This is a genomic window from Curtobacterium sp. PhB142, from assembly GCF_004341255.1.
Classification (GTDB): Bacteria; Actinomycetota; Actinomycetes; order Actinomycetales; family Microbacteriaceae; genus Curtobacterium.
The window spans coordinates 1-56,075 of the sequence record NZ_SLUT01000009.1; the positions used below are offsets into that span (position 1 = coordinate 1).

Sequence of the window (56,075 nt, forward strand, 5' to 3'; positions counted from 1 at the left end):
TCGTCAACGACGACGCGGTACCACCCACACGAACCATCCCCGGATCTCGAACCGACTAATCAGTCCAAGAACCGGGGACCAGTCCACTGGCACCGTGCCTCCCGTCCGTTCGTGGTTGTGTTCTAGACCTCCTGGCCGTTCAGCCAGATAGCGCCTGCCGGCCAGTCCTCGAGCGCTGCGGCCACCGGCCGCACCATCCAGCCGCCCTGTTCCGTGTTCGTGATGCCGGCGCCCTCGGCGGTGAACGCCGAGAAGGTGCCGACGACCTCGGGGAACTCGTGCCAGCCGAGCTTCGCGTAGAAGGGGATGCGGTTCTCGCCCGCGCCGAGGAAGCCGTACGGCACCGCGAGCCCGTCGAGCACGGCATGCGTGCGCTCCATGAGCTCCCGGCCCTTGCCCGATCCCTGCAGCCGGGGCGACACGGCGACGAGACCGGTGTCGCCGACGAGCACGTCGCGCCCGCCGACCGTGATGAACATGCGGCGGATCCCGACGTGCGCCAGGACGACGCCGTCCTGGTCGCGGGCGAGGACCCGGCGTTCGGGCTGCATGCCGGACCAGCTGCGGCCGCCCACGTACCAGTGGGACCAGTCCGGGAACGCCTGTGCGAGCAGTGCTGCGATCGCTTCGTGGTCCGGGAGCGAGAGGGAGCTCTCCTCGACCACCTCCCACCGGATGTCATCAGTCACGCGTCCATCCTGCACGGATGTGGTGATGGTCGTTGCGTTCTCGTACTGACCGGTAATACGTTAACGGTGACATCGGGGTGATGTCGCAGCGGAAGGGGAGATCGATGTCGATCAAGAACGTCGTACTGGGTGCGGTCGTGCTGGGGAGTGTCGTGGGCGGCGGGATCGCGGTCGACACCGTGACGGCGCCGGAGGCGAGTGCTGCGACGTGCTGGCGGAAGGTGACGCAGAGCAAGGGCTTCAACGAGTCGGGGTGTGGCCGCGCTCAGCACTTCAACCGGCTGAAGAGCGGGACGATGAAGTGGGGGAACGTGGTCGGTGGCAACAAGTGGTCCTACGAGGCTGCCTGCTGGACCAACATCGCCCAGTACGGCATGGTCCGGGCCTGACGCGGTGGTTCGGAACCGTGCTCGGGGAGCAACGGTCGTCGTGGTGATCGCCGCCACGGCACTCGCTGGCTGCGCCTCCGCAGATGCTGCGCCCCGGGTCGTCGATCCGTCAGGCTTCTCCGCGGCCGGGCCGTGGGCGGGTGAGTTCGCGGAATCAGCCGCCGACACCAGCCCGTACCAGCGGCAGATCATCTCGGACGGAACGATCTCGGCGCGGGAGGTCGCAGATGCCCAGTCCCGCATGAGCGCATGCATGCGGGATCTCGGCTACGACTACACGACAGCAGAGGACGGCACGTCCGAAGCGTCGCCGCTCCCAGGGCGGAAGGCTGAAGACGCAACGGCCATCAACGAGTCGAAGTCGAAGTGCGCGAAGGACTTCGACAGCGACGTGACGTACCTGTTCAACGAAGTCCGGCGGAACCCGGAGAAGCAGGACGAGGCGACGATCACCGTCGCGTGCCTCCGTGCCGCGAGACTCGTCGACGACACGTACACCGAACGTGAATGGCGCACCCAGAACGACGACGGGAACTTCTCCTTCTCGCCGTGGGACCCCGCAGCCGTACAGTGTCGACTGGACCCCCTCGGGCTCTGGCGGCAGTGATGCGCTTCCCGTCTGCCGCGCTCCTGGCGCTCGGGGCGATGGTGGTCGCGGCTTCGACGGCCGCCGCCATGGTGGTCGCTGTGCCGGCCGAGGTCCCGGCTGCACTCCGGACGGCGGCCCCCGCGAGCACCGTCCGGGTGACCGAGCGCACCGATGCCGATGAACGACAGGTGCAGCTCGCACTCGACACCGGTGCTCCACGGGCGGTCGTGACGTCGCGGACCGGCACGGTGACGACGTCGACGTGCTCGACCGGGGCACCCGTGCGGAGCGGGGACGTCCTCGCGCGGGTCGACGGGCGGCCGGTGATCGCGCTCGCCAGTGACGAGCCGCTGTGGCGCGACCTCGAGCTCGGCGACCGCGGGCCCGACGTCACGGGGCTGCAGCGGGAACTCACGCGCCTCGGTGCCGAACTAAGCATCGACGGCGTCCTCGGCCCGGGCACGCTTCGAGCTGCGCACCAGTTCCTGGTCGACCGAGGTGTCGACCGCGACGACATGCCCGACGACGTCGTGCCGCGGGACCCGTTCGCATGGGTGCCAGCCGCCGAGAACGCCGTCCTGGCGTGCGTGGCCGTCGTCGGGGCAGCGGTCGGCGCCGACGGTGTCCTCGTCGAACTCCCGGCCGAACTCCGCGGCGCGCGCATCGAGGCGCTCCCGGTCGATCCGGCGCCGGGGGAGCGCGTGCTGCGGATCGGGAACGCCGACGTCCCGATCGACGACGCCGGGGTGGTCTCGTCGCCGACGTCCCTCGCTGCGATCACCGCCCTGCCGGAGTACGCGGCGACGGTCGCTTCGGCGGACGGCGCACCGACCGTGGCCGCGACGTGGACGCTCAGTCGCCCGCGGACCGTCCAGGTGGTGCCACCGACGGCCCTCTGGGGCCTCGAGGGTGACCGGGCGTGCGTGCAACCGACGACGGGGCGGTCACTCCGGGTCGAGGTGCTCGGATCGGAACTCGGGCAGTCGTTCGTCCGGGTGCCCGGCGGACGAACGCTCGACCGGATCCGTGCCGCGCCGGACCGGTCCAGCTCGTGTCGGTGACGCTCGAGGGCGTCGGGCACGTCTGGCCGAACGGCACCGTGCTGTTCGACCGCGTCGACCGCACGTTCGCGGAGGGGAGCGTGACCGCGGTCGTCGGGCCGAGCGGTTCCGGCAAGTCCACGCTGCTCGCGATCCTCGCCGGGATGCTCCGTCCGACACGGGGTGTCGCCGTCCGTCCGCCGGGCTGTCGGCCGCTCTGGGTGTTCCAGAACCCGTACGGGGTGGCCCGCCGCCTCGTGCTCGACCACGTCGCGCTGCCGTTCGTCGCCCAGGGCGCGGATCGTCGGACCGCGGACGTCCGGGCACTCGGGGTCCTCGAGCGCTTCGGGCTCGGCTCGCGGGCGCACGCGCGGTTCGCCGAGCTGTCCGGTGGCGAGGCACAACGCCTGATGCTCGCGCGCGCGATCGCGAGTGCGCCGGGTCTGATGCTGGTCGACGAACCGACGGCGCAACTCGACCGAGTGACCGCGATCGAGGTGAACCGCGGCATCGGTGCGCTCGCCGCATCGGGGACGGTCGTCGTCGTCGCCACGCACGACGACGCGACCCGTGACGCCTGCGACGGAGTACTCGACCTCGGGCGGTACCGATGAGCCCCCGCCGGATGCAGGTGACCGAGGTCTGGCGAGAGGCCTGGCGCGACGTCGCCTCCGGAGCTTCGTGGGCAGCCGTGACCGCTGTCGTCCTCGCGGTGCTGCTCGGCGGTGTCGTGGGCATGCGCGCCGCAGCGGTCGCCGGTGACGTCCGAGCGGCTGCGGCGTTCGTCGCGAGCGGTGCGGCGACGACTGTCCAGCGGGCCGAGGGCCGGATCGACGGCCGCGTGTGCGATGCCCTCGCGGATGCCGAAGGGGTCATCGCGTCTGGCGCGTTCCGTCGCCTCGACGCCGGGGTCGTCCCCGCCGCGCTGCCGGGCTCGGCGATCCCGACCTACGAGGTGACAGCCGGGGTGCGTGGCCTGCTCGGTGGCTCGGCTGCCGACGGGGTCGCGGGAGTGATCATCTCGCCCACGGTGCACGAGACCCTGGGGCTTGCTGCAGGCGATCGCCTCGTGAGGGTGGGCGGCGCGGGCACCGGAGTCGCCGGTGTGTACGACTACCCCAACGACGGCCGGGACCCCGACCTGGAGTACGCGGTCCTCGCGCCGGCGGTGGACGACGGGTCGCCGTTCGACGCCTGCTGGGCGACGGTGTGGCCGCAGCGCGACGACGCGGTCTCGATGCTCCGGCGCACCGTCCTGCCAGCGAGCGGGGCCGAGGGCGAAGACCGACCCACCGCCGGGCAGTTCAACCCGACGCTGGGCGCGGTCTTCACCCCCGCGGCACGGCAGCCAGTGCTCGTCCCGTTCGGTGCAGCGGTCCTCGTGGGGCTGACGATCGGCGCGGCAGCGGTCGCACGGCGCCGGCTCGCCCTGGCCTCCGACCGGCACGTCGGGGTACCGCGGAGCGCGCAGGTCCTCGGCATCGTCCTGCAGCACCTGGTCTGGGGATCGGTCGGGGCCCTGGTCGCGACGAGCGTCGCGGTGGTGTCGGTGCGTGGCCTCGACGTCGACGACGCACTGCCGATCGTGCGCGAGGCGATCGCGGTCGCGTCCCTCGGGCTCGTGGGCGCGCTGCTCGGTGGGGCGCTCGCCGCGGCTGCGATCCGCGAGCGCGCGCTGAACCGCTACTTCCGCTCCCGCTGACCGCGGCCGGCGGGGCGGACGCGCACCGGGCCTCCCGTCGTCTGCGCGCCCCGTCCGCTGCGCGCCCCGTTCGCCAAAGCGACAGATTGCCGCGAACTGTTCGCGGCGATCTGTCGCTTTGGCGGGTACCTCGCACCGGGATGGCGTGGATCTGTCGCTCTGGCGTCGGCGACCGACGCCCATTTGGTTGACGCGTCAACCAAATGGGCGCACACTGGTGCCATGCACACGCAGGACCTCCTCGCCGCCGACACCGGGATGGGTGCCGTCACCCTCCGCGTCGCGAACCTCGACCGGATGATCGGTTACTACCGCGACGGCGTCCAGCTCTCGCTGCTCTCGAACGAGGGCGGCGTCGCCGTGCTGGGGCGACCGGGCGCCGGTGGCCTGGCGGTCCCGATCGTGATCCTCGAGCACGCGCCGTCGATGCAGCACGCCGGCCCGCACGACGCCGGCCTGTTCCACACCGCGATCCTGTTCGACACGAGGGCCGACCTGGCTGCCGCGCTCTACTCGGTCGCGACGAAGTTCCCGCAGACCTTCACCGGCAGCGCCGATCACCTGGTGAGCAACGCGTTCTACTTCACCGATCCCGAGGGCAACGGCGTCGAGCTGTACTGGGACCGCGACCGCACGGAGTGGTCGTGGACGCACGGCATGGTCGACATGGACACGAAGTACGTCGACCCGAACGCGTTCCTGCAGGAGCACCTGACGGCCGACGCGGTGGCGTCCGCGTCGAACGCGCCGGGTCGGGTCGGCCACGTGCACCTGTCGGTCGGCGACGTCGCCAGCGCGAAGGACTTCTACGTCGACAAGCTCGGCTTCGCGACGACGGCCGGGTGGGGCGAGGCCCTGTTCGTCAGCGCCGGCGGGTACCACCACCACATGGCGATGAACACCTGGAACTCCCGCGGGGCCGGGCGCCGTCAGCTCGCGCTCGGGCTGGGCCTCGTGCGGATCGAAGTGCCCGGGGCGGACGACCTCGGTGCCCTCGTCGCACGCATGCACGACACCGGGGTGCAGACCGCCGACGACGGCCGGACGGTCGCCTTCGAGGACCCGTGGGCGAACCGCATCGAGGTGACCGCGCCCGGTCGCGGCTGACGCGGTTCGCCGCGGGGCAGCCGAGACTCGGGCTGCGCGACACTTCTCGCGCCCGCAGGCACGAGAAGTGTCGCTGACCCCGAGACTCGGCGCCGACTGCCGGCCGCCCGGCCGCCCGGCCGCCCGGCCGCCCGGCCGTCCGGCTGCCCGGCCGCCCGGATCACGCGCGGTTCGAGATCCCGCCGTCCGACGTCAGCAGCTGCCCGTTCACCCAGCGCCCCTGCTCCGAGCAGAGGAACCCGACGAGCGCAGCGGTGTCCGACGGTCGTCCGAGCCGGCCGAGCGGCGTGCCCTCGACCGCCCAGCGCTTGACGTCGTCGGACATCCAGCCGGTGTCGTTCGGGCCGGGGTTCACCACGTTCGCACTGACGCCGAGGCTGCCGAGCTCCTTCGCGGCACCGAACACGAGGCGGTCGAGCGCCCCCTTCGACGCCCCGTAGGGCAGGTTGTACGCGATGTGGTCGCTCGTCAGCGCGATGATCCGCCGGCGGTCCCGCGGTGCGGCGTCGCCAGCACGTTCGAGTGCGGCCGCGTACGCCTGCACGAGCAGGAACGGCGCGCGGGCGTTGACCGCGAAGTGCCGGTCCCACGACTCGACCGTCGTGGTCCGGACGTCCGAGTCGACCGATTCGCAGTGCGACATCACCAGCGCGGTGACGGGGGCGCCCGCCTCGGTCTCGGCGCGGCCGACCAGGGCGGCCGCCTGGTCCGGGTCCTCCAGGTCGACCGGGAGGCGCGTCACGCGTGCACCCACCGACTCGCACTCCTGCACGACGGATTCGACCCCGTCGGGATCCGCCCCACCGCTCACGCGGTCGTCGTACGGGCCCCACCACGAGATGGCCAGGTCCCAGCCGTCGGTCGCCAGACGTGTGGCGAGCGCCGCGCCGATGCCGGCTCTGCGGCCCACGCCGGTCACCAGGGCGAGTGGTCGTGCGGACGTCATACGGGCCTCCTGTCCGGCGCACCGTCGCACCGATCGCCACCCAGTCTGCCGGAACCGGCCACGCGCGTGGCCATCGCACTCGGTGTCCTGTCGGCGAGGACCGGCACGCGAGGGCCAAGATGGACGGATGCCACGCACACGACCACCGCTCGGACGCGGACGCGGACGCGGACGCGGACCCCGCGGCGGTCGTCCGGACCCGCGCGACCTGCCGATCGAGCACGTCCGCGACCGGATGTCGTCCTACATCTACGGCAACATCACGGTGCTCGCTGCCGCGATCGCCGTCGACCCGGCCGCCATCCACCACGGGTCGGCGATCTGGGCCGTCCTGGCGACCGCGGTCCTGACCTACCTGGCGCACGTGCTCGCGCACCTGGTGGCGCACGGCCTCGGCGGCGACGACTCCCAGACGGACGACGCCCGGCGCGAATCGGTCCTGACGATCATGCGGAACGCGAACCCGATCGCGACGTCCGGGCTCATCCCTGCAGTGCTGTACGCGGTGGCGTGGGTCGGGTGGATCCCGACGGGGTGGGCGCAGACGGCCGCCCTGGTCATCCTGGTCGTGCGCATCGGCATGGTCGGCGTCTTCATGCAGCGGTTCAGCGGCAAGCGGCCCACGTTCCTCGGGCTCTGGGGCGGCATCGTGCTGGCCGCCGTGGCGTTCGTGATCGGTCTCGTGAAGGTGGTGTTGACGCATTGAGCGCCACCGAGTCCGAGCCGAAGCCGAAGCGGGCCGGCTGGAAGTTCCTCCGCGACCTCGTCGTCATCGTCGTCGTGGCGCTGCTGGCGTCGTTCCTGGTGAAGACCTACCTGGTCCGGTCCTTCTACATCCCGTCCGCGTCGATGGAGAACACGCTGCTCATCGGCGACCGCGTGCTCGTCAACGAGCTCGTCCCCGGCGCCGTGCCGCTGCAGCGTGGTGACGTCGTCGTGTTCCAGGACCCGGGCGGCTGGCTCGGCACCGGGCAGGGCGACGACCTGATCAAGCGCGTGATCGGCCTGCCCGGCGACACCGTCTCGTGCTGCGGCACCGGCGGACACCTGTCGGTGAACGGCCACCCGGTCGACGAACCCTACGTGGTGCCCGAGATCGGGTCGGACCGGGTCTCCGGCACCGACTTCGACATCACCGTGCCGAAGGGGCGCATCTGGGTGATGGGCGACAACCGGTACAACTCGGCGGACTCCCGCGTGCACGGCACGGTGCCGGTCGACGACGTGGTCGGTCGTGCGTTCATCACCACGTGGCCGGTGTCACGGTGGACGGTGCTCTCGCGGTACGCCGACGAGTGGGACCAGGTGCCGGACCCGTCCTGAGCGGTCCGGGGCGGACCGGGGCGGTCGTTGCCCGCCCCGGTCGTCCGGTGCGGTAGCGTTCCGATTCCCGTGCCGGACCGTCCGCAGCGGGGTGAGCGGAGGCACTGTTCCGATGGACGCTGTGCCCTTCGATGCTGTGCCCATCAACGCTGCGCCCATGGACTACGTGACCGGGGGTGACGCGGAGCTGTCGATCCGGCGCATCGGGACGCACGGACACCGCTCCGGCACGATCGGCCCCCGACCGGACCACGTGGTCTTCTGGCTCGCCGATGGCCGTGCCCGCCTGACCGCGGACGACGGCTCGAGCTGGGACGTCGGCGCCGAACGCCCGATGATGCTCTCCGCCTCGGTGGCGTACGGCTTCGACACCGACGCCACGGCGATGACCCTGCTGCACCTGTCGACGGCGTTGCTCGGCGGCGGCGGTCCAGCGGCCGAGTTCCGGCAACCGGACGCCGCCGACCCTCGGATCGAACCCCTCCGAGCACTCCTCCGCGACGTCACCGGTCGCGTCCTCGACCCCGCGCTGCCGGCCGACGAGCGAGCCGCCCTGAACCGACGCATCGCGACGGTCGTGCTGTCGACGTTCTCGCCGTCACGGTCCGACGTCGAGCACCGGATGCGTCGTGCGATCCGCTTCGTGCACGACCAGGCCGACCAGCCGCTCTCGGTGGCCGACATCGCGGACTCGTGCGGCCTGAGCGAGCGCGGCGTGCAGGACCTCTTCCGCCGGCGGCTCGCGGTGACGCCGATGCAGTACCTGCGCGAGGTGCGGCTCGACCGGGTCCACCTCGAACTCGGCCGATCGCGTTCGGGCGGGCTGCTGGTGAGCGACGTCGCCCGGCGCTGGCAGTTCACGCACCTCGGTCGCTTCGCCGCCCACTACCGCGCACGCTTCGGCGAGCAGCCGCACGAGACGATCGCACGGGGTCCGGGCGCGGTCTGAACCGAACCGCTGTCAGCAGCCCGTCGTCGTCAGCGTGACCGTCGCGACGGCGTCGTTCGTCACCGTCGTCGTCTGCGGGCACAGCGAGCCCGCGCGGACCGTCACCTTGCCGAGCGGGACGCCCGCGAAGTCCGCGGTGCCACCGGGGAACACCCGCTGGTGCTCGGAGAGCTTGCCCGTCGACGCGAAGACCTTGACCTCGTACGGGTGGTCGGCGGCGTTGTCCGACACGGTGACCGAGACCTGGCCGGTCGAGTCGTGGGCGCCGCACCCCGCGAGCGTCACCAGAGCCGCCGCAGCGAGGGCGACAGCGGGCAGGACACGGCGGGACACGCGTCCAGGGTAGTCCGGCACCGGGCCGCGCCGGACCAGGGTCGACCGCCGAGCGCTCGGCGAGCCTGCCCCGCGGACTGGGGTGGTGCGTCCTCCGTGGTGGGGACAGGCCCTGTCCGGTTGGCGCGTTAGCGTGGGTGCATGCACTCGGAGACAGCGACGACCGTCCCAGTCACCGGCGCGCCCGACGCCGTGCGCCGCGCAGCGCTGCTCGCCGCACTCGACGTGGTCGAGGGTGGCGCCGAAGAACGCTTCGACCGGATCACCCGCATCGCGCGTGAAGCCCTCGGTGTCTCCGGCTCCTTCCTGAACCTGGCGGGCGAGACCTCGCTGACCATCAAGTCCCAGCAGAGCGACAGCCACTTCGGACCGGTCATCCCGCTGCAGGACACCTTCTGCGGGCGCACGCTGGGGGAGCGCGGCCCCGTGCTCGTGCCGGATGCGCGCATCGACGCCCGCTACTCCGACATGCCGATGGTCGTCGGCGACCCGAACGTGCGCTTCTACGCCGGGGTCCCGCTGCGGCTCGGCGACGACGACGTCAAGGTCGGCACGCTCTGCCTCATCGACCCGGAACCGCGGACCCTCGACGCCGACGAGGTCGCCCTGCTCCAGGAGCTCGGTGTCTGGGCCGAGCGGGAACTGGCAGCCGGCGCCGACGAGGACCGCTTGCGGTCCGTGCTCGCGGGGCTCGAACCCGACACGGTCGACGTGCCCGGCTACCGGATCGCGGGGCTGTCGGTGCCGCACGGCGTCGTCTCCGGCGACTTCCACGACTGGCACCGTTCCGGCGACGACGCCGTGCACCTCACCGTGGCGGACGTCATGGGCAAGGGCATGTCGGCTGGGCTGCTCGCCGCGAACATCCGCGGCGCACTGCTCGCCCGCGGCGACCTGGCACCCGACGTCGCCGTCGCCGAGCTCGAGGCGCAGGTCGCACCCGACCTGAGTCGCGCGGAGTCGTTCGCGACGATGTTCCACGGCCGGCTCACGCCCTCGACGGGCCGGATCGACTTCACCGACGCCGGACACGGGCTCGTCCTGCAGCTCCGCGACGACGGCGCCGAGCGCATCCTGCGGTCGTCGGACCTGCCGATCGGGCTGCACCCTGCGGGCCTCGAACGTGCCTCCGGCTCGCTCGTCATGCGTCCGGGTGACGTGGTCATCGTGGTGAGCGACGGCGCGCTCGAGCTGTGGGACTCCACGCTCGCGTCGCTGTCGCAGCTCGGGGAGCTCTACCGCGGCTCGCCGGACATCGCGACGTTCCTGCAGCGGGTGCGGTCACGTGCGGTCGACCACGACCCGGGCGACGACCTGACCGTCGTCGTCGTCGCGCGCGACCTCTGACGACGTGCCGTCGGCAGGTCGTCGGCAGGTCGTCGGCAGGCCGTGCGTCGGTCGTCGGCAGGTCGGGACTGGTCGCTCGTCGACTGGTCACGACGTGCCGTCGGCGCGCCGCCGGGCGGTCACGAACGGTCGGGCGCCGGGGGCCTGAACGACGGCTCGTGACCGGTCGCCGGATGTGAGCGGGGTGTCGTGACCGGTCGGGGCCTGCTCGGGGCCCGCTCGGGGTCCGCGCAGCAGGCCTGCAGCAGGAATCAGTTAGGCGCCGAGGCGCTCGATGAGCTCGGCGTAGCGCGCGGCGGTGCGGGACACGATCGCCTCGGGCAGCACCGGGGGCGTGCCCTGGCGGTCCCAGTTGGCGCTGAGCCAGTCGCGCACGATCTGCTTATCGAAGGAGTCCGTCCGACCGTCGGCCCGGGCGTCCCAGTACCGGCTCGAGTCGCTGGTCAGGACCTCGTCCGCGATCCGGATCCGTCCGTCGGCGTCCTGCCCGAACTCGAACTTGGTGTCCGCGATCACGACGTCGCGCTCGAGGGCGATCGCGGCTGCCTCGGTGTACACGTGCAGCGACAGGTCGCGCAGGGTCGCCGCGACCTCGGCGCCGACCAGGTCGACGGTCTGCTCGTACGAGATGTTCTCGTCGTGCTCGCCCTGCGGTGCCTTGTAGGCGGGGGTGTAGATCGGCTCGGGCAACCGGTCGCCGTTCGACAGTCCCTGGGGCAGGGCGACGCCGCAGACGCTGCCGGTCTGCTGGTACTCGGCCCAGCCGCTGCCGACCAGGTACCCGCGCACGACGCACTCGACGGGGAACATCTCGAGCGGCATGACGTGCATCGACCGCGACTCGACCTCGGCCGGCACGGGGGTGCCGCCGGACGACGGGCCGATGATGTGGTTCGGCACGTCGCTCAGCTGCGTGAACCAGAAGCGCGACAAGCGGGTGAGCAGTTCGCCCTTGCCGGGGATCGGTGGCTCGAGCGCGAAGTCGTAGGCACTGACCCGGTCGGACGCCACGAGCAGCAGCTCGGACGCACTCTGGATGTCGGCGGTGCCGGTCGGCACGTAGAGCTCGCGGACCTTGCCCGACGAGACGTGGTCCCAGCCGGCGATCACGGGCGCGGCGCTCATCGGGTGACCTTCGCGGCGATGTCGGTGCGGTACTGCGCGCCCTGCAGGGTGATGTCGCCGAGACCCGCGTAGGCGCGCTCGCGTGCCTGGACGAAGTCGGCCCCGGTCGCGACGACGCTGAGCACGCGACCGCCGGTGGCGACGAGGCTGTCGTCGAGCACCCCGGTGGCGGCGTGGGCGACGGAGACGCCGTCGCGCGCGTTCGCGGCGTCGATGCCGGTGATCGGACGGCCGGTCTGCGGGTTCTCCGGGTAGCCCTCGCTCGCGAGCACGACCGTGACCGCCGCATCCGGACGGAACGAGGGCGCCGGGGTGCCCCCGAGCTGTCCCGTCGCAGCGGCGAGCAGCAGTCCGCTCAGCGGCGTCGCCAGGCGGGGGAGGACGACCTGGGTCTCCGGGTCGCCGAAGCGGGCGTTGAACTCGATGACCCGGACACCCTGCTCGGTGACGATGAGCCCGCAGTAGAGCAGCCCGACGAACGGGGTGCCCTCGTGCTCGAGACGACGGACGGTGGGCAGCGCGACCAGCTCGGTGACCTCGTCGACGAAGGCCTGCTCGGACGCCCAACGATCGGCCAGCCACGGCAGCGGCGAGTACGCACCCATGCCGCCGGTGTTCGGTCCGAGATCGCCGTCGGCCAGGCGCTTGTAGTCCTGCGCGGGGCTGAGCGGGCGGACGTCGTGGCCGTCGCTCAGGAAGAACAACGAGACCTCTTCGCCGTCGAGGAACTCCTCGACCACGACGTGCCCGTGCTGCAGCCAGTAGGTGGCGTGGTCGATCGCGGCTTGACGGTCCTCGGTCACGAGGACGCCCTTGCCCGCGGCCAGCCCGTCGGCCTTCACGACGTACGGTGCGCCGAGCTCGTCGATCGCGGCGACGGCCTCTTCCGCCGTGCCGGCGTACACCGGGCGGCCGGTGGGCACGTTCGCCTCGGACATGATGCGCTTGGCGAAGGCCTTCGAGCCCTCGAGCTGCGCGGCGGCCTTGCCCGGCCCGAAGACCGGGATGCCCCGGGTGCGGACGGGGTCGGCCACACCGGCGATGAGCGGCGCCTCGGGCCCGACGACGACCAGTTCGACGCCGTTCTCGATCGCGTACTCGGCGACGAGTGCGCCGTTGGTGGGGTCGAGGGAGACGGTCTCGACATCGGCGGCGATGCCGGCGTTGCCGGGAGCAGCCGTGATGACGTGGCCCGCCTGTTCAGCGAGGAGGGCCGTGATGATCGCGTGCTCGCGGGCACCGGAACCGAGGACGAGGATTCGCACCCGATCACCCTACCGATCAGGACTCGCCTCCCGCGAGGCGACGGCTAGCCTGTGGAGATGCCACCCAGGAGGATCGAGGACGCCGCCGGCCGCGCCGCACTGACCGCGGTGCAGCAGGGCGACACGGCACGGGCGACCGTCGCGACGGCCGTCCGGTGGACCCTGCAGCGCCTCGCCGACGACGTGCCGGGCAACAGCGTCGAGGTCCGGGTGCCGCCGTTCGCCGCGGTCCAGGCCGTCCCCGGCCCGCGCCACACCCGTGGCACGCCGCCGAACGTGGTCGAGACGGACGCCACGACGTGGCTCGCGCTCGCGACCGCTGAGCTGACCTGGGACGAAGCCGTCGCGCAGTCACGCGTCAGCGCTTCCGGCTCACGTGCGGACCTGACGGCGTTCCTGCCGGTGCGGGTCGCGCTCTAGTCGCGTTCAGCACTACCTAGGCGGACGAACCGAATTAGGTAGTCCCTACCGATGCGGGCGCATGCACTGCGAACCTACGCTTGAAGTCGCCGGGATTCGGACCCGACCCGAACGGGTCCGAACCCGGCGACAGGGACCAAGGTACGCGATGTTCCACACAACGTGTCAACCGCCGCGGCGCGTCGTGCTGCAATGCGCAACGTTCTTGCGTCACGAGTGGACTCAGAAGAGTCCGGCGAGCTCCGACCGGGCGTGCAGGTCCCACTTGCCGAACACCCGCGACAGGTGCGCGTCGATGGTCCGCGTCGAGAGCCCGAGCTCCTCGCCGATCAGGCGGTTGCTCAATCCCTGTGCCGCGAGCTCGGCGACCTGGTACTCGCGGTTCGTGAGCGGTGGTTTCGGCCGGCCGGCCGTGACCGCCATGCCGTGCGACGCGAGCACCCCCTGCGCCGCGATCACCCGCGTCCGGTCGCGTGCGGTCAGGGCGTCGGCGTACTCGACGATCGCCGCGGCGAGCGGACCGTCGACCCGAGCGGCGGCCTCGCGCATCCGACCGAGCGAGGTACCGGTCTCGCGTCCGTTCAGCATGTCCATCGCGTAGTGCAGCGTCTGCCCGTACATGACGTGCGTCCACCCACCGCTCGCCGTCCCGCGGTCGATGATGTCGTCGGCGTGCCGGAGCCCGGCCGGGTTGCCGAGCACCGCCTCGGTCCAGGCGATCGTCACCGCGACCTGCTCGCCCGTGATCCGCATCGCCCGCTGCGGGGTGGCCCTCGCCCGGTCGAGCGCACGAGTCGCGTCCTCGGTTCGACCGGCGTAGGCGTACGCCATCGCGAGTCGTGCCCACGGGTAGGCCGCGAAGCCGCCGTGGTCCGCGACGTCGTACCGCTCGCAGGCAGCCGAGAACGCCGCGATCGCGTCGTCCCAGCGCCGTTGGCCGATGGCGAGGTTGCCGTCGCCGATGAGCTCGAGGGTGAAGTCGTACTTCAGGTACGGGTTCGACCGGCGGACCGGCACCTCGGTGAGCAGGTCGGCGAGGTCGCCGCGCCAGACCTGCACCTGGTGCAGCACTGAAAAGATCTCGCCGACGCTCCACGGTGCGTCCTCGAGGTGCTCGATCGCGGTGGCCAGTGCCCGGCGCCCGAGGGCCGATGCGTCGTCGAGCCGCCCGGCCGTGGCGAGCGCCATGATCGCGCAGGGGGCGACGCACAGGAACGCGAACGGGATCGTCGGGGCGTGCACGATGCCGCTGCGCTCGAGTTCGGCGCGGACCTCGTCGAACCGTCCGCCCCAGCCGAGGTGCGCCAGGCGCAGCAGGCGGAGCCGTTCGACCGCGTCGCCGGACACCAGCCGGCTGGCGACGTCGGTGAGCGCGACCGCGGCCAGCACGTCGTCGTCGTGGAACTGCCGGATGTTGGCGAGGATCTCGCAGGCCTCGACCACGAGGGCGTCGTCCACCGTGCCGGGTTCCGCACGGGCGACGGCCCAGGCGGCCTCGGCGTCGGCGCGACCGGCCTCGCGCCCGTCGGTGTACGAGTACGCCAGCGACCGCAGGCAGCGCGCGGCGACCTGCTCGTTCGGGTGCAGCGTCCGCCGGAGCGCTGCGGAGGCCAGGGCGATCGCGCTCTCGTGCTCCTGGAGCCGCACCGCGACCTGCGCCGCGTCGAGCAGTTGCTCGACCGGGGGCACGACACCGCAGTCGAGCGCCCAGAGCGCCGACCGCAACCGTGCGGCGGGCGGGGCACCCTCGGGACTGTCGGCGCGGAAGGCGTTCGCGCGGGCGAAGAGTGCCGTGCGGCGGGCGACCGGTACCAAGCCGCGGATCACGTCGCCGACGAGCGGGTGCTGCGGACGGGCCACTGCGGCGCCGTCGTCGAGCGAGTCGATCCGGACCAGCCCGAGCGCGACCACGCGGTCGACGTCGCCGCCGCTGACCAGGCCGAGCAGTCGCGCGAGCGGGATCGGGTCGGCCAGCGCCACGATGTCGACGACGTCGCGCAGGTCCTCCGGCAACGAGCCGAGTTCCGTCCGGTACATGTCGGCGAGGCTGTTCGACGCCGTCACCCGGCCGCGCCAGTACCACCCGGACGCCGTGTGCTCGAGGGCACCCGAGGTGCGGGCGGCGCGGACGACCTCGCGCAGGTAGAGCGGGTTGCCGGCGGTCGCACGGTGCACCCGCTCGGCCGAGGCGTTCTCGAGCTGCGAGCCCAGCGCCTCGGCCACCAGGGCCGACGTCTCGCGCAGGGTGAGCGGCTCGAGGTCGATGCGCTCGAGCAGGTCGTCCTGCCACAGGGCGCGGAGCGGTTCCGGCAGCGCGGTGAAGTCACGGCAGGTCAGGACGAGCCGCGCACCCTGGTGCCGGACGAGCCACGCCACGTACCGGGCGGAGATCGCGTCGAGGTGGTCGGCGTCGTCGACGCGCAGCAGGACGTCGCGGTCCGCCAGGTCGGCGATCGCTCGGAGGCGCTGCTCGGCCCCGGCGCCGTCGGACAGTTCCGACAGGGTCGCCGGCAGCTCGCCGAAGCGGTCCGAGATCGCGCCGAAGGGCATCGACCGCCCGGAGGCGACGGCGGTGATGGGCACCACGACCGTGCGCCCGGTGGCGTCCCGTCCGGCGACGCGATCGGTGACGCGGGCGGCGACGGTGCTCTTGCCGAGACCCGGGGCGCCGACGAGCGCGACGCTCCACTGGTGCTCCGCGACGACGGACACGGCACGGTCCTCTTCGTGGCGTTGCATCACGGGCCAGGTCACGCGCGCCGGGGTGCTCGGGGTGCGACCTCGCCCCCGTACGGTCCGTTCTCGCATCCGTGTCACCTCCAGCCCTTGGGATACCAACGCGTACGGATCATCCTCTCCTGGATCGGACTGCGCGGACAGGCCGGGAGACGTCCCACAGTGGGGGACAATGGGTGGGTGAGCAACACCGATCGACCCGACGACCAGCCGGTCCCGGCCCCTGCGCCGAACGCCGTCTCCACCTCTGACGAGGTCACGATCCGTCGTGCCCCGAAGTTCGGGGTGTTCATCGTCGGCGGTGCGGTGCTCGGGTTCATCGCGACCCTGATCGTCGTCTCGCTCACCATGAACCTCGGTGGCCAGCAGGAAGAGTCGAGCTTCGGCAGCCTGGTGGGCTACTTCAGCCTGTGGGGCGTCACGATCGGTGCCTTCGTCGGCGCGGTCGTCGCCGTCGTCTTCGACCGGGTCTTCGCCCGGCGCGCGGCCCGCCTGACGGCGGAGCGTGTCGAGGTCGAGCTGCCGCCCGAGACGGTCGAGGGCGAGATCGACGAGCACGGCGACCAGCGGCCGTAGCCGCAACCGTCTTCGGACGGGAGGCCCGGTGCCAGCTGGCACCGGGCCTCCCGTCTGTGGGTGGTTGCGTCTCGGACGCGACCTAGCTGAGCTGGTTCGCCTCGACCCAGGACAGGTACTCCGGGCTCACGGTGCCCGTGACGTACTCGCCCGTGAAGCAGCTCATCTCGAGGTCGGTCACGTCGGAGCCCTCGATGATGGCGTCCCGCATGTCGCCGATCTCCTGGTAGATCAGGTGATCGCTGCCGAGCACGCGGTTGATCTCCGGGATCTTCCGGTCGTGCGCGATGAGCTCGTCGCGCGTCGGCATGTTGATGCCGTACACGTGCGGGAACCGGACCGGGGGAGCGGCGCTCGTGAAGGTGACCTCGTTCGCACCGGCGGCGCGGGCCATCTCCACGATCTCCTTGCTCGTCGTGCCGCGCACGATCGAGTCGTCGACGATCAAGATGTTCTTGCCCTTGAACTCCGACGACATCGCGTTGAGCTTCTGCCGGACGGACCGCTTGCGCTCCGCCTGACCCGGCATGATGAAGGTCCGGCCGACGTAGCGGTTCTTGTAGAAGCCCTCGCGGTACTCGATGCCGAGCTTCCGCGCAACCTGCATGGCAGCCGGTCGGGACGAGTCCGGGATCGGCATCACGACGTCGATGTCACCGGTCGGCGCGTACTGCTCGATTGTGTCCGCCAGCCGGTTGCCGAGGCGCAGGCGGGCGTCGTAGACCGAGATGCCGTTCATGACCGAGTCGGGACGAGCCAGGTACACGTACTCGAACGAACACGGCACGAGCCGCGGGTTCTTCGCACACTGCCGGGCGTGCATCTGCCCGTTCATCTCGATGAAGATCGCCTCGCCCGGGGCGACGTCGCGCACGATCTCGTAGCCGCCGGACTCGAGCACCAGCGACTCGCTCGCCACGACCCACTCGGGCTGGCCGGCCTCGTCGAACTTGTGGCCGAGGATGAGCGGCCGGATGCCGAACGGGTCGCGGAAGGCCAGGAGCCCGTGGCCGGCGATCGTGGCGATCGTGGCGTACGAGCCCTCGACCCGCTCGTGCACGCGCTCGACGGCGTCGAAGACCTGCCCGGGATCGAGGTCCGTGCCGCGGACCTGTCCCTGCAGCTCGTGCGCCAGCACGTTCACCAGGAGCTCGGTGTCCGACGTGGTGTTGAGGTGCCGACGGTCGATGTCGAACAGTTCACGCGTCAGTTCCCGCGTGTTGGTGAGGTTGCCGTTGTGGACGAGGACGATGCCGTACGGCGCGTTCACGTAGAACGGCTGCGCTTCTTCCTCGTTGCTCGCCGCGCCCTTGGTGGCGTAGCGCACGTGGCCGAGGCCCATGGTGCCGAGGAGGGCGCGCATGTCACGGGTTCGGAACGACTCCCGCACGTGGCCGCGGGTCTTGTGCATGTGGTGCACGTGACCTTCGACCGTGGCGATGCCCGTCGAGTCCTGCCCGCGGTGCTGCAGGAGGAGCAGTGCGTCGTAGATGGATTGGTTGGCGGGGCCCTGTGCAACGAGGCCGACGATGCCGCACATTCGCGGGTGTGCTCCAGACCGTAGAATCGGGGGGTACCGAACAAGTCTGCCATGTCACCGCGAAGGACTCCGCATGCCCAACCCGTACGCCGAAGCCGGAGTGGACACCGCTGCCGGTGACCTGGCCGTCGAACTCATGAAGTCCGCAGTCGCGGCGACGCACAACAGCCACGTGCTGGGCGGCGTGGGCGGCTTCGCCGGACTCTACGACGTGTCCTTCCTGAAGGACTTCTCACACCCGTTGCTCGCGACCTCGACCGACGGCGTCGGCACGAAGGTCGCCATCGCCCAGGCGATCGACAAGCACGACACCATCGGGCAGGACCTGGTCGGCATGGTCGTCGATGACATCGTGGTGGTCGGTGCGAAGCCGCTGTTCATGACCGACTACATCGCCTGCGGGCGCGTCGTGCCGAACCGCATCGCCGACATCGTCGCCGGGATCGCCCGTGGCTGCTCGGCGACGGGTACCGCTCTGGTCGGTGGCGAGACCGCCGAGCACCCCGGGCTGCTCGGCCCGGACGACTACGACGTGGCCGGCGCCGCGACCGGTGTCGTCGAGGCCGGTTCGCAGCTCGGTGCCCACCTGGTGCAGGACGGCGACGTCGTGCTCGCCATCGAGTCGTCCGGGCTGCACTCGAACGGGTACTCGCTCGTCCGGCACATCCTGGCGTCGCGCGGGGTCGGGTACACAGACCAGCTGCCCGAGTTCGGCGGCGTGTCCGTCGGCGAAGCCCTGCTCGAGCCCACCCGCCTTTACACGACGCCGCTGCTGGAGCTGCTCGAGCAGCACCCGGGCGCCGTGCACTCCCTGTCGCACGTGACCGGTGGTGGCATCGCGGCGAACCTGGCGCGCGTGCTGCCCGTCGGCTCGTGGATCGAGGTCGACCGCTCGACCTGGCAGCCGCTCCCCGTCTTCCGCGTGCTCGCCGACATGGCAGGCACGCCGATCGAGGACACCGAGGGCACCTGGAACCTGGGCATCGGCATGTTCGCCGTGGTGTCCGCCAGCGCCGCGGTGGACGTCATCGAGTCGCTCGGTGTCGCCGGGATGCCCGCGTGGCCCGTCGGCACGATCGCCACGTCGGCCCGCGACCTGACCGGGTTCGAGCAGGGCGCCAAGGGTGTCGACGGCGGTGCCGTGCGGCTCGTCGGGAGCTACGCCGCCTGAGCGAGCCGGCCACGCCCGTCACGCAGGCCGCGTGGCGGGCGTTCGTCGTGCCTCCAGGCCGCACGACCTGCCGTCAGGTGTCCGCCGAGCGGTCACGAAGTGCCGCTCGGTCCGGCCGCGGGCGGCACTTCGTGACCACTCGGCATTCCCCGCGTGGGGAGTCGTGACCGGTCCGCGTCATCCGCGTGGGCACGCAGAAACGCCGCGCTGCCCGGAGGCGCGCGGCGTGACGGCTGTGCCGGTCAGGCGGACTTGTTCTGGTCCGCTTCGGTCTCGAACTCGTCGGATTCGTCTGCCGCTTCGGGACCGTACTGGTCCGCCCAGCGGTCGACGAGATCGTCATCGGAGTGTTGTCCGGCGGAGAGCTCCTGCTCGAGTGCACCGTAGTTCGTCTGCGGGCTGAAGTACTTCAGCTCACGGGCGACCTTGGTGTGCTTCGCCTTTTGACGGCCGCGCCCCATGCGTGACCCCCTCGTTCGGCTCTGGTCCGGTCCTGGCGAATGACGGAAGATCACTCGGGGAACCAGACGGTTCGTGGTTTGAAATCTGCCGATCACTCTACCATGTACCTCGATCTGGACGTCGCCGCGACGGCTCCGCGCACAGGAGAATCGAAGTGATGACCGAACCCCTCGAGAACCCAGTCGACCAGTCCGCCCGTGTCGTCGTCATCGGTGCGGGGCAGGCCGGACTGTCGGTGGGATACCACCTGCGCCGCCTGGGGCTCGTGCCCGGCACCGACCTGGTGCTGCTCGATCGTGCTCCGAGCACGGGTGGTGCCTGGCAGTTCCGGTGGGAGGCCCTGCGGCTCGGCGCGGCGCACCGCGTGCACGACCTGCCGGGGATGCGGGCGATGGGGCTCCAGTTCGACGACGCCGATCGGTCACGACCCGCCCGGGACGTCGTGGGGGAGTACTACCGGCGGTTCGAGCAGCACTACGACCTGCGGGTCCGGCGTCCGGTCTCGGTGCCGTCGGTCTCGCGCACCGAGGACGGCCGACTGTGCGTCACGACCCGCTCCGCCGACGGCACCGAGACCCGGATCCGCGCCGACGTCGTGGTGAACGCATCGGGCACGTGGGGCACGCCGTTCGTGCCGTGGTACCCGGGCCGAGGCGCGTTCCGCGGACGACAGCTCGACACGACCGAGTACCGCAGCGCTGTGGAGTTCGCCCGGCAGGACGTCGTCGTGGTCGGCGGCGGGACGAGTGCCATCGGTTTCCTGCTCGAACTCGACGGTGTCGCGCGGTCGACCCACTGGTTCACCCGACGGCCGATGGTGTGGGCGGACTCGTCATCGCTCGACCTCGAGTCGGCGGTCGCAGCGGTCGACGAGCAGGACCGTGCCGCCCGTGCCGGCGAGGTGCTGCCGAGCATCGTGAGCGGCACGGGCGTGCCGGTCTCGCGGCGGATCCGCGCGGGCATCGACCGCGGGGTCCTGCGCGACCAGCCGATGTTCACGCGGATGGACGAGACCGGCGTGGTGACGGCCGACGGCACGCACGTGCACGCCGACGCGGTGCTCTGGGCGACCGGGTTCCGGGCCGACCTGCGGCACCTCGCGCCGCTGCACCTGCGGACCGCGGCCGGCGGGGTCGTCGTGGCGGACGGGCGCTCGGTCGACGAGCCGCGGTTGTTCCTGGCGGGCTACGGGCCGCAGGCGACGACGATCGGGGCGAACCGGGCCGGACGGCTCATCGCCCGCCAGGTGATGGACGTGCTCGCCGCCGCGTGAGCCGCTCCGCCTGGTGCGAGGTTGACCACCCGGTGCGAGGTTCTTTCGGCGCACCGAGTGATCAACCTCGCACCAGGGGGCGCAGGGCGGCGCAGGGCGGGTCAGGCGGGCAGGGGCTCCTGCACGCCACGACGGCGACGGGACGACGCCAGGAACACGGCGTCGAGCGAGAACCGCCCCGGGCCGGTCAGCGCCACGACGAGCGACGCGACCGCCAGGACGAGCACGTACTCGAAGCCGCCGTCCTGCGAGTAGAAGCCGGACGACGCGTGCGCGAGCAGCCCCGCGACGACCATGTCGACGGCGAGCAGGACGCCCACGACGCGGGTTGCGACGCCGAGCACGAGCAGCACACCGCCGACGAGTTCGAGGCCCGCCACCAGGGGCGCGGCGACGTCGGCGAGCGGCACACCCATGCCGGAGAAGCCCTGGGCGACGTTCGGGATGCCCTGGGCGAACTTCTGCGCGCCGTGGGCGATGAACACCACCCCGAGGACGATGCGGAGCGCGGTCAGGCCGATGGAGGTCGATGTCGTTCGCATGGCCACGAAACTAACCGGTGACGCGTCATCGAACCCCCTCGTCCGGGGGTCTGCCCGGACTTCACCAGAACATGCCCAGGCTGGGGTCCGCCGAAGGGCGGACCCGCTCTCAGGAACCCGTGGTGTCCGTGCCGCGGCCGGTCTGCTGCTGCAGGCGGTCGATGTGCTCCGAGGCCTCGGCCTTGGTCAGGTCAGCGGAGAGCTCCTCGCCGGCTTCGCGGGCCAGGGTGTCGAGGTAGCTCCGCTGCGGTCCGGTCATCGGCTCGTCACCGGTGACCCACTGCTCGGGGTCCTTGCTCGCGTCGGTCGACGGGTCCGGACGGGCGCCGCCGAGGGTCTCTTCTGCATCACTCATGCCGAGGACGCTACGCCGCACCTCCGACGCACCCCGCAGGCCCTTGTCCCCCGTCAGACCGGCGTGGCCGAGTACCGCACCAGGTCCGGTCCGACCGCACTCGTGGCGATCGGCACGGTCCGTCCCTCGCGACGGACCCAGATCGTCGCGGCCTGCTCGTCGATCCGCTCGACCTCGTGCAGCGAGCCGTCGAGCAGCACGGTCGCGGACACCACGACCCGGCCGCTGGACGGCCGCGGGGGCAGACTGGGGACGTCGTCGTCGTACGCCGCGTACTCGCCGGGCTGCAGGAACGGGGACACCGGAGCGGTCACGACCTCGAAGCCCTCGTCGACCTCGGCGACCGCCACGAGGCGCACCGCCTGGTCCGTCGGCAAGGGGACGTCGACCACCCAGGGCGCCTCGGAACCGGCCAGTGCGCGGAAGGCGGGCCGACCGTCGGGGGCGAGCCGTGCCTCCAGGCCGTCGATCCGGACCCGTCCGCGACCGCGCGAATCGGCGTAGAGACCCGGCTCGATGCCGGACTGCCGCGCTTCGAGCCGGCTGATGACCACGCGGTCCGGGCGGTACCAGTCGCGGAGCGTCGACGGGTCGACCCAGCCGACGCTGGGGACCCCGCGCGACAGCGCTGCCGACTCGTCGGCGGCGCGCTCGTCGAGCGCGCCCAGGGGGTGTTCGCCGCGCACGGCGACGAGTCCTTCGTGGCGGCTGCCCGCGACGGGCTCGTGGTCCAGCACCTCGACGCGCTTCGACACCTTGCCGCCGTGGCCGTCGAACGTGGCGAACGTCCGCAGGTCGGTGATCGTCATGACGTCAGATGCTACGACTCGTCGCCCCGACGCGGCGAGGTCGGCACGAGCGCGTGCAGCTCACCGGTGCACTGCGCGGGGTCGACGCCCTCGGCGGGACCGGCCGGTCGGGTCGCGCGACGCGGCTGCAGGCTGTTCCGCTGCGCGGACCGGGCCAGGCGATCGTCGACGACACCGTCGACCGGCGCTCCGGCCGAGCCGGCGAGGGACCGACGGAGCGGCGGGCGCACGGGCTCGCCGCGACGTTCCTGACCGGGAAGCGGACGCGACCGGCGGCCGTACAGCAGTTCGGACGAGTCGAGCAGCCACGGCACCAGCGCCACGGTGACGCCGTGCACGAGCAGGAGCTTCTTGCGGATGCGACGGCCGCGGTGGTTGTGGAGCAGGCCCTCCCACCAGTGACCGACGATGAAGATCGGCGTGTAGACGGTGACGACCTCGGAGCCGTGCTCGAGCCGGTGCGCCTTGATGTACTTGATGAGCGGCATCGAGATGTCGCGGTACGGACTCGGCACGATGGTCAACGGCATCCGGATGCCGTACTCGGCCCACTGGTCGCGCAGGTGCTGGGCGTCGGCGTCGTCGATCGCGACGTGGACCGCCTCGCAGCTGGCGTGCTCGGCGGCGATCGCGTAGTCGAGGGCCTTCAGCACGGGCTTCTGCAGCTTGTTCACGAGCACGACGGCGTGGTCACCGGTGGCGCCGAACTCGGTCTCGACGTCGGCCTCGATCTCGTGCGAGACGTCGCGGTAGTAGCGGTTCACACCGAGCATGAGCACGTACAGGATCGGCATGATCAGGAACACGAGCCAGGCGCCGTGCGTGAACTTGGTGATCGTGACGATGACCAGGACGACCAGGGTGAACGTGGCTCCGATCGCGTTGATCGTTCGTGAGCGCAGCACCTGTGCTCGGTTGACGGACGGGTCGGCGGTGCCGGCCCGGTCCGCGCGCAGCAGGCGCGTCCAGTGCACGACCATGCCCGTCTGCCCGAGCGTGAACGACACGAAGACGCCGATGATGTAGAGCTGGATGAGGCTCGTGACGTTCGCCCGGTACACCACGAGCAGCGCCGCGGCGACGAGCGCCAGGACGATGACACCGTTCGAGTAGATGAGCCGGTCGCCGCGGGTCGACAGGGCCTTGGGGGCGTACGAGTCGCGGGCCAGGATCGAGCCGAGCAGCGGGAACCCGTTGAACGCCGTGTTCGCGGCGAGGAGCAGGACCGCGGCCGTCGTCGCCTGGATGACGAAGAACAGCACCGAGTTGTCACCGAACGTCGCCGCCGCGATCTGGGCGATCAGGGAGCGCTGCGGCGTCGTGGCGCAGTCCGCGAACCCCTGCAGGTCGCAGGCGCGTTCGGCGTAGTGCACGCGGGACACGAGCGCGAGCGTGATGAGCCCGATGAACAGGACGATCGCGATGCCGCCCATCGCCACCAGGGTCGCCTGCGCGTTCTTGATCTTCGGGCGCCGGAAGGCCTGCACGCCGTTCGCGATGGCTTCGACGCCGGTCAGGGCCGAGCAGCCGGAGGCGAAGGCCCGGAGGAGCAGCAGGATGAACGCCGCCTGCGTCGTGTGCTCGACGTTGTCGACGGTGTACCCGGCGGACTCGGCGACCGGGGCGTGCCCTGAGGCGACGCGGACCAGGCCGGTGACGACCATCACGAAGACCGACGCCACGAACAGGTAGGTGGGGATGGCGAACGCCTTGCTCGACTCCCGCACGCCGCGCAGGTTCGTGGCGGCGAGGAGCACGACGAACACGAGCGCGAGTTCGACGCGGACGTCGTTCAGCATCGGCAGCGCCGAGATGATGTTGTCCACGCCGGAGGCCACCGACACCGCGACCGTCATCACGTAGTCGACGAGCAGCGCACTCGCGACGACCAGCCCGGCCTTCTCGCCGAGGTTCCGGTGCGCGACCTCGTAGTCGCCGCCGCCGGACGGGTACGCCTTGATGAGCTGTCGGTAGGACGCGACGACCACCACGAGCAGCAGCACGACGAGCGCGGCCACCCACGGTGCGAAGGTCAGGAACGACATCCCGCCGAGCAGCAGGATCATCAGGAGTTCCTGCGGTGCGTACGCGACGGAGGACAGCGGGTCACTCGCGAAGATCGGCAGTGCCAGGTGCTTCGGGAGGAGCTGTCCTTCGAGCTTCTCAGAGGGGAGCGGATCCCCGATCAGTCGCGCTTTCAGCGACCGGACCTCGTTCGTCACGAGCGGCAAACCTACTCAGTTCCGGGCGGGAGTCAACACGGGTCCCCGGGCGGTCATTCCCGGTCGGTCGCGTGTCGTCGACTCCGCACCCCGATCACCCCTTGCGGTTGACGTCGCGTCAACCTCTACGGTGGGCTGCATGAGGGATCCGTCAGACATCGCCACCGCAGCTGCGAAAGCACCCCACGGCATCGCCGACGTGGCGCGATCCGCCGGGGTGTCGAGTCGCACGCTCCGGCACTACGACGCCATCGGGCTGCTGCCGGCCACCGCCGTCGGCGACGGCGGACTCCGCCGCTACGACGATCGGGCACTCGTCCGGCTGCAGCGCATCCTGCTGCTGCGCGGCCTCGGCCTCGGGCTGCCCGACATCCGCCGGGTCCTCGACGGCGAGCAGGACGACGTCGCCGCCCTCACCGCGCACGTCGCCTGGCTCGAACGCGAGCGGGACCGCCTCGCCCGGCAGCTCGCCGCCGTGCGCACCACCATCACCAGGATCGAGAACGGGGACACCATGAACGCCACGGACACCTTCGACGGGTTCGACCAGACCCGCTTCAAGCACGAGGTCGAGGAGCGCTGGGGGGCGGACGCCTGGCAGCGCGGCACCGCCTGGTGGGACGCGAAGGACACCGCGGGCAAGCAGGCGTTCCAGGACGAACTGCGCGCGATCGCCCGGGACGCCGCAGCGCTCGCCGCGTCCGGCGACGGCCCGGGCTCACCGGCCGCGCAGGCACTGGCGCGGCGGCAGTTCGCGTGGCTCGCCGAGTCGACGCCGCCGGCGGACCTCACCGCGGAGCGGTTCCGGACGCTCGCCGAGATGTACGTGCACGACGAGCGGTTCGCGCACGCCTACGACTGGGCCGGAGCGGGTGCGGCACGGGCGCTGCGCGACGCGATGGTCGCGTTCGCCGACGGCGGGCTGTAGCGCGCGGACGGCGGGTTGGAGCGCGCGAACGGAACCGGGTTCCGGTCACGACACCACGGATCGGCGTGGTGCTGTGTCCGGAACCTGGTTCCGTGGGTGGGGCTGTGCGGGGTGGGGCGGTGCGACGGGCGGCCGGGAGGCTCTGGTCGCGACCGCCTGTCGGCCGCGGGCCGTCAGAGCGACTTGCGCAGGGCCTCCAGGCCGTCACGCAGGCGCGTCACGGTGTCCGCACGGAGCGTGCCGCGGGTCGCACGACGGCGCAGGTCCGCGCGGACCTGCTGCCGGAACGACGACAGCGCCATCTCGAGCTCGCGCAGGGCGCGGGCGCTCTCCGACGGGACCGAGACGGGGTCCTCGTGGGAGCCGGTGCCAGGGCTTTCCGCCGAGGCGGCGAGGTCCGCACGGAGGGAGCGCATCGCCTCGCTGACCGAGGCACGGACGCCGTCGGCCAGGGACTTCACCGAGTCGGCGACCCCGGACTCGACCGCGGCGATCTCGTCGGCACGGGCCGCGAGTTCGGTGCGGCCGGCCTCGGTGATCGCGTAGACGGTCTTGCGGCCGTCGGCGGTCTTCGAGACGAGGCCCTCTTCTTCGAGCTTGGCGAGTCGCGGGTACACGGTGCCGGCGCTCGGCACGTAGGTGCCGCCGAACCGGTCGCCGAGGGCCTGGATGAGCTCGTAGCCGTGCATCGGGTGGTCCGCCAGCAGCACGAGCAGGTACAGGCGGAGGTGGCCGTGGGCGAAGACGGGGCTCATGCGGGCGCCTCGCCGTCGTTGGTCGGGGCGGTCGGGGCGGCCGGAGCAGTCGGCGGAGCCGGGGTGGTCGGCGCGGCCGGGGTCGTCGGGGCCGCGGTCGGTTCCGCTGCTGCCGGCGGGGCGTGCAGCACCGCGATGTCGCCGGAGACCGAGTTCACGCGCAGGTCGAGCCACTGGCCGGCCAGCTCGCCACCCTGCTTGACGTACGAGCCGCGCACGCCGCGGATCTCGGAGTCGTCGAACTGCAGCTTGCCGGACGCCGTGCTGACGGTGCACTGGTAGGCGACGCCGTCCTCGAGCCGGACGCTCACGCCACCGGAGACCGTGTTGACACGAGCCGACTCCGGCACGCCGTGCAGGTCGAGCACGACGTCCGCCGAGACACCGTCCGCCTGGAACCGCGGGATCTCGCCCGTGGCCACGACGTCACCCGAGACCGTGTGGACCGTCAGGGCGCCGTCGAGCTCGCGGATGGTCGTCGCGCCCGAGACGGCGTTGACCGTGACGTCGCCGGCGACACCGTCGACGACGAGGTCGCCGGACACCGTGTTGAGCATCGCGCCGCGGTTCGTGCCGGACAGCAGGGCACCCGCCGACACGACGCCGAGGTGCACCGAGGCGTCGCGGGGGACCAGGATGCTGACGTCCGCGTGGGCCTTGCCGCGGAACGACTTGAGGAACCCGATGGGGTCGTCCCACCGGATCTGCGGGTGGTCGACGGTGAGCGTGTCGCCGTCGACCTCGATCTTCAGCTGCTTGCCGGACACGCTGTGGACCTCGACCCGTGCGGTGGGTTCGTCGTGTGCCACGACGTCCACCTGACCACCGACGAGTCCGACACGGAGTGTGCGGACGATGCCGGTGTCGATGACCTTGGGCTCGTCGACGAGCCACTTCTCCTGCGTCACGTTGCTTCCTCCAACTCGCGTTGTATCGCGTCTGTGGAGGTCACGCTATATCGCGAGTCGACGAGGCGCAAGGGTGCCGGGCGGATGGTGAGCAGAAATGGTCGGGTGGGGCCCTGCGACCCGACCATTCCTGCTCACGAAGCGTGCGCGACGGAGGTGGGACGGGCCTCCCGGACGACCCGGCGCTCGGGGCTCCACGGGAACCGCCGGAAGAACGGCATGAGCGGCTGCACCATCGGACCAATCGCGAAGGCGGCGATGACGGTGCCGGCCCCGACGTTCCCGCCGAGGATCCAGCCGACGATGACGACCGACACCTCGACCAGCGTGCGCGCGAGCCAGAGCGGCCAGCCGAGGCGCTCGTGCAGCCCGACCATCAGGCCGTCACGGGCGCCGGTCCCGAAGCCTGCTCCGATGTAGAACGCCGTCGCGACGGCGAGCAGCACCAGTCCCGCGACGAACAGTGCGATCCGGGCGAGCAGTCCGGACGGCTCCGGCACGAGCCAGAGCACCAGGTCGGCGCTCGGCCCGATCGCCAGCGCGTTCAGCAGCGTGCCGATGCCCGGCTTCTGGCGCAACGGGATCCAGAAGAGCAGGATCACGCCGCTCGACACGACGGTGATGACGCCGAACGACCACGGCACCACGCTCTCGAGGCCCTGCGTCAGGACGGTCCACGACGAGACGCCGACGACCGCTCGGACCTGCAGCGCGGTGGAGGCACCGTAGAGGAACAGGCCGACGAAGAGCTGGACGAAGCGGAACGTGAGGGCGGTGCTGCGGGACATGGGTTCATCGTCGATGCGGATTGGACTGCTGGTCGAGAGCCAATCGCGCTACCGTGGACCCATGACACCCGTGCTGTTGAGTGCCCGATCTGCTGCCCTGCTGCTCACCGACTGGCGCGACGGCACCGACGCCCCGGCGTACGAGGCCCTGTCCGACGCCATCCGGGTGCTCGTCATCGACGGCCGGGTCGCGCAGGGCGTGCGACTGCCGGCGGAGCGTGGGCTCGCGACCGCGCTCGGCATCTCCCGCACGACCGTGGCGAACGCGTACGCCCGGCTGCGGTCCGACGGGTTCGTCGTGTCGGTCCGTGGCTCCGGCAGCGTGGTCCACCTGCCCGCGTCCCTGATCGGTCGTCCCGACCCGGAACGGCTCGGCGGGGTGGTCGACGGCGAGCTCCTCGACCTGCGCAAGGCCGCGCTGCACTCGGCACCGGGGATGGCCGAGGCCGTCGAGCGGGCGGTGCGACACGTGCCGGCGGCGCTCGCCGGCATCGGGTACGACACCGTCGGCGACCCCGGGCTCCGTGCCGCCATCGCCGACCGGTACACCGAGCGCGGACTGCCGACCGATCCGTCCCAGGTGATCGTGACGATCGGCGCGCAGCACGCCATCGCGCTGCTCGCCCGGGTGCTCGTCCGTCGCGGTGACGCCGTGCTCGTCGAGTCCCCGACCTACCCGCACGCGCACGAGGCGTTCCGCGAGGCCGGCGGACGGCTCGTCGGCGTGCCCGTCGATGCACGGACCGGGTGGGATGCCGCCGCGCTCGAGACGACGCTGCGCCGGACCGCGCCGGCCGTCGCCTACGTCATGCCCGAGCTGCACAACCCGACCGGTGCGACCATGTCCCCGTCCACCCGCCAGCTCCTGCTGTCGGTCGCAGCATCGGTCGGCACGACGGTGGTCGCCGACGAGACGATGGGCGAGCTGCGGATCGACGGCGTGCCGTCGCTGCCGCTGGCAGCAGCGGACCCGTCGGGCGCGTCGGTCGTGATGATCGGGTCAGCCGACAAGGTCTTCTGGGGCGGCCTGCGGATCGGCTGGATCCGCGCCGCACCGGCCCTCCTGCAGCGGCTGCTCGCTGCCCGCCCGACGGGCGACCTCGGCACGCCCGTCCTCGACCAGTTGGTCGCGCGGGAGCTGGTCCCACGCACGGCAGCCGTCCTGGAGGCGCGGCGCGAGTACCTGCGACAGGGTCGCGACGACGTCGTGGGCGCGCTCAGGGCACGACTCCCGGAATGGGACGTCCCGTCGCCCGCAGGTGGGCTGACGACGTGGGTGGGCCTCGGCCGTCCGGTGTCGAGTGCGCTCGTGCTGGCCGCGCGGTCCGAGGGGGTGGTGCTGGCCTCCGGCGGGGTGTTCGGCCCGGACGGCGGGTTCGAACGGTTCCTGCGGGTGCCGTTCACGATGGCGCCGGCGGACCGCGGCCGTCTGGTGGACGTGCTCGACCGGGCGTGGGCGCGGGTCGGCGGGGAGTCCGCCGGGGTGCGGGGGTCGCTCGCCGCGGTGGTGTGAGCAGTCGTGGGGTCATCCTCTGGGGTGAGGGGCTGGGGTCGTTCTCGCTCCGTGGGGTGATGTGCGCGGCGGCGGACGACGCGATGCTGATGCCATGAACGCGACCCTGTCCGCCGGTGCTCCGGCCGCTGCTGCGTCCCCGACGCCCTCGTCCGCGCAGCCGTGCCCGGCGGTGCCCGCCGTGGTGCGCGTCACGATGGCCCTGAGCGGTGCGCTGCTCGCCGGCGTGCTGACCTCGTTCGGGCAGACCGTGCCCGCGCTGTCGTCGGTCGCCAACTCGGCCGGCCCCTGGTTCCTGGTCGCCGTCGCGCTGTGCATCGGCGCCGGAGCCCGTGCCGGCCGGTTCGCCCTGCCGCTCGCGATGCTGCTCGGCGTCGTGCTGCTCGAACTCATGCACGTCGGCTACTGGGCCACGACGAACCTGCGCGGCTACCCGGACTTCCTGTCCGTCACAAACCTGTGGGTGCTGCTCGGCGTCCCCGCCGGGCTGCTCGCCGGTGCGGTCGCCGTGTTCGTCCGCTCCCTCGACGCCCGCTGGCGTGCCGGAGCGTTCGGGGTCACCGCCGCGATCCTGATCGGCGAGGGGGTGCGGGCGCTGCTGCAGGTGGTGGCCACGACCGGCCCGGTGACCTGGGTGGTCGAGATCGTCGTCGGCATCCTCGTGCTCGTCGTCGGGGTGGCCACCGCTCGGTCGTCGGTCGGCCGCGTGATCGCCCTCGGCAGCGGCGTGCTCGGCACCGTCGGCGTGCTCGGCGCGTACCTGCTGCTCGGTGGCTGACCCGACGGCTGACCCGAAGGCCTGATGCGGACGCGCACGGGCTGCGGCTGCGAGGATCGATGACGTGCACCTCCTCTCGGTCTTCAGCCTCCGCAACCGGGCCCTCATCGCGCTCGTCACCATCGTCGTCGCGATCTTCGGTGGCATCGCGCTGTCGAACCTCAAGCAGGAGCTGATCCCGAGCGTCGAGTTCCCGCAGGTCGCGATCGTCAGCGCGTACCCGGGTGCCACGCCCGAGGTGGTGTCCAACGACGTCTCGACGAAGATCGAGCAGGGGATCCAGGCGGTCCCGGACCTCGAGTCGACCTCGGCGACCTCATCCACCGGGCAGAGCATCGTGTCGGCCTCGTTCGACTACGGCTCCAACCTGGCCAGCGCCGAGGACAAGATCCAGACCGTCGTCAACGCACTCTCGTTGCCCGACTCCGTCCAGACCCAGATCGTGACCGGGTCGTTCGACGACCTGCCCGTCCTGCAGCTCGCGGTGTCGGCGAAGGGCGACCAGGAACAGCTCGTCGAACGACTGAACGCCACCGCGGTGCCCGACCTCGAGAAGCTCGACGGGGTGCGGGCCGCCGACGTCTACGGCAACCCCGGTCGCCGCGTCGTCATCACCCCGGACCAGGACGACCTGGCAGCCCGGGGCCTCAGCGAGACGGCGATCTCGGACGCGCTCGACGACAACGGCACCCTGATCCCCGGCGGCACGATCACGCAGAGCGGTTCGACGCTCTCGGTGCAGACCGGCGAACGCATCGCCTCGGTCGCCGACATCGAGGACCTGCCGCTGACGGGCGGCACCTCGGCGACGACCCTCGGCGACGTCGCCGCCGTCGCCATCAAGGAGTCACCGCGCACCTCGATCAGCCGCGTGAACGGCGAACAGGCACTCACCATCGCGATCACGAAGACGCAGGAGGCGAACACCGTCGACGTCTCCGAGACCGTCCGTGACGCCCTGCCCGGCATCGAGGCGAAGATCGACGGCGACCCCCGGTTCACCGTCGTGTTCGACCAGGCGCCCTTCATCCAGCAGTCGATCGACTCCCTGGCCGAGGAAGGCCTGCTCGGCCTGGCGTTCGCCGTCCTCGTGATCCTGCTGTTCCTGCTGTCGGTCCGGTCGACGATCGTCACCGCGATCTCGATCCCGACGTCGGTGCTCCTCGCCGCGATCGGCATGCTGGCCGCCGGCTACACGCTCAACATCATCACGCTCGCCGGCCTGACCATCGCGATCGGCCGTGTGGTCGACGACTCCATCGTCGTGATCGAGAACATCAAGCGGCACCTGCAACCCGGCGTCGACCGGCAACGGGCGGTGCTCGACGGCGTCCGCGAGGTCGCCGGCGCCGTGACCGCGTCGACCGTGACGACCGTGGTCGTGTTCCTGCCCGTCGCGTTCGTCGCCGAGCTCGTCGGCGAGCTGTTCCGGCCGTTCGCCCTGACCGTGACGATGGCGCTGGTCGCCTCGCTGCTGGTCTCCCTGACCATCGTGCCGGTGCTGGCGTACTGGTTCCTGCGCGCGCCGAAGGGGCACAAGCACGCCGGGGCGGTGCAGCCGGCCGTGTCGGGGACCGACGCCGACGGGGCGGCGGGGGCCGTGCCTCCCGTCAGCTCTGCGACGGACGGCGCACTCGCGAGTGCGGCGGACCTGCACGACGCGTCCGCACCCGACCGGCTGCGCCGCGGCTACCAGCCCGTGCTCGGGTGGGCGCTCCGCGCACCGTGGGTGGTCCTCGTGCTCGCCGTGCTCGTGCTCGGAGGGACCGCAGCGGCGCTGCCGTTCGTCAAGACGAACTACCTCGGTGACTCCGGGCAGAACACCTTCACCGTCACGCAGGACCTCGAGCCCGGCACGAGCCTGGCGTCCCAGTCCGACGCGGCGCGCACCGTCGAGCGCCAGCTCCGCGCGGTCGACGGCGTCGAGACCGTGCAGACCACGATCGGCACGAGCGGCGAGTCGATCCAGGCCGCGTTCGGTGGCGGCGGCACGGCATCGGTGCAGTACTCGGTGACCACCGACGAGGGCGCCGACCAGACCCGGGTGCAGTCGGACACCCGGAAGCGACTCGACGGGCTCAAGGACCAGGGCGAGCTCACCGTCGCGTCGTCGGGTGGTGGCTTCGGCGGCAGCAGCGACATCGAGGTCGACGTCAGCGCGCCGACCCAAGCGCAGCTCCGGACCGCCGCGTCGCAGGTGCTGCGCGAGATGCGGACGGTCGACGACACCATGGGGGCGACGAGCAACCTGTCCTCGGCCGAGCCGTACCTGGCCGTCCGGGTCGACCGCGAGAAGGCGGCCGCGCTCGGGCTGACCGAGACCCAGGTCGGCGGGATCGTCGCAGCCTCGGTGTCGCCGCGCGACACCGGGACGGTCGAGATCGACGACGCCTCGCTCGACGTCTACATCGCCGCACCCTCGCCGCCGAAGACCATCACGGCACTGCGCGCACTGTCTGTCCCGACCTCGACCGGCCCGGTGCCGCTGTCCGACGTCGCCACCGTCGAACGTGCCGAGGGACCGACGACCGTCACCACCTCGGACGCCGTCCGCACCGCGACGATCACCGTGACCCCCGACGCGTCGAACCTCGGCGCGGCGGTGCAGTCGGTGACCACGGCGGTCGACCAGCTCGACCTGCCCAAGGGTGCGTCCGCGTCGATCGGCGGCGTCGCCTCGAGCCAGACGTCGGCGTTCAGCCAGCTGCTGCTCGCCGCCCTGGTCGCGATCCTGATCGTCTACGTGGTGATGGTCGCGACGTTCCGGAGCCTGCTCCAGCCCCTGCTGCTGCTCGTCTCGGTGCCGTTCGCGGCGACGGGCGCGATCCTGCTGCAGATCGCGTCGGGCATCCCACTCGGAGTGGCGTCGCTCATCGGCGTGCTCATGCTCGTCGGCATCGTCGTGACGAACGCGATCGTCCTCATCGACCTGGTGAACCAGTACCGGCGGCGCGGGCTGCGGGTGCGCGAGGCCCTGGTCGAAGGGGCCACCCGACGACTCCGGCCGATCCTGATGACCGCACTGGCGACGATCTTCGCGCTCGTGCCGATGGCGATCGGGCTGACCGGCAAGTCCGGGTTCATCTCGCAGCCGCTCGCGCTCGTCGTGATCGGCGGGCTGGTGTCGTCGACGCTGCTGACCCTGGTGGTGCTGCCGGCGCTGTACTTCGTGGTCGAGCGGGTACGCGAGCGCAACGCGGACCGGATCGCCGCGGGCAAGACCCGGAAGCAGGCGCGCGCTGAGCGACGCCAGGAACGCGCGGAGCATCGGGCGGAACGACAGCGGCGTCGAGCGGCGCGTTCCGACAGCGCGGCTTAGCGGCGGTACTCGGCGTCGATCGCGGCGAGGGGCGAGACGGCGGGACGGTCGGCCCGCTCCTCGCGCTCGACGGCGCGGAACCACGACACGAGCACGCAGGTGAGCGTGACCAGGAAGACGATCCCGGCACCCTGCGCGAACACGGCCATCTGCCCGGTCGCGGCTGCGTACCCGCCGAAGGCCATGGTGGCGGCGAACGACAGCCCGAGCAGCAACTCCGCAGAGGTCTGCAGCGCGGAACGGTCCCAGCGGGTCGCGGCGGCGCGTGCAGGGCGGGTCGAGGTGTCGGTCACCCCGGAAGTCTGCGACGTGGCGCCGGTCGGCAGTAGTCCCGACTCCGGGTGCCACCCACCCGGGGCACGCGGCAGTGCGGCTCCGCGAAAGCGACACTTCTCCGCCGAACATCGGCGGCACGACGTCGCTCTCGCGGCACGGACGGCCGCTCGTCGGCGAGAAGTGTCGCTTCGGCGGCACACAACCCGCCCGCGGCCGAACCCGCACGGCGCCCCCGCAGCGCCTCAGCCCAGCTGGGTCCGGAAGAACGTCGCCACGCGGCGGCTCATCGCCTCGTCGAGCTGCGCGATCGAGTGCGCCGTCCCCTCGACCTGCACGAACGTGACCGGCACGTCGTGCGACCGGAGCGTCGCCGCGAAATCCTGCGACTCCCACAGCGGGATGAACTCGTCCGTCGAGTGCCCGATGAAGAACGGCGCCGTGTCCGAGGTGACGTGGTACTCCGGCGACGCCCGGGTCGCCGCCGGACACTTCGCGTAGGTCCGGCAGCCGAGGTACAGCAGCTGCTTCCGCTGGAAGGACGCGGACACCCCGTCGGCCCGGGTCGAGCGTGACGTCAGGTTCGTGGGGCCGCTCAGGTCGACGACCGCACGGATCCGGTCGCCCTCGGCGTAGGCGGCGGACTCGTGGTCGGTCACCGCGAGCATCGCCGCCAGGTTGCCGCCCGCGCTCCCGCCGAACACCCCGACCCGCTGGGAGTCGACGTCGTACGTGGAGAGCGTCGTGGGGCGGAACACGTAGTCGAGCGCCCGTCGGACGTCGTCGAGACCGGCCGGGAACGGGTCGGTGGGAGCGAGCCGGTAGTCGACGTTGAACGTGACGAAGCCCTCGGACGCCAGGTACTTGCACACCGACCGGTAGGCGGCGGTGGCCTTGTCGCCGTGCGACCAGCTGCCGCCGTGGATCATCAGCACCGCGGGCCGACCGGTGCTGGCTGCGGCCTCGGCGGGGTCGGCCGTCGGGGTGGCGGACGGCGTCGCCGTGGGGGTCGCGGTCGTCTCCGGGGCGCTGTCGGCCGGCAGGCAGACGTCGAGTCGCTGCAGCGGAGCCGTGCCGTACGGCACATCCGCGACCACGTCGATGCCGTGGTACTGCAGGGACAGCGGGTAGATGACGCTGTCCGCGGTGACCGTCGCGTTCTCGTCGCCGACGGGGTCCGTACTGCAGGACGCGACCGCGCCGAGCGCCACGACCGCGGCGACGAGCGCGAGCACTGTGCGGCGGCCGGACTTCATCGGTTCCACGGTAGCCGCACCCGAGGCCGGCCACGTCACCCCAGCGGAGGAACCCCGACCGCGCACCCGACCGCGCACCCGACCGCGCACCCGGACGGCGCCGCCCGACGGCGGAACCGCCACAGTGCCAGGATGAGAGCAGGGGGCACCCGCCGCCAGGACCGCAGGAGGACCCGTGAGCCGTCGCAAGGCCTGGAACGCCGATCCCGAACCACTGCTCCGCGTCGAACCGGGCTTCCGCCTCGACCAGGTCGACCCGGATGCGACGCCGGGCTTCCCCGGCCGCAAGATCGACGGGCTCGAAGCGCTCGCCGCGGGGGCGTCCCGCCTCGCCGCCCTGCAGGAGCGGCTGTACGCGGCGTCGACCGCCGGCGACCAGCGCCGGGTGCTGCTCGTCCTGCAGGCGATGGACACCGCCGGCAAGGGCGGCATCGTCTCGCACGTCGTCGGTGCGGTCGACCCCAACGGCGTGCGGTACGCGGGCTTCAAGGCCCCGACGGCCGAGGAGCGCGAGCACGACTTCCTCTGGCGCATCGAGCGTCAGCTCCCGAGTGCCGGGCAGCTCGGCGTCTTCGACCGCTCGCACTACGAGGACGTCCTCATCCAGCGCATCCGGGCGTTCGCGGCGCCGGACGAGATCGAACGACGCTACGGCGCGATCACCGAGTTCGAGGACCGCCTCACCGCCGAGGGCACCACGATCGTCAAGGTGATGCTGCACATCTCGAAGGACGAGCAGCGCGAACGCCTCGGCGAGCGACTGGACCGCCCCGACAAGCACTGGAAGTTCAACCCGGCCGACATCGACGAGCGCCTGCTGTGGGACCGGTACCAGGACGCGTACCAGATCGTGTTCGACCAGACCTCGACCCCGCAGGCGCCCTGGTACGTCGTGCCGGCGAACCGCAAGTGGTACGCCCGCCTGGCGGTGCAGCAGCTCCTGCTCCGCGCCCTCGAGGACATGCAGCTCTCGTGGCCGAAGGCGGACTTCGACGTGGCCGAGCAACGACGGCGGCTCGCCGAGTCCTGACCGACGGGCCGGCCGGGAGGCACGGGCCGGGTCCGGCTCGCGGCCGTCCGTCGACGACGGGGCTGGCATCAGAGCGCGGGGTCGCGTAGACTCGCTCGGTCGGCCTTCGACGCCGTGACATCGTGATCACGGGCTTTTTGTTGGGTGTGTGTTGCTCGAGGGCTGGAATCACGTCGAATCGCGACGGGATGAACCCCCTCTCCGCAAGCAGCCCCCGCCGATGTCGCTGTCGGGCGCTGCGGTTCGTTGCGCACCCGAGAAAGCAGTCATGGCTCCGTACAACAAGGGCGCGGACAACCGCGCCTCCGATCGTCCCCGCCACCCGAACGGCACCCCCGCCGCACGCAGCAGCAAGCACCGCGGGTTCCGCGCCGCCGAGCCGACCGCGCCGCGCCAGAAGCAGCGCTGGGACGCCGAGGAGCGGCGCGGCCGCTCGGCGCAGGGCGAGCGCCCCGCGCGCCCGAACTGGGAGCCCCGTGACAGCGGCGGCCAGCGCCGCCCGGAGCGTGACGACCGCGGTGGTCGCGGCTTCAACCGTGACGACCGTGCTCCCCGTCGCTTCGATCGCGACGACCGCGCCCCGCGTCGTGACAACGACGACCGTCCGCGTCGCTTCGATCGTGACGACCGTGCACCGCGCAGCTTCAACCGCGACGACCGCGCTCCCCGTGGTGACAACGACGACCGCCCGCGTCGCAGCTTCGACCGCGACGACCGCGCCCCGCGTCGTGACAACGACGACCGTCCCCGTCGTTCGTTCGACCGCGATGACCGCGCTCCGCGCAGCTTCAACCGCGACGACCGTGCTCCGCGTCGTGACAACGACCACCGTCCGCGTCGTTCGTTCGACCGCGACGACCGTGCGCCCCGTCGTGATAACGACGACCGCCCGCGTCGCAGCTTCGACCGCGATGACCGTGCCCCCCGTCGCGACAATGACGACCGTCCCCGTCGCAGCTTCGACCGTGACGCTCCCTACTCGCACGGCCGTCCCGACGCTCCGCAAGCTCCGCGTCGCGCCGGAACCGGCTCGCAGGGGCCCAGCGCTCCGCGCAAGTTCGACCGCGACGACCGCAGCGCTCCCCGCCGCTCCTTCGACGAGCCGGAGCGCGGCAAGTTCGTCCCCGCCGACGACGTCAAGCTCGCGAAGCTCCAGGCCGAGTCCACCGTGGCGTCGGACGTCGAGGGCGTGACCTTCGGCGACCTCGGCATCGGCGGCAACATCTCCCGCGCCCTGCAGGAGCTCGGCGCGAGCAGCCCGTTCCCGATCCAGGCCGCGACGATCCCCGACGTGATCGCCGGCAAGGACGTCCTCGGCCGTGGCCGCACGGGCTCCGGCAAGACCATCGCGTTCGGCGCCCCGCTCGTCGAGAAGCTCATGGAGCATGGCGGCGGCACGAAGCGCAAGATGGGCCGCGCCCCGCGTGCGCTCATCCTCGCGCCGACCCGCGAGCTGGCCCTGCAGATCGACCGCACGGTGCAGCCGATCGCCCGCTCGGTGGGCCTCTTCACGACGCAGATCTACGGCGGCGTGCCGTACGGCCGTCAGGAGGGTGCGCTCGAGCGTGGCGTCGACATCATCGTCGGCACCCCTGGTCGTGTGCAGGACCTCATGAACAAGGGGAAGCTCGACCTCAGCGAGGTCGTCATCTCCGTGCTCGACGAGGCCGACCACATGTGCGACCTCGGGTTCCTCGAGCCGGTGCAGGAGATCCTCTCCGCCACCGCCGAGGTCACCCCGCAGGGCAACCGTGCACAGAAGCTGCTGTTCAGCGCGACGCTCGACACCCAGGTCGCGGCGCTCGTCGAGCAGTTCCTGCACGAGCCGAGCGTGCACGAGGTCGCGGGTGAGGACCAGGCGTCCTCGACCATCGACCACCGTGTCCTCGTGGTCGAGCAGCGCGAGAAGGACCGTGTCCTCGAGGAGCTCGTCGCCGGCGACGGCAAGACGATCGTCTTCGCCCGGACCCGTGCCTACGCCGAGCGCCTCGCCGACCAGTTCGAGGACGCCGGCATCCGTGCCACGTCGCTCCACGGCGACCTGAACCAGTCGCGCCGGACCCGGAACCTGCAGCTCCTGACGAGCGGCCGGGTGAACGTGCTCGTCGCCACCGACGTCGCCGCCCGCGGCATCCACGTCGACGACGTGTCGCTCGTCGTGCAGGCGGACGCCCCGGACGACTACAAGGCGTACATGCACCGCTCGGGCCGCACGGGTCGTGCCGGCAAGGAGGGCACCGTCGTGACCCTCGTCCCGCGTGGTCGCATCCGCAAGATCGAGGGCATCCTCGAGCGTGCCGAGATCGCGGCGGACCTCGTGCAGGCCGCCCCCGGTGACGGCATCGTGTCGGAGCTCGCCGCGCGCTAGTCGCGACCACACGCACGACGGGAGGCCCGTGGCGAGCTCGCCACGGGCCTCCCGTCCGTCACATGGTGAGCAGCAATGGTCGGGTCCGGAAATCGGACCCGACCATTTCTGCTCACGAAGCGAGCACGCCCGCCCGCGCGCTGCGCGCCCGCGCGCGACCGCGTCAGCGGTTGAAGAACAGCAACCCGCGCACGAAGCCGGCCTGGCCGGCGTGCTGCGTGCAGTCGTCGAGGATGCTCACGAGCCGGGCACCGGCGGTGACGGGCGGGTCCCACGCGTCGTCGACCACGGGGTCGAGGTCGTCGGGACCGAGCGTGCCGAGGTACGCGACGGTGCGGTCGTGGACGGCACGCAGGTACCCGGTGAGCAGCTCGGCGGATGCCCGCACCCGACCGACGTCGTCGCGGGACATGCCGTAGCCGAGGGCCTCGGCCGGGAACGGCAGGCCGAACCGCTCGTACCAGCCGTCGGCGGTCCACACCTGCGCGGTGCCGGCGAGGTCGGCGATCTGGACGTCCTGCCCACGGGCGGTGTGCCACGCGAGCCACGCCAGGGTGTTCGCCCCGGCGGCCGGACGCGCTGCGAGTTGGTCCTCGGACAGGCCGTCGACGGCACGCTCGACGGTCTCGGGGACGCGGGAGAACGCTTCGATCAGGACTTCGGACGGTGTCATGCGCACCACGCTACGCGCGCGCCCCGACACGCGAGGTCACGCTGTGCGGGCTGCGGTCTCCGCGCGCGAGTGGCGGTCGAGGGCGTCGCCGAGCCCGGCGAACGCGGCGGCGAGCCGGACCCGGTCGGCGGGGGCGACGACCTCGCGGAAGGCGTCCGAGTACACGGCGCCGATCTGCCGGGCCACCTCGGCGCCCGAGGCCGTGAGGTGCAGCAGGACGCTGCGACGGTCCTGCGGGTTCGGGCGGCGCTCGAGGTGTCCGCGCTGCTCGAGCCGGTCGACGAGCGACGTCATGGCGCCGGTGGTGAGCTCGAGGTACTCGCCGGCCTGCTTCGGCGTGATCCCCTCGCCGTCGGCCGCGGCCAGGAAGAACACGAAGCGGGTGTCGGTGGCGTTCAGCCCGCGCACGACGCTCTCGTGGTGCAGGACGCGGGCGTGCTGCGTCTGGAGCAGGCGGAAGGCGGTGAGGAGCTTCGCGAGGTCGGTGTCCGAGTCCACGCGCTCCGGCACGGAGACGGTCGGCGACACGGGCGCGGGCGGCAGGGTGTCGGGCAGGACGGGCTGGGTGGTGTCCGGCATCGGCAGCTCTTCTCGGCAGGGGGTGGGAAGACTCAGTCAACAAGTATCTCACTCGTCAAGACACCCCCAGCACGGGGTGGTTCCTTCCCTTGTGAGTTGCTCGGCGGAAAAGTAACTTGATCGTCGTAGCAAACACCACGGCTCCGACGCGACCAACCACCGCGACCACGGCGCCACCGTTTCCGGATCAGGAGCTCCCGCAATGTCTCGTGTCACCCCTCGCGCCGCCCGTCTCGCGGCCTGGATCGCCATCCCCGCCGCCCTCGTCGCCTCGGGTGTCGTCGTCTCGACCGCGTCCTACTCGGCGTTCTCGGCCACCACCGTCAACCCGACCAGCAACTGGACCGCCGGCAGCGTCGCCCTCACCGACGACGACAACAACACCGCGCTCTTCACCGCGACGGGCCTGAAGCCCGGCTCGACCGGCGCCAACTGCATCACGGTCATGTCGACCGGCTCGCTGGCCTCGACCGTGAAGTTGTACGGCACGAACCCGGCCACCACGAACAACCTCTCGGGCAACATCAACCTGCAGGTCGAGCAGGGCACCGGCGGCGGCTTCGGCTCCTGCACCGGCTTCACCCCGGCCGCGACCGGCGGAACGCTCTACAACGGCACCCTCGCCGCGTTCGGTACCGGCTCCACGAACTTCGCCATCGGCCTCGGCACCTGGGCCCCGACCGGCTCCGCGTCCGAGTCGCGCGTCTACCGCTTCACCTACACGGTCTCGAGCACTGCGCCGAACACGGTCCAGGGCGGCACCGCGTCCCTCGGCCTCACCTGGGAGGCCCAGAACAGCTGAGCCGGGAGCCCTCCCCACCCGGTGACCGGGGCTGAGCCCGAGCCAGCCCCGGTCACCACCCACGAGAACGCGCCCCCGGTCGAAGGCAGTCATGAGCAGCATCGCAGTGCACGGTGGTCCCACACCGCACGCCGTGCTCCGTGACGTCGTCGACTGGGGGCGCGTCGTCGTCGGCACCGTCGCACGCGGTGTGGTCGCGACCCTCCTCGGCCTCGCCCTGTGGGCGGCCGCCCCCGCGCTGATCGGCTGGCAACCGACGACGGTGATGACCGGGTCGATGGAGCCGCGCCTCACGCCCGGGGACGTCGTCGTCTCGCGCCCGGTCGCGTCCGGTGAGGTCCGGACGGGCAAGATCCTGCTCGCGGACGACCCGGACCAGCCGGGTCACCTCCGCATGCACCGCTACGTCGAGGACGGCCCGGGCGGCACCCTGGTCACCAAGGGCGACGCGAACCCGCAGCAGGACTCCACACCGCTCGAACGCTCGGCCGTGCACGGGGTCGCCTTCCTGCGCATCCCGTTCGTCGGGGCGCCGATCTTGTGGCTCCGGCAGGGGGAATGGGTCAGGGTCGTCGTGCTCGCACTCGGCCTGACCGCGCTGCTGGCGCTCTGCACGGTCGACGGGTCGCTCCGCCGCCTCACGGCGATCGACGACGACGACGCCGACGGCTCGGACGGGGGCGACACCGCCCACGGGTCGGGTGACGGGCCGTCGGACGGTACCGACACCGGCCGGGAGGCGCGGGACGACGCCGCCACGCGCCTCCCGTCCGGCGGGACCACCGTCGTCACCCGTCGCTCGCTCCGGGTGCACGAGCGTCGCGTGCAGCGGCTGCGCCGCTTCGGCGGTGCGGCGGCGGTCCTCGTCATCGCGGGGAGCATCGGGGTGCTCGTGCCGGCGCAGGCGGTGGCCGTGCCGTGGTCGCGGACGACCGTGAACCCCGTCTCGAACTTCACGGCGGGCACGGCCACCGGTGTCCCCACACTGACCTGCACGGCCGCGTCGTCGAGCACCGTGACGATCGCCTGGACCTACACGAACCCGACCGTGCCGAACTCGTTCGACCTCATGAACGGGTCGACCCAGCTCGCGAGCGCCACGACCGCCGGACAGCGTTCGCTCGTCTACGGCGGTGCGGGCCTGCTCGACCTCGGGACGACCTACACGCTGAACCTCCGCACGAACCTCGGCAACAACTGGACCGCGACCAGCACACCGACCGTGAAGGTGCGGGTCGTCTCGGTCCTCGGCCTGGCGTCGGCGAGCTGCGTGCCCTGAGTTCTCCACAGGCGGCGCGCGGCCGTCCGGCGATGTCCCCGGCCGGCGTTACCGTGTCCGCATGCGCATCCTGCACACCGGCGACTGGCACCTCGGCCGCACGCTGCTCGGTGCCGACCTCCTCGAGCACCAGGCGGCGTTCACCGACTGGCTCGTCGACCTCGTGCGGGACCGCTCCGTCGACCTCGTCGTGATCGCCGGTGACGTGTACGACCGGGCGATCCCGCCGATCGACGCGGTCCGGATGCTGTCCCGGGTGCTCGAACGCCTGGCCGAGACGGCGACCGTGGTGCTCACGCCCGGCAACCACGACTCCGCCGCACGCCTGGGCTTCGGCGCCGGCGTGATGGACCGCCGCGTCCGCATCCTCGCCGAACCCGCCCGGATCGCCGACCCGGTGCTCGTCGACGACGCCGACGGCCCGGTGGCGGTCTACGGCATCCCGTACCTGCACCCCGACCTCACCCGCTACGCACTGGCCGACGTGCCGGACGAGCCCCTCGCACGGTCGCACCACGCCGTCGTGCAGGCCGCCACCGAGCGGATCCGGTCCGACCTCGCGCTGCGCGGCGGCACCCGCAGCGTCGTCGTCGCACACGCCTTCGTCGGCGGGGCGGACCCGAGCGACAGCGAGCAGGACATCCGCGTCGGCGGTGTCGACCGGGTGGCCGAATCGGTCTTCGACGGCTTCGACTACGTCGCCCTCGGGCACCTGCACGGCCCGCAGCGGGTCGGCGACGGCGGACGGATCCGGTACGCCGGCTCACCGCTGGCGTTCTCGTTCGGCGAGCGGCACCAGCAGAAGTCGGTGACCATCGCCGAGCTCGACGCGGCCGGTGCCGTCTCGGTCGAACTCGTGCCCGCTCCCGTGCCGCGCCGCCTGGTCGACGTCCGCGGGGGCATCGACGACATCGAGTCCGGGGTCTTCCGGGCCGACGCCGACGCGTGGGTGCGGGTGGCCGTGACCGACACGCTGCACCCCGAGCGCATGTACGCCCGGGTGAAGGACCACTTCCCGCACGCGCTGGCGATCACACACGAACCCGCCGACCGCGGCCCGGCATCGGTGGCCCGTGCGGTCACGGCGACGTCCGACCCGGTCGAGGTCGCCGCCGACTTCGTGGCCTTCGCCACCGGTGCCGCCCCCGACGACGACGAACACGCCGTCCTGACCGAGGCGTACGAGGCCGCGGTGCTGGCGCTGCAGCGCGAGGGGGACCGCTGATGTACCTGCACCGACTCGAACTGCGCGCCATCGGGCCCTACCCCGACCTGGTGTCCATCGACTTCGCAGCGCTCGCGGCCTCCGGGGTGTTCCTGCTCGAGGGGCCGACGGGCTCCGGCAAGTCGACCATCATCGACGCCGTCGTGTTCGCCCTGTACGGCGGGCTCGCCGGGTCCGACGCCAGCTCCGACCGCCTGCACAGCCAGCACGCCGACCCCGCGGTGGAGCCGTTCGTCGAGCTCGTCTTCGAGACCAGTGCAGGGACCTACCGGGTCCGCCGCACCCCGCAGTACGACCGCCCGAAGCAGCGGGGGACCGGCACCGTCAAGCAGCAGGCGTCCGTGCAGCTGTTCCGTCTGGCGAACCCGTCCGACATCGCCGGCGAACCGATGTCGTCACGCATCCCCGAGGTCGGCGTCGAGATCGGCCGCATCGTCGGGCTCGACCGCGCGCAGTTCCTGCAGACCGTCGTGCTGCCGCAGGGCGAGTTCGCACGGTTCCTGCGGTCCCCGGGCGAAGAGCGCCGCAAGCTCCTGCAGTCCCTGTTCGGCACGCAGGTCTACGACCGCACGGCCGACGAACTCGCCGCGCGGCGCCGTGCCGTGCAGGCCGAGGTCGACGGTGCCGACGACCGCGTGCGTGATGCCCTGAACCGCTTCGCCCAGGCCGCTGGTCTCGACCACGCCGACGAGACCGTCGTGCCGTCGACGGTGGCGTCGGTCCGTGCGGCCGCCGATGCCGCCGCCGCCGTCCGTGCTGCAGCAGCCGCGGCGGCGACGACCGCTGCCGAGCACGAACAGGCGGTCACGGCGCGTGCGACCGCCCTCGAACGACGCGCGGGGCTGCTCGCGCGGCGAGTTGCGCTCGACGACGACGCCCCTGCCGTCGACGCCGCCCGGTCGGCCCTCGCCCTCGGCGAACGCGCCGCACGGGTCGCTGCCGTGGCCGACGGACTCGACGCCGCGGTCCTGCGCGCTGACGAGACCACTGCGGTCGCCCGGTCGCTGCGTGACCGCCACGGGGTCACCGCCGACGCCGACGCCGTCGTGCTGCGACGCGACGCCCTCGCCGACGACCTGTCGGCCGTCCGGCACCTCGTCGCGGTCGAGGACGGCGCCGCTGCCCGTCGGTCCGCCATCGCCGGGGCCACCGCGGACGCCGAGCAGATCGCCGAGCAGCTCCTCGAACGCGACGCCGCACTCGACGCCTGTCCCACCGAGCGGGCCCGCATCGTCGAGGCCGCACGCACCGCGGCCCGCACGGCAGCCGACTCGGATGCCGCCGCGCACGAGGTCACCCGGATCCGGTCCCTCCGAGCCGACCTCGTGGCGCGCGACCACGCGGCGCAGCGGGTCGCCACGGCCGAGCAGTCCGTCGCTGCCGCGCGCCGATCGGCGACCGACGCCCTCGCCGCCGAGCGGGCACTCCGCGAACGCCGGATCGCCGGGCTCGCCGGAGAACTCGGGGCGGCGCTCACGGCCGGCGACCCGTGCCCGGTCTGCGGGTCGACGGCGCACCCCTCGGTGGCGACCCCGCAGGACGACCACCCCACGACCGCGGCCGTCGACGCCGCCGGCGACGCCACTCGTCGCGCGGACCAGCACCTCGCCGACGCCGCGTCGGACCTGGCTGTCGAACGTGCCGAACACCAGCGGCTCGTCGACGTCGTCGGCACGGTCGACACCGCCGCGCTCGACGCCCTGACCGCGGCCGCCGACGAACGGGTCCGGGCCGCGCACGACGCTGCCGCGCTCGTCCTGCAGCACGAGCGGCAGCGGGCGGAGCACGACACGACGACCGGTCGGCTCCAGCGCGAGCGGAACGACCTCGACGCACGGCGGACCGTCCTCGTCTCGACCGCGCTGGCCGACGCTGAGCGGCTCAACACCGACCTCGGCACCGTGGCCGCGGCGCTCGAGCGGCTCGGAGCACTCCTCGACGACCGCCCCGCGACGCTCCGGACGGCCGTCGAGCTCCTCGACGAGCGACTCGAGGCGTACCGCGCGGTCGCGCAGGCCGACGAACGGGTGGCCGCCGCGACCCGTGCCCGCGACGACCGCCGTGCCGAGGTCGACCGGGTCCTCGACGACCAGGACTTCGCCGACGTCGCCGCAGCGCGGGCCGGACGGCTCGACCCGGACAGCACCGACCGGCTGCGGGCGCGGATCAGCGCGGCCGAGGCCGAGCGGGCCGTCGTCGTGGCCGGCCTGGCCGAGCCCGCCGTGGTCGCCGCGGCGGACGACTCCGCGGAACGCCTCGGCCTCGACGGTGCTCGTGCCGGACGCCAACGCGCTGCCGCCGCACTCGACGAGGCCGTCGCGGTCGCCGTCTCCGCGGTCGACCGTGCCGACGCGGTCGACCGGTGCGCGACCGAGGTCACCCGGGCGACCCGTGCTCGTGACGAGACGTCGGCACGCAGCCGCGCCGTGGTCCGGCTCGCCGACATCGCGAACGGGGTCACCGCGGCGAACCCGACCGGGATCACCCTGGGCACCTACGTGCTCATGCGCCGGTTCGAGGACGTCGTCGCCGCGGCCAACGACCGACTCCGGGCGATGCTCGCGGGGCGGTTCACGCTCGAGACCTCGGACGAGCGGGAGTCCGGGTCACGGGCACGCCGGACCGGCCTGGCACTCGCCGTGCACGACCACACCACCGACACCGTGCGGGACCCCCGCAGCCTGTCCGGCGGCGAGACGTTCACGGTGTCGCTGTGCCTGGCGCTCGGGCTGGCCGACGTCGTGCAAGCCGAGGCCGGTGGCGTCTCGCTCGGCACGCTCTTCGTCGACGAGGGGTTCGGCACGCTCGACCCGGAGACCCTCGACGACGTCATCGGGCAGTTGTCGCGACTGACCGCCGGTGGGCGGCAGGTCGGCATCGTCAGCCACGTCGAGGAACTCAAGCAGCGGATCCCGGAGCGGATCGCCGTGCGGCGGACGGCAGCCGGCGGCTCGCAGGTGACGACAACGGTCTGACGCCGCCTGCCGTCCGCCGCCGGTCCTGGTTCCGGGTGGCCGGCCGCTACGGCGTCGGCGTGGACTCCACGGTGCCGTCCGGCGGCGGCAGGATGTCCGCCGCGATCCACGGGAACACCCACTGGAACAGCACGAACACGATCGCTGCGAGCAGCACGAGCAGCTCGAGCACCTTCAGGACGGTGGGGCCGGGCAGCAGCCGCCAGAGCAGAGGGAAGATCACTTGGCCGTCTCCGAGAGTTCCTTCGGGGTGCCCTCGGACGCGGGCATCCAGTAGTCGAGCTTCGCGTGCGTGACGAACCGTTCGGCTGCCGACCACATCGGGTGGCACGCGGTCAGGGTCAGCCAGCGGTCCGACGGCGAGGGGTCGACTCCGGGCTTGTTCGGCACCGGCGCGATCGTCTCGATGTGGTCGGGCGTGACGATCTGGCTGTCGGTGACCTTGTAGACGTACCAGACGTCGAACTTCGTCTTCGCGTCGGTGACCCGCACGACGACGGAGTCGTCCTTCTTGAGTTCGGCGATCTGGTTGAGCGGTTTGCCGTAGGTCACGCGGTGTCCGGCGACGGCGAAGTTGCCGGGAGCCCCGGGCATCGCGGTGTCCTGGTAGTGCCCGAGCCCGATGGTGTTCAGGACCTTCTCACGGTCCGTGCCCTCGCCGATCGGCCGGTTGTAGTCCTTGCCGAAGCGGGGGATCTGCATCGTGCCGAACACGTCGGAGAGATCCGGTGGCTCGGCGAGCACGGGTGCGGTGCCGCGGTGCTCGGTTCCGGCGCCGTCCGGGGTCTTCAACTGGTCGAGCCCCTCGACGAGCTTCGACTGCTCGTTGACCGCCACGACGTCCGTCCACCACGCGGTCCACACCACGTACAGCCCGGTGCCGGCACCCGCGATGATGAGCAGTTCGGCGATGAGCGAGACGATCGCGCCGCCGACCGTCTGCCGTCGCCGGGGGGAGCGGCGCCCGGACCGTCTGCCGCCGTCGTCGTCCCGCGCGCTGCGGCGCGACGGGATGGTGTCGTGTGCGGTCACGGGGCTCCTGATCGGCTGGTCGGTCGGACAGGTCTATCAGATCACGACGACGGCCCGGTGACGACGTTCTCCACACCCCCGTAACGTGGGGGGATGGAGTACCGGATCCGCCCGTTCCGCGCCGACGACACTGACGCGGTCGTCGCCCTCTGGGAATCGTGCGGTCTCGTCCGCCCGTGGAACGATCCGCGCCGCGACATCGAGCGCAAGGCCACGGTCCAGCCCGAGCTCTTCCTGGTGGCGGAGTCGGAGAGCAGCGCCGTCGTCGCCGCGGGCATGGCCGGTTTCGACGGGCACCGCGGCTGGGTCAACTACCTCGCCGTGCAGCCGGACCTGCACGGCTCCGGTCTCGGCCGGACGCTGATGGCCGAGTTCGAGCGGCTGCTCACCGACCTCGGCTGCCCGAAGGTGAACCTGCAGATCCGTGCCGGCAACGAGCGGGTGCTCGGGTTCTACGAGTCGCTCGGGTACTCCGACGACCGGACCGTGTCGCTCGGCAAGCGGCTCATCCCCGACGTCTGAGCCGTCCGGTCACGCCAGGGCCAGGCCCACCGACGCGATGAACGCCAGCGCGATGCCGACCCACTGCGGCGCGGTCAACCGCTCCCGCAGCACCACCCCGGCCAGCACGACCGTGCCGATCGGGTAGAGCGCGTTGAGCACGCTCACGACGGGCAGGGTGCCCGGGGCGTCGCTCGCGTGCAGCCCCGCCTGGATGCACACGTTCGCCAGGGCGTCGAGGACGCCGCACGCCGCGACCGTCAGCAGCAGACGCGGCGGCCACCAGCGCCCTGGAGGCACGGCAGACCCCGCGACGCCGACCGACGCTGCGGGGTCTGCCGCGCCTCCAGACCGCGCCCCGCGCCCGGCACGCACCGTCACCACGAGCGCCGCCGCACCCAGCAGCACCGTCTGCAGCACCCGCGCGACCACGAGCGGGTGGATGCCCGCGCCCGGCGGTGTCGCGTCGTACGCCAGCACGATGCCGCCGAACCCGCACCCGGCCACCGCGGCCGCGACGACCCCACGCACGGTGAGGCGTGCACCCGAGGTGTCCCGCACCGCCGCCACCAGCACCACCGCGACGACGGCCACGATCACCGCGGCGACGGCCAGCGGTGACAGGACGGTCCCGCGGGCCACGGCCACCAGGACCGGGACGACGGCGGCGAACACCGCGGTCAGGGGTGACAGCACGCTCATCGGGCCGATCGCCAACGCGGCGTAGAGCAGCAGGACTCCGACCGCGCCGGACAGTCCGGCGACGGCGCCCCAGAGGGTGCCCGCCCACGACGGCGTCCCCCCGAGCACGGCCAGACCGATCAGCAGCGGCACGATCCCGATCGCCGCGGCGACGGCGGTGACCGCCACCGGACGGATGCGCCGCGACGCGAGCCCGCCGAGGAAGTCGGCGAAACCGTAGACGACGGCTCCGGTCAGGCCGAACAGCACGGTGAGCACGGGTCCCATCCTGCCCGGCCCGGTAGCCTGCGGGGCGTGAGTGTTCCCTACCACCGCCTGACCCGTGTCGACGCACGATGGAGGTGGTGGCGCCCGCTGGTCGCCCTCGCGTTCCTGGCGGGCTGGTACCTCGTATCCCAGGTGGTCATCGCGGTGGCGTACTTCGTCCCGCTCGGCGTGACCCAGGGTCCGCAGGCGCTAATCGACTTGCAGAACGACCTGGCGGGCGGTGCGCTGGACCCGACCGATCCGCTCGTCCTGTCGTTGTCGCTCGTGTCGCTGGTCGTCCTGCTGCCGGGGATCCTGCTGGCGGTCAAGGTCGCACGGCTCGGGCCCGGCGCGATCCTGACGTCGACGCGCTTCCGGGTGCGGTGGGCGTGGACGGCGTGGTGCGTGCTGCCGACCCTCGTCATCGCCGTGGTGATGTTCCTCGTGCAGACCAGCGGGATGTTCACGTTCGACGGCGGCTTCGGCTGGGACCACGCCGCGATCGGGCAGTCGTCGGTCTCCCTCGGCACCCTCACGCTCACGCTCGTCCTGGTCGTCCTGCTCGTGCCGTTCCAGGGCGCAGCCGAGGAGTTCATCTTCCGCGGTTTCCTCATGCAGACGATCGCCTCGTGGATCCCGCGACGCACCGGCACGATCATCGCCGTGGCGGTGTCGACCGTCGTGTTCGCGGTGCTGCACATCCCGAACGGCTACAACGTCTGGGGCATCCTCGACGTCGGTTCGTTCGGGCTGATCGCGGCGATCATCGTGCTCCGCACCGGCGGCCTCGAGGCCACCGTGCTGCAGCACGCCTTCAACAACATCATGATCTTCGTGCTGCAGGCACCTGGGTGGTCGAAGGTGGACCTGCAGTCACAGGACGCGAACGGCACCTGGCAGGGCTGGCTCGTCACCCTCGGCACCTCGCTCGCGTTCTGGGGCATGGTCGAGTTCCTGGCCTGGTGGCGGAAGCTCGATCGCACCTTCGCCGGACACGAGGCACCGCGGTTCCGCGGGACGCCGCCGGTCTGGGCGGGCGGCAAGCGGTGGTTCGGCCCGGCGGGCTCGGGTTGGGCCGTCGCGCCGGCTCGTGCCGACGACGTCGACGCAGCCGCTGTGGACCGTGCCGGTGTGGACAGTGGCGCTGTGGACAGTGCCGTGGGTGTCGCCGGTCGCCCGTAGGCTCGTGGCATGAGCACCACGCCCGCGCCCGCCGCCGTGTCTGCCTCACGAGCAGCCGCGCTCGACGTCCTGCACCGCGTGTGGGGCTACGACGACTTCCGTGGCGAGCAGGCGGCGATCATCGACCAGGTGGTCGCCGGCGGTGACGCCCTGGTGCTCATGCCCACCGGCGGTGGCAAGTCGCTCTGCTACCAGGTGCCCGCGCTCGTACGCGACGGCGTCGGGGTCGTGGTGTCGCCGCTCATCGCGCTCATGCAGGACCAGGTCGACGCCCTCGCGGCGAACGGGGTGCGTGCCGCCTTCCTCAACTCGACGCAGGGGCCCGACGAGCGTGCCCGGGTCGAGCGCGCGGTCGTCCAGGGCGAGGTCGACATGCTCTACCTCGCGCCCGAGCGGCTCCGGCTCGAGTCCACGCGCGCGCTCCTCGACCGGGCGCGGGTGTCGCTGTTCGCCATCGACGAAGCGCACTGCGTCGCCCAGTGGGGCCACGACTTCCGGCCGGACTACCTCGAGCTGAGCGTCCTGCACGAGCGCTGGCCGACCGTGCCCCGGATCGCCCTCACGGCCACGGCGACCCCGCAGACCCACCAGGAGATCTCGGCGCGGCTCGGCCTCGACGACGCCGCACACTTCGTCGCCGACTTCGACCGCCCGAACATCCAGTACCGCATCGAACCGAAGACCGGCGCGCTGCAGCAGCTCCTCACCTTCATCCGCACCGAGCACAGCGGCGACTCGGGCATCGTCTACTGCCTGTCGCGCAAGTCGGTCGAGCGGACCGCCACCGCACTGGCCGAACAGGGCATCCAGGCGCTGCCGTACCACGCAGGGCTCGACGCCCGGGTGCGTGCGCGCAACCAGTCGACCTTCCTGCGCGAGGACGGCATCGTCATGGTCGCGACGATCGCCTTCGGCATGGGCATCGACAAGCCCGACGTCCGGTTCGTGGCGCACCTCGACCTGCCGAAGTCGGTCGAGGGGTACTACCAGGAGACCGGTCGTGCCGGGCGCGACGGCCTGCCCTCGACCGCGTGGCTGGCGTACGGCCTGAACGACGTCGTGCAGCAGCGACGGATGATCGACCAGTCCGAGGGCGACGCCGCACACCGTCGGCAGCTCAGCGCCCACCTCGACGCCATGCTGAGCCTGTGCGAGACGATCGAGTGCCGCCGGGTGCGGCTCCTGGCGTACTTCGGGCAGCCGTCCACGGCCTGCGGCAACTGCGACACGTGCATCGCCCCGCCCGAGTCGTGGGACGGCACCGTCCCCGCCCAGAAGCTGCTGTCCACGGTCGTCCGGCTCGAGCGGGAGCGCGGCCAGCGGTACGGCGTCGCCCACCTCGTCGACATCCTGGTCGGCAAGCAGTCCCCGCGGGTGCAGGAACTGCAGCACGAGTCCCTGGCGACCTTCGGCATCGGTTCCGACCTGTCCGACGGCGAGTGGCGCGCTGTGGCCAGGCAGCTGCTCGCGCAGGGCTACGCCGCGGTCTCGGGCGACGGGTTCGGCACGGTCGTCCTCAGCCCGACGAGCGCCGAGGTCCTGACCGGCAAGGTCCAGGTGCGGATGCGTCGCGACCCGGTGAAGGCGCCGCGGGCGAGCCGCTCGTCCCGCCGGACCGTCGTCACCGACATGCCCCAGCAGGCGGTCGGCCTGTTCGAGGCGCTCCGGGTCTGGCGTGCAGCCCAGGCGCGCGAGCAGGGTGTGCCGGCGTACGTGGTGTTCAACGACGCGACGCTCCGCGGCATCGCGGCGGTGCGTCCGTCCGACGTCGACCAGCTCGCCGAGATCTCCGGGGTCGGTGCCGCGAAGCTCGAGCGGTACGGCCGCGCGGTGCTCGACGTCGTCGCGTCCGAGGCCGACTGACCCCACGGTCGGACGTGCATGCCGCCGTGGGCATGTACTGCTCGCAGGCGTGATTACACTCGGGAGTTCGCCGTCACGACGAGGAGGCCCGGTGTCCGGTTCGACCAAGTTCGCCACCGTGCTGAGCCGCGCAGTGGTGACACCGCTCGCGCGGATGCTCTGGCGACCGAAGATCATCGGACGCCGCAACGTTCCCAAGCGCGGGCCGGTGATCCTCGCGAGCAACCACCGCTCCTTCATCGACTCCCCGGCGATCACGTTGATGGCACCGCGGAAGGTCGCCTTCCTGGCGAAGCAGGAGTACTTCACCGGCACCGGGTTCCGTGGCGCGGTGTCGCGGGCGTTCTTCGGCGGCATCGGTGCGATCGGCGTCGAACGTGGTGCGGGCGCCGCGGCGCAGCAGGCGCTCGACCTGGGGCTCGCGCGGTTGAACGAGGGCGAGGCCTTCGCGATCTACCCGGAGGGCACCCGCTCCCTGGACGGCCGGATCTACAAGGGCCGCACGGGTGTGGCCTGGCTGGCCCTGACGAGCGGCGCGCCCGTGGTGCCCGTGGCCCTGACGGGGACCCAGGACGTGCAGCCCGTCGGCTCGAAGCTGCCGAAGCTCGCGAAGGTGACGATCGAGTTCGGGAAGCCGATCGACTTGTCCTCGTTCGGTGAGGCATCGTCCGGACGCGCGCGCCGTCACGCGACCGATGCGGTGATGACCGCGATCCAGGAGCTCAGCGGGCAGGAGCCGGCGAACACGTACAACAACCCGCCGGCGACGATCGTCGAGCGGGTCAAGCGGGCACTGCAGCCCGACGACCCGACCGCGGCTGCCGTCGACCCCGACTGATCGCGATCTGTTCGGTCACTATTGCACATCTGAAATATCGATGGTTGAATGAGGGACGTGCCGCACGGCACGCATCCCCGACGGGTCGCCCGACAACGGCCCGCAACCACGACTCAGATCGGACGGTCAGCAGCATGTCCTCCACCCCGCTCTTCGACTCCATCGCCCAGCGACGCGACCAGCCCGAGGCCCACGTCGTCCCGGCACCGGTTCCGACCCCGGCTCGCGCGGCCGCAGCGCCCGCACCGACCTCACCGATGACCGCTCCCGTCCGTGCCGGTGACTCGACCCTCGTGCCCGCGGCCCTCGTCGCCGCGATCGACGACATCACGGTCCGCGTCACCCCGTCGGTGGTCACCGAGCTCCGCGTGCAGCCCGAGCAGCTCGTCCTGGTCGAGACCGTCGCCGACGCCATCACCCGAGCGGTCGTCGACGCCGTCGCGACCGAACTCGACCGGATCGCCCGCGACGGCGTCGTCCGCGTCTGAGCCCGGCGGTCCCCGAGCGATGACGACGCCCGCTGACGGCCTCCCGCTGCGCCCGCGCGGTGCCGAACGGCGGGCCGCGAACCGCCTCCGCACCCGCCGTCCCGAAGCGTCCGAGCGGCGCCGTGCTGGGCACGGCACGCGTCCGGACGCCCCCAGAGCCGCCGGGGTGGTGGCTCCCCCTTCCGCCACCCCGGCTTCCCCCTCCTCCTTCCGCAGTTCCGTCCGCCGCGCCCTGCCCGCGACGGCGACCGCCGCGGTGACCTGTCTCTTCGTCGCCGTCGGCTCCCCGCAAACCGCGATGGCATCGACCCCGTCGCCGAGCAGTCCCGTGCCCGGCGTGCAGCAGTTCGTCGCCGACGGTTCCGCCCGGCTCTCCGTCGACCGCGACGGCTTCTCGATCGGCAGAGCCGCTGCCGCCCAGGCACGTGCGACCGCCGTCGGCTCGTCGGACGCGGCGGCCCGCCCCACCGCGGGGAACGTGCCGGCCGCCGGTGGGTTCGGCTCGCGCTGGGTGACCGGGTGCTCCGCCTGCTCGACGAACCACCAGGGCATCGACTTCGCGGCTCCGATCGGCACCACCGTCGTCGCCGCGATGCCCGGCAGTGTCGTCTCCGCCGGGGTCCTGGGCGGGTACGGCAACCAGGTCCTTCTCCAGCACGCCGACGGCACCCAGACCCGGTACGGGCACCTGTCGGCGATCGGGGTGCGACCCGGTCAGGTCCTGTCGGCCGGCGAAGGCCTCGGCGCGGTCGGCAACACCGGCGTCTCGACCGGGGCGCACCTGCACTTCGAGGTCATCGTCGGCGGGGTCCCGGTCGATCCGGCCACCTGGCTGCAGGCCCGCGGGCTCCTCTGACAGCGACGACGGTCGAGCGCGTAGCGTCGGGAACGCCGGGGCACCGAGCCGTGGCAGGACGGAGACGCACGTGCGAGTGACGGTGTTGGGGACCGGGGCGATGGGTGCCGGCGTGGCGGGATCACTGCTGCGCGGGGGGCACCAGGTCACGGTCTGGAACCGGAGTGCCGACAAGGCCGCGCCGCTCGGTGTGCACGGTGCGACGGTCGCCGCGGACCCGGGTGCCGCCGTCGAGCACGCCGAGGTGGTCCTCCTGACCCTCTTCGACACCGACGCCGTGGTCGACGTGCTCGAACAGGCTGCCGGAGACGCTCCGACCGACGCCGTGTGGGTCCAGGCGTCCACGATCGGCGTCGACGGCACCGAGACCGTCGTGCAGCTCGCCGCGAAGTACGGCATCACCCTGGTCGAGGCGATGATGCTCGGCACGAAGGCCCCGGCGGAGCAGGGGAAGCTCACCATGCTGGCGGCCGGCCCCGCCGACCAGGTCGACCGGGTCGTCCCCGTGCTCGACGCGATCGGCGCGAAGACCATCCGCGCCGGCGAGCGGGTCGGCGACGGGACCGCGCTCAAGCTCGCGGCCAACGCCTGGATCGCCTCGATCACCGCGGCCACGGGGCAGTCGCTCGCCCTCGCCGCGGCGTTCGGGCTCGATCCGCAGCTGTTCCTCGACGCGATCGACGGCAGCGCGAGCGACTCGGCCTACGCGCACACCAAGGGCGCGGCGATCATCGCGGGGGAGTTCCCGGCACAGTTCGCACTCGACGGGCTGCGGAAGGACATCGGCCTCATCGCCGAGGCTGCGAGGGCGAACGACGTGTCCACCACGCTCCTCGACGCCCTCGGTCGCGTCTACGCCGACGCGAGTGCGGCCGGGCACGGCGGCGAGGACATCGCGGCGGTGGGCACCGCCTTCTGAGTCGACGCGCGAGTCGGCGCGCGAGTCGACTCGCGCGCCGACGCGTCAGTCGCGGCGCAGGAACCGTCGCAGCCGCGCCGTGAGCCGCCCCACGGCCTCGTCGTTCATGGTGTTCGCCAGGTCGAAGGCCTCGCGCGCCGGATCGGCCCCGCCCTGGATCCGTCGGAGTGCGGCGTCGGCGCGGGCCCGGGAGTCGAGTTCGGCGAACGGCATGTCGTCCTCGGGGTCGTGCGTGCCGCGAGGGTCCATGGACAGCAGGTTACGCGCGGCGGAGCGTGCGGGCGCCTGCGTCGACGTCGTCGACCACGCGGACCATCTCGTCGAGGAAGTCCACGACGACGGCCATCTCGTCGGACGGCACGTGCTCGGTGACCTCGAGGGCACGGGCGTCGAGTTCCTCGATCACGCGCAGGGCATGGCCCATCGACGTCCCCGTGGCGGTGAGGATCACGCCGCGGCGGTCGATCGGGTCCTGGTGCCGCTCGACGTGGCCGCTGCGGACCAGCCGGTCGACGAGTGCCGAGGTCGACGCCGCCGTGATCTCGAGGCGCTCGGCCAGGTCCTTCGCGTTGACGGTCCGGCCGTCGTGCTCGGCGTCGATGAGGACCCGCAGTGCGAGAAGCGCGTTCTCGCCGATCCCCAGGGCTTCACGAGCCCGACGCTGCGCGGCGCTCTCGGCGGTGCGGTACCGGCGCAGGGCGTTCAGGACGTCGACGGCGGTGACCGGGGAGTCCTCGTACCAGAACCCCGCGGTGCTGGTCAGGACCTCGGACGTCATCCTGCAATGCTAGACGCTCTAGTTAGATTGTCTAGCGAGGGGTCGGTATCGCGGCGGAGACCCAGGCCCGTGCGCGGACATCGGACACTGCAACACCCGTGACGCGGCTCCGAAACACTCCCGCAACGCCCGCTGGTTAGGTTCTGGGGATGCAGGAGCAGCCGTGCTGAGCCGACTCGCGGGGAACGTCTTCCACGTGGGGAGCGCGGTCGAGCGCACCGACGTGGTCGCACGCCTGCTCGACGTCTACGTCGCCCGACGCGAACCCGGCACCGTCGAGGACGACCGGGCCGTCGCCGCGGAGCTCCGTT

General features: G+C 72.0%; 56 protein-coding genes (1 of these 56 running past the window's edge). 32 read left to right on the forward strand and 24 right to left on the reverse strand.

The genetic code is table 11. The annotated features are described in order from the left end of the window. Positions 1–122: 122 nt before the first annotated feature. Entirely contained in the window at positions 123–689 is a 567-nt protein-coding gene (locus EDF31_RS16435) for a GNAT family N-acetyltransferase (protein ID WP_165901467.1), read from the reverse strand. 104 nt (positions 690–793) lie between these two features. Here EDF31_RS16435 and EDF31_RS16440 point away from each other — a divergent pair, with 104 nt between their 5' ends. The 6 genes from EDF31_RS16440 to EDF31_RS16465 all read left to right on the forward strand — a co-directional run bounded on the left by EDF31_RS16440 (position 794) and on the right by EDF31_RS16465 (position 5,516). Further along, complete coding sequence (locus EDF31_RS16440; protein WP_131846918.1) at positions 794–1,078, forward strand: hypothetical protein; 285 nt, start codon at positions 794–796, stop codon at positions 1,076–1,078. A gap of 43 nt (positions 1,079–1,121) precedes the next feature. Continuing rightward, the gene (locus tag EDF31_RS16445; protein WP_131846919.1) at positions 1,122–1,685 is read left to right on the forward strand and encodes a hypothetical protein; all 564 of its coding nucleotides are present in this window, start codon (positions 1,122–1,124) and stop codon (positions 1,683–1,685) included. After that, entirely contained in the window at positions 1,685–2,728 is a 1,044-nt protein-coding gene (locus tag EDF31_RS16450; protein WP_131846920.1) for a hypothetical protein, read from the forward strand. The genes EDF31_RS16445 and EDF31_RS16450 overlap by 1 nt, the downstream gene beginning before the upstream one ends. After that, positions 2,719–3,321: an ATP-binding cassette domain-containing protein gene (locus tag EDF31_RS16455; protein WP_131846921.1), complete on the forward strand. Its 603-nt coding sequence runs from the start codon at positions 2,719–2,721 to the stop codon at positions 3,319–3,321. The genes EDF31_RS16450 and EDF31_RS16455 overlap by 10 nt, the downstream gene beginning before the upstream one ends. Further along, positions 3,318–4,409: a hypothetical protein gene (locus tag EDF31_RS16460; protein ID WP_131846922.1), complete on the forward strand. Its 1,092-nt coding sequence runs from the start codon at positions 3,318–3,320 to the stop codon at positions 4,407–4,409. Before EDF31_RS16455 ends, EDF31_RS16460 begins: the two co-directional genes overlap by 4 nt. A gap of 222 nt (positions 4,410–4,631) precedes the next feature. Next, positions 4,632–5,516: a VOC family protein gene (locus EDF31_RS16465; protein ID WP_131846923.1), complete on the forward strand. Its 885-nt coding sequence runs from the start codon at positions 4,632–4,634 to the stop codon at positions 5,514–5,516. Between the two features lie 160 nt (positions 5,517–5,676). On the opposite strand, the gene EDF31_RS16470 is transcribed toward EDF31_RS16465, so the two are convergent. Next, positions 5,677–6,462, reverse strand: coding sequence for an SDR family oxidoreductase (locus tag EDF31_RS16470; RefSeq protein WP_131846924.1), 786 nt, complete (start codon positions 6,460–6,462; stop codon positions 5,677–5,679). 127 nt (positions 6,463–6,589) lie between these two features. Here EDF31_RS16470 and EDF31_RS16475 point away from each other — a divergent pair, with 127 nt between their 5' ends. From EDF31_RS16475 to EDF31_RS16485, 3 genes are all read left to right on the forward strand, one after another. Further along, positions 6,590–7,168 (forward strand): hypothetical protein, encoded by a 579-nt coding sequence (locus tag EDF31_RS16475; RefSeq protein ID WP_131846925.1) that lies wholly within the window; start codon positions 6,590–6,592, stop codon positions 7,166–7,168. After that, complete coding sequence (gene lepB, locus EDF31_RS16480) at positions 7,165–7,785, forward strand: signal peptidase I (RefSeq protein ID WP_123293649.1); 621 nt, start codon at positions 7,165–7,167, stop codon at positions 7,783–7,785. Before EDF31_RS16475 ends, lepB begins: the two co-directional genes overlap by 4 nt. A 157-nt stretch (positions 7,786–7,942) precedes the next feature. Continuing rightward, positions 7,943–8,734, forward strand: a complete 792-nt coding sequence (locus tag EDF31_RS16485) for an AraC family transcriptional regulator (protein WP_131846926.1) — start codon at positions 7,943–7,945, stop codon at positions 8,732–8,734. Positions 8,735–8,746: 12 nt separating this feature from the next. Here EDF31_RS16485 and EDF31_RS16490 read toward each other — a convergent pair whose 3' ends face one another. Next, positions 8,747–9,067 (reverse strand): hypothetical protein, encoded by a 321-nt coding sequence (locus EDF31_RS16490; RefSeq protein WP_123340134.1) that lies wholly within the window; start codon positions 9,065–9,067, stop codon positions 8,747–8,749. Between the two features lie 141 nt (positions 9,068–9,208). Between EDF31_RS16490 and EDF31_RS16495 the strand changes: the two genes are divergently transcribed. Beyond that, complete coding sequence (locus tag EDF31_RS16495) at positions 9,209–10,414, forward strand: GAF domain-containing SpoIIE family protein phosphatase (RefSeq protein ID WP_131846927.1); 1,206 nt, start codon at positions 9,209–9,211, stop codon at positions 10,412–10,414. Between the two features lie 255 nt (positions 10,415–10,669). On the opposite strand, the gene EDF31_RS16500 is transcribed toward EDF31_RS16495, so the two are convergent. Beyond that, positions 10,670–11,539 carry a phosphoribosylaminoimidazolesuccinocarboxamide synthase gene (locus EDF31_RS16500; RefSeq protein WP_131846928.1) on the reverse strand — a complete coding sequence of 290 codons (870 nt, stop codon included), beginning with the start codon at positions 11,537–11,539 and terminating at the stop codon, positions 10,670–10,672. After that, a complete protein-coding gene (gene purD, locus EDF31_RS16505) occupies positions 11,536–12,804 on the reverse strand; it encodes a phosphoribosylamine--glycine ligase (RefSeq protein WP_131846929.1) in 1,269 nt (422 codons plus the stop codon). The genes EDF31_RS16500 and purD overlap by 4 nt, the downstream gene beginning before the upstream one ends. Positions 12,805–12,861: 57 nt before the next feature. On the opposite strand from purD, the gene EDF31_RS16510 reads away from it, so the two are divergent. Further along, positions 12,862–13,224 carry a sterol carrier family protein gene (locus EDF31_RS16510; RefSeq protein ID WP_131846930.1) on the forward strand — a complete coding sequence of 121 codons (363 nt, stop codon included), beginning with the start codon at positions 12,862–12,864 and terminating at the stop codon, positions 13,222–13,224. 222 nt (positions 13,225–13,446) lie between these two features. Here the strand turns inward: EDF31_RS16510 and EDF31_RS16515 are convergent, their stop codons facing one another. After that, positions 13,447–15,978 (reverse strand): LuxR C-terminal-related transcriptional regulator, encoded by a 2,532-nt coding sequence (locus tag EDF31_RS16515; protein ID WP_131846931.1) that lies wholly within the window; start codon positions 15,976–15,978, stop codon positions 13,447–13,449. 162 nt (positions 15,979–16,140) lie between these two features. Between EDF31_RS16515 and EDF31_RS16520 the strand changes: the two genes are divergently transcribed. Continuing rightward, positions 16,141–16,536 carry a hypothetical protein gene (locus tag EDF31_RS16520; protein ID WP_131846932.1) on the forward strand — a complete coding sequence of 132 codons (396 nt, stop codon included), beginning with the start codon at positions 16,141–16,143 and terminating at the stop codon, positions 16,534–16,536. 82 nt (positions 16,537–16,618) lie between these two features. Here the strand turns inward: EDF31_RS16520 and purF are convergent, their stop codons facing one another. Then, on the reverse strand, positions 16,619–18,076 hold the full coding sequence (gene purF, locus EDF31_RS16525) for an amidophosphoribosyltransferase (protein ID WP_111085568.1): 1,458 nt from the start codon (positions 18,074–18,076) through the stop codon (positions 16,619–16,621). A gap of 73 nt (positions 18,077–18,149) precedes the next feature. Between purF and purM the strand changes: the two genes are divergently transcribed. Next, positions 18,150–19,247, forward strand: a complete 1,098-nt coding sequence (purM, locus tag EDF31_RS16530; protein ID WP_131846933.1) for a phosphoribosylformylglycinamidine cyclo-ligase — start codon at positions 18,150–18,152, stop codon at positions 19,245–19,247. A 242-nt stretch (positions 19,248–19,489) separates the two neighbouring features. Here the strand turns inward: purM and EDF31_RS16535 are convergent, their stop codons facing one another. Then, positions 19,490–19,708, reverse strand: coding sequence for a DUF3073 domain-containing protein (locus tag EDF31_RS16535; protein ID WP_111085566.1), 219 nt, complete (start codon positions 19,706–19,708; stop codon positions 19,490–19,492). Between the two features lie 158 nt (positions 19,709–19,866). Here EDF31_RS16535 and EDF31_RS16540 point away from each other — a divergent pair, with 158 nt between their 5' ends. Then, entirely contained in the window at positions 19,867–20,982 is a 1,116-nt protein-coding gene (locus EDF31_RS16540; protein WP_131846934.1) for an NAD(P)-binding domain-containing protein, read from the forward strand. 101 nt (positions 20,983–21,083) lie between these two features. Here EDF31_RS16540 and EDF31_RS16545 read toward each other — a convergent pair whose 3' ends face one another. From EDF31_RS16545 to EDF31_RS16560, 4 genes are all read right to left on the reverse strand, one after another. Then, positions 21,084–21,524, reverse strand: coding sequence for a DoxX family protein (locus EDF31_RS16545; protein ID WP_123293658.1), 441 nt, complete (start codon positions 21,522–21,524; stop codon positions 21,084–21,086). Positions 21,525–21,633: 109 nt separating this feature from the next. Further along, positions 21,634–21,879, reverse strand: a complete 246-nt coding sequence (locus EDF31_RS16550; RefSeq protein ID WP_123293659.1) for a DUF3072 domain-containing protein — start codon at positions 21,877–21,879, stop codon at positions 21,634–21,636. Between the two features lie 53 nt (positions 21,880–21,932). Then, positions 21,933–22,688 carry a hypothetical protein gene (locus EDF31_RS16555; RefSeq protein WP_131846935.1) on the reverse strand — a complete coding sequence of 252 codons (756 nt, stop codon included), beginning with the start codon at positions 22,686–22,688 and terminating at the stop codon, positions 21,933–21,935. An 11-nt stretch (positions 22,689–22,699) separates the two neighbouring features. After that, entirely contained in the window at positions 22,700–24,919 is a 2,220-nt protein-coding gene (locus EDF31_RS16560) for an APC family permease (protein ID WP_131846936.1), read from the reverse strand. Between the two features lie 130 nt (positions 24,920–25,049). Here EDF31_RS16560 and EDF31_RS16565 point away from each other — a divergent pair, with 130 nt between their 5' ends. Beyond that, positions 25,050–25,838 carry a MerR family transcriptional regulator gene (locus EDF31_RS16565; protein WP_131846937.1) on the forward strand — a complete coding sequence of 263 codons (789 nt, stop codon included), beginning with the start codon at positions 25,050–25,052 and terminating at the stop codon, positions 25,836–25,838. Positions 25,839–26,011: 173 nt separating this feature from the next. Here EDF31_RS16565 and EDF31_RS16570 read toward each other — a convergent pair whose 3' ends face one another. The 3 genes from EDF31_RS16570 to EDF31_RS16580 form a co-directional block, all read right to left on the reverse strand. Continuing rightward, positions 26,012–26,593, reverse strand: coding sequence for a PadR family transcriptional regulator (locus tag EDF31_RS16570; RefSeq protein WP_131846938.1), 582 nt, complete (start codon positions 26,591–26,593; stop codon positions 26,012–26,014). Next, a complete protein-coding gene (locus EDF31_RS16575) occupies positions 26,590–27,501 on the reverse strand; it encodes a DUF4097 family beta strand repeat-containing protein (protein WP_131846939.1) in 912 nt (303 codons plus the stop codon). The genes EDF31_RS16570 and EDF31_RS16575 overlap by 4 nt, the downstream gene beginning before the upstream one ends. Positions 27,502–27,635: 134 nt before the next feature. Then, positions 27,636–28,289 carry a hypothetical protein gene (locus EDF31_RS16580; protein WP_131846940.1) on the reverse strand — a complete coding sequence of 218 codons (654 nt, stop codon included), beginning with the start codon at positions 28,287–28,289 and terminating at the stop codon, positions 27,636–27,638. Positions 28,290–28,350: 61 nt separating this feature from the next. Here EDF31_RS16580 and EDF31_RS16585 point away from each other — a divergent pair, with 61 nt between their 5' ends. From EDF31_RS16585 to EDF31_RS16595, 3 genes are all read left to right on the forward strand, one after another. Continuing rightward, positions 28,351–29,802: a PLP-dependent aminotransferase family protein gene (locus EDF31_RS16585; protein WP_131846941.1), complete on the forward strand. Its 1,452-nt coding sequence runs from the start codon at positions 28,351–28,353 to the stop codon at positions 29,800–29,802. 94 nt (positions 29,803–29,896) lie between these two features. Next, positions 29,897–30,580: a DUF6518 family protein gene (locus EDF31_RS16590; protein WP_131846942.1), complete on the forward strand. Its 684-nt coding sequence runs from the start codon at positions 29,897–29,899 to the stop codon at positions 30,578–30,580. A gap of 64 nt (positions 30,581–30,644) precedes the next feature. Then, on the forward strand, positions 30,645–33,899 hold the full coding sequence (locus tag EDF31_RS16595) for an efflux RND transporter permease subunit (protein WP_131846943.1): 3,255 nt from the start codon (positions 30,645–30,647) through the stop codon (positions 33,897–33,899). Here the strand turns inward: EDF31_RS16595 and EDF31_RS16600 are convergent. Together EDF31_RS16600 and EDF31_RS16605 are read right to left on the reverse strand one after the other, a co-directional pair. Beyond that, the gene (locus EDF31_RS16600) at positions 33,896–34,192 is read right to left on the reverse strand and encodes a hypothetical protein (protein WP_131846944.1); all 297 of its coding nucleotides are present in this window, start codon (positions 34,190–34,192) and stop codon (positions 33,896–33,898) included. The genes EDF31_RS16595 and EDF31_RS16600 overlap by 4 nt on opposite strands. Before the next feature lie 225 nt (positions 34,193–34,417). Continuing rightward, the gene (locus EDF31_RS16605; protein WP_131846945.1) at positions 34,418–35,428 is read right to left on the reverse strand and encodes an alpha/beta hydrolase fold domain-containing protein; all 1,011 of its coding nucleotides are present in this window, start codon (positions 35,426–35,428) and stop codon (positions 34,418–34,420) included. Between the two features lie 175 nt (positions 35,429–35,603). On the opposite strand from EDF31_RS16605, the gene EDF31_RS16610 reads away from it, so the two are divergent. Together EDF31_RS16610 and EDF31_RS16615 are read left to right on the forward strand one after the other, a co-directional pair. Then, complete coding sequence (locus tag EDF31_RS16610; RefSeq protein ID WP_243650105.1) at positions 35,604–36,458, forward strand: PPK2 family polyphosphate kinase; 855 nt, start codon at positions 35,604–35,606, stop codon at positions 36,456–36,458. A 268-nt stretch (positions 36,459–36,726) separates the two neighbouring features. Beyond that, positions 36,727–38,826 (forward strand): DEAD/DEAH box helicase, encoded by a 2,100-nt coding sequence (locus EDF31_RS16615; protein WP_131846946.1) that lies wholly within the window; start codon positions 36,727–36,729, stop codon positions 38,824–38,826. A gap of 163 nt (positions 38,827–38,989) precedes the next feature. Here the strand turns inward: EDF31_RS16615 and EDF31_RS16620 are convergent, their stop codons facing one another. Both EDF31_RS16620 and EDF31_RS16625 read right to left on the reverse strand, forming a co-directional pair. Beyond that, positions 38,990–39,499 carry a DinB family protein gene (locus EDF31_RS16620; RefSeq protein ID WP_123293670.1) on the reverse strand — a complete coding sequence of 170 codons (510 nt, stop codon included), beginning with the start codon at positions 39,497–39,499 and terminating at the stop codon, positions 38,990–38,992. A 36-nt stretch (positions 39,500–39,535) separates the two neighbouring features. Beyond that, positions 39,536–40,078: a MarR family transcriptional regulator gene (locus tag EDF31_RS16625; RefSeq protein WP_131846947.1), complete on the reverse strand. Its 543-nt coding sequence runs from the start codon at positions 40,076–40,078 to the stop codon at positions 39,536–39,538. Positions 40,079–40,280: 202 nt separating this feature from the next. On the opposite strand from EDF31_RS16625, the gene EDF31_RS16630 reads away from it, so the two are divergent. The 4 genes from EDF31_RS16630 to EDF31_RS16645 all read left to right on the forward strand — a co-directional run bounded on the left by EDF31_RS16630 (position 40,281) and on the right by EDF31_RS16645 (position 46,359). Beyond that, a complete protein-coding gene (locus EDF31_RS16630; RefSeq protein WP_131846948.1) occupies positions 40,281–40,880 on the forward strand; it encodes a hypothetical protein in 600 nt (199 codons plus the stop codon). Between the two features lie 91 nt (positions 40,881–40,971). Then, a complete protein-coding gene (locus tag EDF31_RS16635) occupies positions 40,972–42,159 on the forward strand; it encodes a S24/S26 family peptidase (protein WP_131846949.1) in 1,188 nt (395 codons plus the stop codon). A gap of 61 nt (positions 42,160–42,220) precedes the next feature. Beyond that, positions 42,221–43,384, forward strand: a complete 1,164-nt coding sequence (locus EDF31_RS16640; RefSeq protein ID WP_131846950.1) for an exonuclease SbcCD subunit D C-terminal domain-containing protein — start codon at positions 42,221–42,223, stop codon at positions 43,382–43,384. After that, on the forward strand, positions 43,384–46,359 hold the full coding sequence (locus tag EDF31_RS16645) for an SMC family ATPase (protein WP_131846951.1): 2,976 nt from the start codon (positions 43,384–43,386) through the stop codon (positions 46,357–46,359). Before EDF31_RS16640 ends, EDF31_RS16645 begins: the two co-directional genes overlap by 1 nt. A 46-nt stretch (positions 46,360–46,405) precedes the next feature. Here EDF31_RS16645 and EDF31_RS20065 read toward each other — a convergent pair whose 3' ends face one another. Together EDF31_RS20065 and EDF31_RS16650 are read right to left on the reverse strand one after the other, a co-directional pair. After that, positions 46,406–46,582 (reverse strand): hypothetical protein, encoded by a 177-nt coding sequence (locus tag EDF31_RS20065; protein WP_165901466.1) that lies wholly within the window; start codon positions 46,580–46,582, stop codon positions 46,406–46,408. Continuing rightward, the gene (locus tag EDF31_RS16650) at positions 46,579–47,391 is read right to left on the reverse strand and encodes a class E sortase (protein WP_243648843.1); all 813 of its coding nucleotides are present in this window, start codon (positions 47,389–47,391) and stop codon (positions 46,579–46,581) included. Before EDF31_RS16650 ends, EDF31_RS20065 begins: the two co-directional genes overlap by 4 nt. A 93-nt stretch (positions 47,392–47,484) precedes the next feature. Here EDF31_RS16650 and EDF31_RS16655 point away from each other — a divergent pair, with 93 nt between their 5' ends. Next, positions 47,485–47,913: a GNAT family acetyltransferase gene (locus tag EDF31_RS16655; RefSeq protein WP_131846952.1), complete on the forward strand. Its 429-nt coding sequence runs from the start codon at positions 47,485–47,487 to the stop codon at positions 47,911–47,913. Positions 47,914–47,922: 9 nt separating this feature from the next. Here EDF31_RS16655 and EDF31_RS16660 read toward each other — a convergent pair whose 3' ends face one another. After that, on the reverse strand, positions 47,923–48,852 hold the full coding sequence (locus tag EDF31_RS16660; protein WP_131846953.1) for an EamA family transporter: 930 nt from the start codon (positions 48,850–48,852) through the stop codon (positions 47,923–47,925). Positions 48,853–48,888: 36 nt separating this feature from the next. Here EDF31_RS16660 and EDF31_RS16665 point away from each other — a divergent pair, with 36 nt between their 5' ends. The 6 genes from EDF31_RS16665 (at position 48,889) to EDF31_RS16690 (ending at position 54,986) form a co-directional block, all read left to right on the forward strand. Beyond that, positions 48,889–50,022, forward strand: a complete 1,134-nt coding sequence (locus EDF31_RS16665) for a CPBP family intramembrane glutamic endopeptidase (RefSeq protein WP_131846954.1) — start codon at positions 48,889–48,891, stop codon at positions 50,020–50,022. Positions 50,023–50,031: 9 nt separating this feature from the next. Beyond that, complete coding sequence (gene recQ, locus EDF31_RS16670) at positions 50,032–51,885, forward strand: DNA helicase RecQ (protein WP_131846955.1); 1,854 nt, start codon at positions 50,032–50,034, stop codon at positions 51,883–51,885. Positions 51,886–51,976: 91 nt separating this feature from the next. Continuing rightward, positions 51,977–52,723: a lysophospholipid acyltransferase family protein gene (locus EDF31_RS16675; protein ID WP_123937549.1), complete on the forward strand. Its 747-nt coding sequence runs from the start codon at positions 51,977–51,979 to the stop codon at positions 52,721–52,723. Positions 52,724–52,857: 134 nt separating this feature from the next. Beyond that, positions 52,858–53,211 carry a hypothetical protein gene (locus tag EDF31_RS16680; RefSeq protein ID WP_123937550.1) on the forward strand — a complete coding sequence of 118 codons (354 nt, stop codon included), beginning with the start codon at positions 52,858–52,860 and terminating at the stop codon, positions 53,209–53,211. A 337-nt stretch (positions 53,212–53,548) separates the two neighbouring features. After that, entirely contained in the window at positions 53,549–54,067 is a 519-nt protein-coding gene (locus tag EDF31_RS20070; protein WP_165901468.1) for a M23 family metallopeptidase, read from the forward strand. 82 nt (positions 54,068–54,149) lie between these two features. Beyond that, on the forward strand, positions 54,150–54,986 hold the full coding sequence (locus tag EDF31_RS16690; RefSeq protein ID WP_131847028.1) for an NAD(P)-dependent oxidoreductase: 837 nt from the start codon (positions 54,150–54,152) through the stop codon (positions 54,984–54,986). A gap of 45 nt (positions 54,987–55,031) precedes the next feature. Here the strand turns inward: EDF31_RS16690 and EDF31_RS16695 are convergent, their stop codons facing one another. Both EDF31_RS16695 and EDF31_RS16700 read right to left on the reverse strand, forming a co-directional pair. Next, on the reverse strand, positions 55,032–55,235 hold the full coding sequence (locus tag EDF31_RS16695; protein ID WP_131846957.1) for a hypothetical protein: 204 nt from the start codon (positions 55,233–55,235) through the stop codon (positions 55,032–55,034). A gap of 10 nt (positions 55,236–55,245) precedes the next feature. After that, a complete protein-coding gene (locus EDF31_RS16700) occupies positions 55,246–55,764 on the reverse strand; it encodes a MarR family transcriptional regulator (RefSeq protein WP_123340168.1) in 519 nt (172 codons plus the stop codon). 163 nt (positions 55,765–55,927) lie between these two features. Here EDF31_RS16700 and EDF31_RS16705 point away from each other — a divergent pair, with 163 nt between their 5' ends. Next, positions 55,928–56,075: the start of an alpha-E domain-containing protein gene (locus tag EDF31_RS16705; RefSeq protein WP_165901469.1), read on the forward strand. The gene runs 746 nt beyond the window's last position; the window shows 148 of its 894 coding nt (coding positions 1–148); the start codon lies at positions 55,928–55,930; the stop codon falls past the right edge of the window.

Excerpts from the sequence above, each read along its gene's own strand:
- EDF31_RS16510 (WP_131846930.1), top strand. The coding sequence starts at position 12,862 with ATGCCACCCAGGAGGATCGAGGACGCCGCCGGCCGCGCCGCACTGACC.
- EDF31_RS16630 (WP_131846948.1), top strand. The coding sequence starts at position 40,281 with ATGTCTCGTGTCACCCCTCGCGCCGCCCGTCTCGCGGCCTGGATCGCC.
- EDF31_RS16645 (WP_131846951.1), top strand. The coding sequence starts at position 43,384 with ATGTACCTGCACCGACTCGAACTGCGCGCCATCGGGCCCTACCCCGAC.
- EDF31_RS16540 (WP_131846934.1), top strand. The coding sequence starts at position 19,867 with ATGACCGAACCCCTCGAGAACCCAGTCGACCAGTCCGCCCGTGTCGTC.
- EDF31_RS16635 (WP_131846949.1), top strand. The coding sequence starts at position 40,972 with ATGAGCAGCATCGCAGTGCACGGTGGTCCCACACCGCACGCCGTGCTC.
- EDF31_RS16495 (WP_131846927.1), top strand. The coding sequence starts at position 9,209 with ATGCACTCGGAGACAGCGACGACCGTCCCAGTCACCGGCGCGCCCGAC.
- EDF31_RS16640 (WP_131846950.1), top strand. The coding sequence starts at position 42,221 with ATGCGCATCCTGCACACCGGCGACTGGCACCTCGGCCGCACGCTGCTC.
- EDF31_RS16695 (WP_131846957.1), bottom strand. The coding sequence starts at position 55,235 with ATGGACCCTCGCGGCACGCACGACCCCGAGGACGACATGCCGTTCGCC.
- EDF31_RS16655 (WP_131846952.1), top strand. The coding sequence starts at position 47,485 with ATGGAGTACCGGATCCGCCCGTTCCGCGCCGACGACACTGACGCGGTC.
- EDF31_RS16465 (WP_131846923.1), top strand. The coding sequence starts at position 4,632 with ATGCACACGCAGGACCTCCTCGCCGCCGACACCGGGATGGGTGCCGTC.
- EDF31_RS16625 (WP_131846947.1), bottom strand. The coding sequence starts at position 40,078 with ATGCCGGACACCACCCAGCCCGTCCTGCCCGACACCCTGCCGCCCGCG.
- EDF31_RS16500 (WP_131846928.1), bottom strand. The coding sequence starts at position 11,539 with ATGAGCGCCGCGCCCGTGATCGCCGGCTGGGACCACGTCTCGTCGGGC.
- EDF31_RS16555 (WP_131846935.1), bottom strand. The coding sequence starts at position 22,688 with ATGACGATCACCGACCTGCGGACGTTCGCCACGTTCGACGGCCACGGC.
- EDF31_RS16565 (WP_131846937.1), top strand. The coding sequence starts at position 25,050 with ATGAGGGATCCGTCAGACATCGCCACCGCAGCTGCGAAAGCACCCCAC.
- purF (WP_111085568.1), bottom strand. The coding sequence starts at position 18,076 with ATGTGCGGCATCGTCGGCCTCGTTGCACAGGGCCCCGCCAACCAATCC.
- EDF31_RS16535 (WP_111085566.1), bottom strand. The coding sequence starts at position 19,708 with ATGGGGCGCGGCCGTCAAAAGGCGAAGCACACCAAGGTCGCCCGTGAG.
- recQ (WP_131846955.1), top strand. The coding sequence starts at position 50,032 with ATGAGCACCACGCCCGCGCCCGCCGCCGTGTCTGCCTCACGAGCAGCC.
- EDF31_RS16450 (WP_131846920.1), top strand. The coding sequence starts at position 1,685 with ATGCGCTTCCCGTCTGCCGCGCTCCTGGCGCTCGGGGCGATGGTGGTC.
- EDF31_RS16590 (WP_131846942.1), top strand. The coding sequence starts at position 29,897 with ATGAACGCGACCCTGTCCGCCGGTGCTCCGGCCGCTGCTGCGTCCCCG.
- EDF31_RS16585 (WP_131846941.1), top strand. The coding sequence starts at position 28,351 with ATGACACCCGTGCTGTTGAGTGCCCGATCTGCTGCCCTGCTGCTCACC.
- EDF31_RS16570 (WP_131846938.1), bottom strand. The coding sequence starts at position 26,593 with ATGAGCCCCGTCTTCGCCCACGGCCACCTCCGCCTGTACCTGCTCGTG.
- EDF31_RS16460 (WP_131846922.1), top strand. The coding sequence starts at position 3,318 with ATGAGCCCCCGCCGGATGCAGGTGACCGAGGTCTGGCGAGAGGCCTGG.
- EDF31_RS16550 (WP_123293659.1), bottom strand. The coding sequence starts at position 21,879 with ATGAGTGATGCAGAAGAGACCCTCGGCGGCGCCCGTCCGGACCCGTCG.
- EDF31_RS16620 (WP_123293670.1), bottom strand. The coding sequence starts at position 39,499 with ATGACACCGTCCGAAGTCCTGATCGAAGCGTTCTCCCGCGTCCCCGAG.
- purM (WP_131846933.1), top strand. The coding sequence starts at position 18,150 with ATGCCCAACCCGTACGCCGAAGCCGGAGTGGACACCGCTGCCGGTGAC.
- EDF31_RS16700 (WP_123340168.1), bottom strand. The coding sequence starts at position 55,764 with ATGACGTCCGAGGTCCTGACCAGCACCGCGGGGTTCTGGTACGAGGAC.
- EDF31_RS16485 (WP_131846926.1), top strand. The coding sequence starts at position 7,943 with ATGGACTACGTGACCGGGGGTGACGCGGAGCTGTCGATCCGGCGCATC.
- EDF31_RS16440 (WP_131846918.1), top strand. The coding sequence starts at position 794 with ATGTCGATCAAGAACGTCGTACTGGGTGCGGTCGTGCTGGGGAGTGTC.
- EDF31_RS16475 (WP_131846925.1), top strand. The coding sequence starts at position 6,590 with ATGCCACGCACACGACCACCGCTCGGACGCGGACGCGGACGCGGACGC.
- EDF31_RS16470 (WP_131846924.1), bottom strand. The coding sequence starts at position 6,462 with ATGACGTCCGCACGACCACTCGCCCTGGTGACCGGCGTGGGCCGCAGA.
- EDF31_RS16545 (WP_123293658.1), bottom strand. The coding sequence starts at position 21,524 with ATGCGAACGACATCGACCTCCATCGGCCTGACCGCGCTCCGCATCGTC.
- EDF31_RS16605 (WP_131846945.1), bottom strand. The coding sequence starts at position 35,428 with ATGAAGTCCGGCCGCCGCACAGTGCTCGCGCTCGTCGCCGCGGTCGTG.
- EDF31_RS16580 (WP_131846940.1), bottom strand. The coding sequence starts at position 28,289 with ATGTCCCGCAGCACCGCCCTCACGTTCCGCTTCGTCCAGCTCTTCGTC.
- EDF31_RS16680 (WP_123937550.1), top strand. The coding sequence starts at position 52,858 with ATGTCCTCCACCCCGCTCTTCGACTCCATCGCCCAGCGACGCGACCAG.
- EDF31_RS16615 (WP_131846946.1), top strand. The coding sequence starts at position 36,727 with ATGGCTCCGTACAACAAGGGCGCGGACAACCGCGCCTCCGATCGTCCC.